Annotated in this window: 29 protein-coding genes and 1 pseudogene (1 of these 30 running past the window's edge); 1 reads left to right on the top strand and 29 read right to left on the bottom strand. The window is 41.6% G+C overall.

The genetic code is table 11. The features are described from left to right. The 13 genes from galT to ACFOWS_RS00065 form a co-directional block, all read right to left on the bottom strand. A partial coding sequence (gene galT, locus ACFOWS_RS00005; RefSeq protein ID WP_379761817.1) for a galactose-1-phosphate uridylyltransferase occupies positions 1–505 on the bottom strand: 505 nt, incomplete at its 3' end. Then, a complete protein-coding gene (galK, locus tag ACFOWS_RS00010; RefSeq protein ID WP_379761819.1) occupies positions 498–1,658 on the bottom strand; it encodes a galactokinase in 1,161 nt (386 codons plus the stop codon). The genes galK and galT, both read right to left, overlap by 8 nt. 45 nt (positions 1,659–1,703) lie before the next feature. Then, complete coding sequence (locus ACFOWS_RS00015) at positions 1,704–2,759, bottom strand: aldose epimerase family protein (protein WP_379761821.1); 1,056 nt, start codon at positions 2,757–2,759, stop codon at positions 1,704–1,706. 119 nt (positions 2,760–2,878) lie between these two features. After that, on the bottom strand, positions 2,879–3,949 hold the full coding sequence (locus ACFOWS_RS00020) for a glycoside hydrolase family 2 TIM barrel-domain containing protein (protein ID WP_379761823.1): 1,071 nt from the start codon (positions 3,947–3,949) through the stop codon (positions 2,879–2,881). 217 nt (positions 3,950–4,166) lie between these two features. Next, positions 4,167–5,177, bottom strand: coding sequence for a glycoside hydrolase family 43 protein (locus ACFOWS_RS00025; protein WP_379761825.1), 1,011 nt, complete (start codon positions 5,175–5,177; stop codon positions 4,167–4,169). A gap of 28 nt (positions 5,178–5,205) precedes the next feature. Next, positions 5,206–6,300 (bottom strand): glycoside hydrolase family 43 protein, encoded by a 1,095-nt coding sequence (locus ACFOWS_RS00030; RefSeq protein ID WP_379761827.1) that lies wholly within the window; start codon positions 6,298–6,300, stop codon positions 5,206–5,208. Beyond that, positions 6,290–7,369, bottom strand: coding sequence for a glycoside hydrolase family 43 protein (locus tag ACFOWS_RS00035; RefSeq protein ID WP_379761829.1), 1,080 nt, complete (start codon positions 7,367–7,369; stop codon positions 6,290–6,292). The genes ACFOWS_RS00030 and ACFOWS_RS00035 overlap by 11 nt, the downstream gene beginning before the upstream one ends. After that, a complete protein-coding gene (locus ACFOWS_RS00040) occupies positions 7,356–10,865 on the bottom strand; it encodes a VCBS repeat-containing protein (protein WP_379761831.1) in 3,510 nt (1,169 codons plus the stop codon). Before ACFOWS_RS00040 ends, ACFOWS_RS00035 begins: the two co-directional genes overlap by 14 nt. A gap of 225 nt (positions 10,866–11,090) precedes the next feature. Further along, a complete protein-coding gene (locus ACFOWS_RS00045) occupies positions 11,091–12,623 on the bottom strand; it encodes a RagB/SusD family nutrient uptake outer membrane protein (protein WP_379761833.1) in 1,533 nt (510 codons plus the stop codon). Between the two features lie 26 nt (positions 12,624–12,649). Next, complete coding sequence (locus tag ACFOWS_RS00050; RefSeq protein ID WP_379761835.1) at positions 12,650–15,622, bottom strand: SusC/RagA family TonB-linked outer membrane protein; 2,973 nt, start codon at positions 15,620–15,622, stop codon at positions 12,650–12,652. A gap of 715 nt (positions 15,623–16,337) precedes the next feature. Next, positions 16,338–18,506: a beta-L-arabinofuranosidase domain-containing protein gene (locus ACFOWS_RS00055; RefSeq protein WP_379761837.1), complete on the bottom strand. Its 2,169-nt coding sequence runs from the start codon at positions 18,504–18,506 to the stop codon at positions 16,338–16,340. Positions 18,507–18,610: 104 nt separating this feature from the next. Then, the gene (locus ACFOWS_RS00060) at positions 18,611–19,648 is read right to left on the bottom strand and encodes a glycoside hydrolase family 43 protein (RefSeq protein WP_379761839.1); all 1,038 of its coding nucleotides are present in this window, start codon (positions 19,646–19,648) and stop codon (positions 18,611–18,613) included. After that, positions 19,641–21,449: a glycoside hydrolase family 2 protein gene (locus ACFOWS_RS00065; protein ID WP_379761841.1), complete on the bottom strand. Its 1,809-nt coding sequence runs from the start codon at positions 21,447–21,449 to the stop codon at positions 19,641–19,643. Before ACFOWS_RS00065 ends, ACFOWS_RS00060 begins: the two co-directional genes overlap by 8 nt. Before the next feature lie 274 nt (positions 21,450–21,723). Between ACFOWS_RS00065 and ACFOWS_RS00070 the strand changes: the two genes are divergently transcribed. Beyond that, positions 21,724–25,677, top strand: coding sequence for a two-component regulator propeller domain-containing protein (locus ACFOWS_RS00070; protein ID WP_379761843.1), 3,954 nt, complete (start codon positions 21,724–21,726; stop codon positions 25,675–25,677). Positions 25,678–25,990: 313 nt separating this feature from the next. Here ACFOWS_RS00070 and ACFOWS_RS00075 read toward each other — a convergent pair whose 3' ends face one another. The 16 genes and pseudogenes from ACFOWS_RS00075 to uxaC form a co-directional block, all read right to left on the bottom strand. Then, on the bottom strand, positions 25,991–27,772 hold the full coding sequence (locus tag ACFOWS_RS00075) for a helix-turn-helix domain-containing protein (protein WP_379761845.1): 1,782 nt from the start codon (positions 27,770–27,772) through the stop codon (positions 25,991–25,993). A gap of 516 nt (positions 27,773–28,288) precedes the next feature. Then, the gene (locus tag ACFOWS_RS00080; RefSeq protein WP_379761847.1) at positions 28,289–31,627 is read right to left on the bottom strand and encodes a VCBS repeat-containing protein; all 3,339 of its coding nucleotides are present in this window, start codon (positions 31,625–31,627) and stop codon (positions 28,289–28,291) included. 144 nt (positions 31,628–31,771) lie between these two features. Then, positions 31,772–33,526 carry a RagB/SusD family nutrient uptake outer membrane protein gene (locus tag ACFOWS_RS00085; RefSeq protein ID WP_379761849.1) on the bottom strand — a complete coding sequence of 585 codons (1,755 nt, stop codon included), beginning with the start codon at positions 33,524–33,526 and terminating at the stop codon, positions 31,772–31,774. Positions 33,527–33,549: 23 nt separating this feature from the next. Then, positions 33,550–36,786, bottom strand: a complete 3,237-nt coding sequence (locus tag ACFOWS_RS00090) for a SusC/RagA family TonB-linked outer membrane protein (protein ID WP_379761851.1) — start codon at positions 36,784–36,786, stop codon at positions 33,550–33,552. A 237-nt stretch (positions 36,787–37,023) separates the two neighbouring features. Further along, complete coding sequence (locus ACFOWS_RS00095; RefSeq protein ID WP_379761853.1) at positions 37,024–37,731, bottom strand: gluconate 2-dehydrogenase subunit 3 family protein; 708 nt, start codon at positions 37,729–37,731, stop codon at positions 37,024–37,026. Positions 37,732–37,734: 3 nt separating this feature from the next. Beyond that, complete coding sequence (locus ACFOWS_RS00100; RefSeq protein WP_379761855.1) at positions 37,735–39,456, bottom strand: GMC family oxidoreductase; 1,722 nt, start codon at positions 39,454–39,456, stop codon at positions 37,735–37,737. A 162-nt stretch (positions 39,457–39,618) separates the two neighbouring features. Further along, on the bottom strand, positions 39,619–40,857 hold the full coding sequence (locus ACFOWS_RS00105; RefSeq protein WP_379761857.1) for a multiheme c-type cytochrome: 1,239 nt from the start codon (positions 40,855–40,857) through the stop codon (positions 39,619–39,621). Between the two features lie 665 nt (positions 40,858–41,522). Next, the gene (locus ACFOWS_RS00110; protein WP_379761858.1) at positions 41,523–42,329 is read right to left on the bottom strand and encodes a membrane metalloprotease; all 807 of its coding nucleotides are present in this window, start codon (positions 42,327–42,329) and stop codon (positions 41,523–41,525) included. Positions 42,330–42,616: 287 nt separating this feature from the next. Continuing rightward, positions 42,617–44,350: a hypothetical protein gene (locus tag ACFOWS_RS00115; RefSeq protein WP_379761860.1), complete on the bottom strand. Its 1,734-nt coding sequence runs from the start codon at positions 44,348–44,350 to the stop codon at positions 42,617–42,619. Further along, complete coding sequence (locus ACFOWS_RS00120; protein ID WP_379761862.1) at positions 44,337–45,578, bottom strand: MFS transporter; 1,242 nt, start codon at positions 45,576–45,578, stop codon at positions 44,337–44,339. Before ACFOWS_RS00120 ends, ACFOWS_RS00115 begins: the two co-directional genes overlap by 14 nt. Before the next feature lie 3 nt (positions 45,579–45,581). Then, entirely contained in the window at positions 45,582–46,628 is a 1,047-nt protein-coding gene (locus tag ACFOWS_RS00125; RefSeq protein ID WP_379761864.1) for a glycoside hydrolase family 130 protein, read from the bottom strand. Between the two features lie 94 nt (positions 46,629–46,722). Continuing rightward, positions 46,723–48,207, bottom strand: coding sequence for a RagB/SusD family nutrient uptake outer membrane protein (locus tag ACFOWS_RS00130; RefSeq protein ID WP_379761866.1), 1,485 nt, complete (start codon positions 48,205–48,207; stop codon positions 46,723–46,725). Positions 48,208–48,224: 17 nt separating this feature from the next. Next, positions 48,225–51,281, bottom strand: a complete 3,057-nt coding sequence (locus tag ACFOWS_RS00135) for a SusC/RagA family TonB-linked outer membrane protein (RefSeq protein ID WP_379761867.1) — start codon at positions 51,279–51,281, stop codon at positions 48,225–48,227. Positions 51,282–51,547: 266 nt separating this feature from the next. Next, positions 51,548–55,663 (bottom strand): hybrid sensor histidine kinase/response regulator transcription factor, encoded by a 4,116-nt coding sequence (locus tag ACFOWS_RS00140; protein WP_379761868.1) that lies wholly within the window; start codon positions 55,661–55,663, stop codon positions 51,548–51,550. A 400-nt stretch (positions 55,664–56,063) separates the two neighbouring features. Further along, a pseudogene (locus ACFOWS_RS00145) lies at positions 56,064–56,313 on the bottom strand (sugar kinase); the annotation flags it as partial. Beyond that, on the bottom strand, positions 56,288–57,671 hold the 3' portion of the coding sequence (uxaC, locus tag ACFOWS_RS00150; protein ID WP_379761869.1) for a glucuronate isomerase. 59 nt of this gene lie beyond the right edge of the window; the window shows 1,384 of its 1,443 coding nt (coding positions 60–1,443); its start codon lies beyond the right edge, outside the window — the gene reads right to left on this strand; the stop codon is at positions 56,288–56,290. The gene uxaC and the pseudogene ACFOWS_RS00145, both read right to left, overlap by 26 nt.

The raw sequence follows: 57,671 nt of genomic DNA on the forward strand, positions 1-57,671 counted from the left end.
GTCCATGTGGGTGGGGATTGCTGCATCCCATGATGGTCCCCTTGTTCTCAAAGATCTGTACGTGTCCTATATCCGTGCGCGCGCCCAGTTCCGTGTATTCTTTCTGCCACAGGGAGACCACTTTTTCTATGGCCGTAACTTCCATCAGCGGAAGGGTCAGCGAGTGATCCGGCGAGAAACAGACCACCTTGCATATGCCGGTCTCGCTCTTTCCCAATAAAAGCCCTTCGTTATATACCTCCTTGGGCGTATCTGGCAGCAATGCCGAAAAATCATTGGCAAAACTGAACACGTCCTTATAATCGGGATTGGTCTGCCCACTTGCCCTATGGTTTCCCGGGCACAGATAACATTCTTTGTCGTACGATGGTTTGTCCAAGGTAGGCAACTTCTCCTGTTTGCCCTGCCAGGGCCGTTTGGTACGGTGGGGCGACACCAGTACCCACTCCCCGGTAAGGATGTTGTATCTACGGTGCGGTACTTGGTTCAATCGGTCTTCAGCCATGTCTATTGATTATTGCGGTCCCTTCACTGGGAACGGTCTGGAACGGGGACAGTCCAATGGAAAACTTCTTTTTGTAGGCCTCGCTTGCCGCATCCACAAAACTGTCGACGGCATCCCTGTGGATGATGTTCAGTGTGCACCCCCCGAAACCGCCACCGACCATCCGGGCGCCGAGCACTTCTTCCCAATCCCTTGAGAAATCCACCAAAAAATCAAGCTCGGGACAACTGATCTCGTACTTTTCGCTCTGTCCCCGGTGCGACTCGTACAAAAGCTTCCCCAAACTGGTCAGATCATTGTTCTTCAGGCACTCCACTGCCTCCAGGACCCTTTGGTTCTCCTCAAGCACATAACTGCACCTCCTGTAGCGCAGTTCGCCAAGATCTTCCCTGCACCCGTTGACCATGTCCAAGGTTATCTCCCTGAACGAATTGGGGACGCCATGGCGCTCGGCCACGATCTTGAGGCCCGAAGAGCTCTCCTGCTTCCTGTCGTTGTAAGCGCTGGTGGAAAGATTGTGTTTTACGTTGGTGTTGAGCATCAAGATCACATAGGGGGCCATATGGGTGGGAATGTACTCGAAATCGAGCGATCGGCAATCCAGTAACATGGAATGGTCCTTTCGTCCCATAACGGAGGAAAACTGGTCCATGATCCCACATTGGGTGCCCACAAAGTTATGTTCCGCCCTTTGCCCCAGTTTGATCATCTGCCAGCGGTCCAGCCCCAGACCGAAAAGCTCGTTCAGGCCAAAGGCCAGACCACATTCCAGGGCCGCTGAGGAGCTTACCCCCGATCCCACGGGTATGTCGGTTTCCATCTCACAGTCAAACCCCCTTAGGCCCGCTGTGAGCAACTGAATCTCATCCAGAACGCCCAGTACATAATTGTGCCAACCCTCGGTGCCCTTCTCCATTTTTGAAAGGTCAACCACCAGGACACTGTCAAAGCCCTTGCTCTTTACGGTGCACCTGGTCCTGCTGCCATTGGCCCTAAATCTCATGAGAATGCGTTTGTCAATGGCCGCCGGTAGAACGAAACCGTCATTGTAGTCCGTGTGCTCCCCGATCAAATTCACCCTCCCGGGGGAGGAAACCTCCAGGTCATATGTAACTTCTGCCTTTTTCAAGCTCTCTTTTATTCTATCTTCCATTAAGTTGGTATCCTTTATCAACTACTGTAAAAATCAAATTCTTGTTCATCTCACCGAAAACCTGTATTCAGTAACCGTATGATATATATCACCTGGATTTAACTGTATGGATGGAAATTCTGGTTGGTTGGGTGAATCTGGAAAATGTTGTGTTTCCAAACAAAATGCAGTTCTAAAATCGTCTTTTGCTCCAGATTTCAATGTATTCTTTGAATCCATAAAATTTCCACTATAAAATTGTATTCCAGGCTCTTCAGTGAACACCTCCATGACAACTCCCGATTTATCACCAATAACCTTTGCTGCATGGTGCAAACCATTTTCATCACCATTTAAAACATAGTTATGGTCATAGCCATTTCCAAATTCCAACTGTTCATTGGCCACTTCAATACGCTCTCCGATGGTATGCTGTTTCCTAAAATCGAATGGGGTTGAGGCTACCTCTCTCAACTCTCCTGTAGGAATGAGTCCAGAATCCACAGGCGTAAATCGGTCTGCATTGATTTGCAATTTATGGTCCAAAATTGTACCGCTTCCTTCCCCATTGAGGTTAAAATAGGCATGGTTGGTTAAATTTACCACTGTAGGTTTATCCGTAGTTGCCTCATATTCAATCCTGACGGCATTGTTTTCCGTAATCGAGTAGGTTACCTTCGCTTGTAAATTCCCCGGAAAACCTTCTTCCATATCAGGAGAGGTGTATGCTAAAATCAATGTATGCCCATCAGGTTGTTCGGCATCCCACACCACATCCTGAAATCCTTTATAGCCGCCATGTAGGGTGTTTTTATTGTCATTGGTAGGCAGGGCGTATTCATCTCCGTTTATGGAAAACCTACCATTTGCAATACGGTTGCCAACCCTACCTATGGTTGCCCCAAAATAGGCTTCGGGAGATTCAATATATTCTTTAATATTGCCGCGACCAATATTGACATCAATACGGTTTCCATTTTTGTCCATCACAAATAGACTAATTATACGTCCGCCATAGTTGGTCATGGCCATTTTTAAATCTTTACGCTGCAACCAAAACAACTTTACGGATTTGCCATCAATTGTTGTGTTAAAAACCTCTTCCTTTATGGTATTGGCCATTGCGGTTAGTTGGGCATCACTTTTGCTGTTGTTTTCTTGATTTGTTTTGCAAGATAGGCACAATATAACCACAAATAATGCTTTTAACGACCAAGTAAATTTACTCTTTGCTCGTTTTATCATTTCATCACACCATTTAGCTTCTTGATTAGATCAACCTCATCTTGTCTATAAGGAGTGCCATCCTTTCTAAATATATCATGAAACCATTCAATGGGTTCACTTCCGTCTTCAATGGGAGTATTCCACGCATATATGGTATTGGATTTTCCATTTACCAACCCCCAATTGATTGCTCCTATATTTTCCTTTTTCAAAACAGGCAGGATATTGGAAAAACGGCTGTTGTTGGTCCGTGCCATATACTCGGTACAGATCATGGGCCTACCATGGGTTTTTAAAAGATTAATCACATGCTGATGTTTTTTCTCATCATCATAATGGTGATAGGTAAGGATATCTGAATTGGCCGCTTGGAACTCGTTGAGCTCTTGAAAATCCCAGCGCCAAAGACCTGCGCTCAATGGTTGGCTTGGGTTGACCTCCCTGGCCCACGTGAAAATTGCTTTTAAAAGGGGCATTGAACTTGTGAACTTATCTGTGTTTCCTGGTTCGTTGTAAAGGTCCCACAAGAGTATACGATTATCATTAGCAAATGTGTTCAAGATGTCCTTCACATAAACTTCCAAAGCTGGGAAATTCTCTTTATTCTTGGATGCTGGGTCTCCTGGATCTTGCATCCAACCCGAATTATGGGTTCCTGTAATGGGTTCAGGCTGCTTTCCAATTTTTGGGTCCTTTCCCCAAACATCGTCAAAAAATACAAACATGGTTTTAATACCGTGCTTGTTTGCAATTTGCAAATAGGTTTCCATATTTTTCTTGAAGTCCTTTGGATTTGCTTTGTAGGCCAAACTGTGCAGGTATACCCTCATGGTGTTGAATCCTATACCTTCGGCATAACCCAACTCACGATCAATGGTCTCCGGATCAAATGTGCTGGATTGCCACATTTCCAATTGGTTAATTGCTGTACTGGGCACAAAATTGGCACCGGTAATCCATTTATGTTTGGCGTACCATTCACTCGCTTTTTCTTTTGACCATTTATTCTTTTCCAAAACATTTTCTTGGGCATTTGCCACAAGGATTGTACATAAAAACAGCCCTGTAATCAATATTCGCTTCATAATAATCTGGTTATTTTTTTGATTCACACTTAAATATTTTTGAGTGCTTCGGTTTTGGAATTAGTATCGACCTTGAAATTGGAATAGGCTATGCTGTTTGAGGGAAGTTGAACAATAGAATTACCGGGCCTTTTTCAAAGCCCGATAATTTCCATTAACTAAACTCAAACAATCTAATTCAAACTAACTAACACTCGTACTCAATTAATTTTTGGTTTTATTTTGGTTTTTGAATAACCTTTTCCAACGGCCATGGCGCACCAAAATCCGGCCTTCCTTCTTTATCCCAACCAAACCGTTGTATCCTTGTACTCCGTTGAGAACATCCCAATTCGGGTTTGTCTTTTGCATGATACACCAGCCAATATTCATTGGGGTCATTTGAGGTGGTAATGCTGTGGTGGCCTGGACCATACACATTGCTTTCTGTGGAAAATTCAAAGACCGCTTTAGAAAACCGCTTCCAAGAGGCGGCTTTGGTAAAATCTGAATCCTTCTTGGCAGCCAACATGCCCAAGGAATAATTATCATCCCAACAGGCTCCCGCCGAATACACAATAAAGACCTCATCCTCTGGCCCCTCCAAAAATGAAGGCCCTTCCAGAATACTTCTTTCTCCGGTCTTCTCCCAATCATATTTGGGTGCGGCCAAAATGGTTTCATCATCATTTAAGGTCCAAGGGTTGGACATGGTGGCGATGGCTATATCGCTATGGTCATCTATATAGGGTGAATACATGAAATACCGTTTATCACCATACTTGAAAATAGACCCATCTATTCCGCTGTATTTTGTGTTGATTTTCCCCCTATCAATCCACTCCCCTTGCATTGGATCTTGGTGGCTGTTCTCCAGAACAAAGACATATCTAGAGTGATCTCCTTCATTGGATGCATCAGCAGCAGTGTAATAGATGTACCACTTTCCATCGACATGATGGATTTCTGGCGCCCAAATGCAACAACTGTTTTCCCCCACACTGGGAGCGTTCCATACAGTTTTTGAACCAATGTTCTCCACTTGGGTAAGGTCTTTGGTGGACCAAAGTTCCAAGCGGTTTCCCCTTGTTACCATGAAATAATAATATCCATTGTCATGCAGCATGGCATAGGGGTCCGCTCCGTCCTCTAGAATGGGATTGGTGAATGTATTTTCATCCTGACCTATCCCCATCTGAAAGAAGAAAAGGGAAATCACGTAGACCAGTATGTTTTTTAAATTTTTCAAACTTCTATTATTAGGTGGTTATTGCATACTATTCGGAAGGTATTTCAATAACCTCTTCCTCGGATTTGGGCGTCCCAAGAATGGGATAGCCTTCCTCACTCCATTGGATCATCTGCATCCTTGGTGAACGATGCGAACTGCATCCTTGGCCTGGCTCTGAATTGGCATGGTATAGAATCCAATCCTCTTTGCCATTGGGCGACTTAAAAAAGGAGTTGTGCCCGGGACCATACACTCCATTTTCTGGAGATTGGGTGAATATGGGTTCATCAGACTTTACCCAAACTTCTGGATCTAATAAATTGTCCGTCCCGGTAAACGTTAACAATCCCAGTGAATAATAATCGGTCCAACATCCGCTAGCGGAGAACACAATAAATATGTTATCATCATGAGACAAAAATTGCGGTCCTTCATTCACATATACTTCGGGAGGATTACTGTCTGAAGTTCCCTCATTCCAATGCCTTTCCCATTCATAGGTTGGTGACGAAATTTTTACACGGTCTCCTTCAATCTCCAAAGGGTTTTTCATTTTGGCGATAAAAATATCTTGCTGTCCGTTGGAATCGCCTTCCCATCCAGACCATATCATATACAATTGCCCATTATGCCTAAAAACATTGCCATCAATGGCCCATTTGTCCGTAGCTGCGGCTATCTTTCCCTTAAACTCAAAACTGCCTTGAAACGGGTTTTCATTCGAGTTTTCCACAGCATACATTCTGTGGGTCTCATTGTTCCCATCATCTGCAGCAAAATATACGTACCACTTTCCATCAATAAAATGCACTTCTGGCGCCCAAATATCATGGGAGTACAATGTGCCCTCTGGTGGGGTCCAAATTGTCTTGGTCTCTGCTTCACTGAGATTTGCCAAGTTTTTCACTTTTCTCAAGACGAGTTTGTTGCCCTCTGTACTGGTGTAATAATAGTATCCGTTATGGTAAATGTTGAACGGGTCAGGGCCAGATGGCAACAATGGGTTGGTGAATGTTTCTTTCAGGGGTTGTTCACCTTCTGCTGTTTCTTTTTTTTCTGTCCGCTCCTGACATGAAATCAAACAAAAGCCCAATACCGCAATAAGGGGTCCATAAACTATTGATCTTCTTCTATTTTTCATTGAATTCTTCTTTAACAATCTCAAATTTTTCAACTAGTTGGTTATATTCTTTTTTTGAAATGGTAATCATGCAACCGTGCCTAACTTCCTTGGGCAATGCATACTTATCCCAATCACTGTAAAATGTATATCCTGAAGCTTGGTACCAAGGACCATTTAAATTATCGGACACGGAGAGCCCATAGGAAACCCCCGGATATTGCTCGTAGTATAAATACCAAACTTTATTGTTTGGGGATGGAACCAGCGTTGGTGCCTCCCTAAAATTCGGACTTATGGGATCCGCTGGAAAGGAATACGGTCCCAACAAGGAATCTGACCTTGCAATTCGTATGGTCTTTCCAGTTGGCCAGTACAAGGTTGGATAGGTTTCATCCTTTATGATGGCAAAATAAGTGTCCTCCTCTTTTCTGATGATGACATCAATAGTGCCAATGTTCCAATCAAAAAGTTTTTTGGGGGTATCGGAAAATGTCTTCAAATCATTTGAAAGCACATACAAAGTCCTTTGACTTGCCCAATACCGTTCTGGGTCCGTTTTGGTGCCTTCTTTGTGCGGCGTATGCCAAGTCATGACAAATTGCGCCGAAGCTTCATCATAAAAAAGTTTAGGTGCCCCAATACGTTGTAGCGCCTCTGAATAATCCGGAGTTTGTTTGAGGTTGGGCGTATATACCCCGTGTTTCTTCCAGCTAATCAAGTCATCCGATACCCAAATATTGATATCAGGTGAAGAATCACTGGTATTGCCCAAAATATAGTATTTTCCATCTGGTCCTTTACAGATATCCGGATGACCCTGATACTCATCAAAAACTCGTTCCCCATTATTCAAACGTTGCCAGTGCAGACCGTCCAAGCTAGCGGAGTAATATAATCGCCCATAATCCTCATGGGTCATGTGGGCAAAAAGATAGGCCTCATTTTTTAGCGATTCACCTTCAGAAACCTGCCCCGGTATATCGGGTTGCTGGGCAGTTAAGTTCATAGACCCCATTAAAGCAACTAAACACAATATGCGATACACCAAGTTCATCTTCAAGTTCTGTATTCTTTCAGTTTGGTTCATGCTGATTGGTTTTTATGGTACGCGTCTGATTTCCAGCAAAATCATAGACATTGACTTGTTTTATACTGCTGGTCGGAATAAAAATGCCTCTTGATGATTGGGTTAAATATCCGCTACCGTATCCTATTTCCTTACGCTCTACCTTCCCAGTATCCAATATCATTTCCAGAGATGCTTCACTTGCTTGAAGCGGTATGTATTCGCCATTTGATGCTACTGAATTCTTTAGCAATTGTACCGGAGCGTTGTTGTTGGTGACTACAACCAAATTTTCATTACCTGCGTTTACCATCCCGAGCGCTTTTTGGTCATGGTCCAAATAAAGTCCAGAGTTGGATTGTGGAACATAGGTGAACTCCCCAGTGCCCTCTCCCAACAATAACGTGCCAAAAGAAGCATTGTACGGACCCGTGTAGGTTTCAAAAGATTCTGAGTTACCCACTAACAGCACATCTAAAAATCCATCTGAATTAAAATCATTGGCCAGCGTCCCAAAAACAGGAGAAAACTGCACTTCGTTGGGCAAGGGTCTTAGAACAAACTTTGAATTTCCTTTATTTTCTATGTAGCAACTGCGCATTTCGGTGGCAGAAAGCGCAATAGCATTTTCTAGTTCCTTTTTGCTGAAAATATCATTTATGGAAGCTTTTGAATAGGCGTCATACGTTCCAAACCGTTTGTGGGTGAGGCTCAATTGTTCTTGCATTACATCCCGAACGGCTACGGGAACATCCTTCCCATTTTTATGATAGCTCAAAATGGGGTCGTTGGTGCCATTGTTGTCAAAATCCGATCCAAATACTTTTAAAGCCCGATCTGGATAGGCTTTATATTGACTATTTAGCCCAAGATTCCCGGCGATATAATCCATGTCCCCATCTTGATCAAAATCGCCAGCGGTTATGCTGTTCCACCATCCGCTTGAATTGGGAATGGTAGCTTCTCTATCCATTTTCAGGGTTCCTTCACGATTCTGGAAGAAGGTTATGGGCATAAATTCGCCTACCACCACTAAATCATACCATCCATCCAAATTATAATCGGTCCACAGGGCAGCGCTTACCATGCCCACATTTTGCAACCCATCCACTGTATTGGCCACATCATTAAAAATCCCATCATCATTTCGCAACAAATAACTGTCCGGTGATTTTGGAAATTCGCCAACGGCAACCCTGCTTCCCCTAAAAATATCCAAGTCTCCATCGCGATCGTAATCGGCAGCTACCACAACACTACCGCTAAAGCGTGTTTTGGGAATCAGGTTTTGGGACCGGGACATATTGCCTTTGCCATCATTCAAATACAGACGATCGTTGTAGATATAGTCATCTTCTTTTAGGTTGACACTGCCACCACTGACCACATACAAATCATTATCCCCATCATTATCAGCATCAAAAAGAAGTGCGCCCATATCTTCCATATTGTTCTCTCCCTGGGGCAAGGCTTCAAATTTTCCCGGTGTTTTTTGAAGGTAGATGGTTCGCAATCGTTTGGAATCCGCTCCTATGAAAATATCATCGAGACCATTGTTGTCCACATCGGCTATGGCCATACCCGGAGAAAGTTGGTTGTATTGTTGATGTAGGGAGAAGGTGCGTTTGAATTCATCAAAAGCATACTCATCATGTTTGTAGGTCAATCCCAAACTATCCGCGTTCAGCAGTTGAAAAACTTGTTGGTCTGAAGGTTGGGCAACCAAATGCTGTTCTTCTTGCGATGCATATTTTATGGTATGAAGTATATCTGGAGCTAAATCATGCAACTGTTGCATTGTGCCATCAGCCCAAACAACTTCCACGCTAAAACTGGTGTTATTTCCCAACCCAAAGGAAAGTATGGGGTCCACAGAAGACATATACCCCCTTACAGGAAGGTTTTCTTGATATTTTAATTCCCCGGAAGGAAGCAAGACCCTCACCTTTGCACCAACTTCTTTACTCTGACCTGTACCGGATTTTAATTGCAGTCGCACAAAATGGGATTCGCTTTTGGGTTCTGCATTTTCGGAAGAGGTTGGAGAAATAAGTTCGTTTCGGTACAAGCTTGCCTCAGAATCTATGTTGTTGAATACCAAATCGAGATCGCCATCATTATCAAAATCGGCATAAGCTGCACCGTTGGAATAGGTACTTTCTTGTAGTCCCCATGTTTCCAAAGCATTTTTAAAGGTCAAATCCCCGTTATTCCTAAATATGTAGTTCTGCAATTTAATTTCTGGTAGTTCATATAATTTTTTGATTCGATTCTGACGTGCCTCCTCTTGGTTCTTGCCTTGAAAGGCTGCTTCTTGGTTTAGGTACACCGCATAATCTAAATTGGTAATATCACGGCGATAGCCATTGGTGACCACCAAATCTTTTAATCCGTCATTGTCAAAATCAGCTAAAAGAGGTGCCCAGCTCCAATCTGTAGCATGAATTCCTGCTAACTGGCCTATTTCACTGAATCGAAGGTTCCCTTCTTGGTTGTTCCCTTGATTGAGTTGCAACACATTTCTAACATACTCTTCTTGATAGCCAAGACCTTTGGCCATGCTAAAGAAGTCCCGGTTGGTCTTCATGACCATCATTTTTCTTCGCTGCTCCTCTTCGGGCAACATATCCACCACACAGATATCTGAAAGTCCGTCATTGTTCACATCCTGAATGTCCACTCCCATACTGTTGTATGAAGTGTGCTTTAAATACTCCTCCGATTTGTCCACGAATGTGCCATCCTGATTGTTGATCCAGATATTGTCGTTGGAAACAAAATCATTGGCGCAGTACACATCCAGCCATCCGTCTTGGTTCAAGTCTGTTACACAAACCCCAAGTCCGTGGCCCTCTTTTAAGATACCAGCACTAAGAGTCACATTTTCAAAAGTTGGATGACCACCTACAAATCCATTGTTCCGGTACAGCCGATCGTTGGAAGGGCTCACACCATTATTACGTTTTTTGTGTAGTTGGTTACGACCTGTTTTTTCCATGGCGTTGCTAAGAATGTAGCAATCCAGGTCGCCATCTTTGTCATAATCGAAGAAAACTGATTGTATGGAAAATCCATCATCGGCTAGGCCATATGCTTTGCTCAGCTCTTCAAAAATGGGAATTCCGTCAGCGTTGTTTCCTTGGTTGATGAACAACAGGTTCGACCTTTCTTCCTTAGATCCCGTAGCATGGGCAACGGACACATACATATCCAACAATCCATCTTGGTTGACATCTGCCACCGAAACCCCAGTGCACCACTTTGTGGTGGTGACACCAGCTTGTTCAGTGACTTCAAGAAACTTAAAGTCTCCCTGATTTATATACAATTGGGAGGACACCAGATTTCCTGCAAAGAAGATGTCCTGAAGTCCATCTGCATTGAAATCACCTATTCCTACTCCCGCGCCGTTGAACAACACATCATATTCCAAGGCGTTGAGGGTATCACTTTCAAAACGCTGTATCTCATTGTTAAAATGAATCCCGGAATGGGTACTGGATATCTGTTTGAACATTTTTGGTTCAGGGTGCTTTTCAGAACAAGCCACAAAACATAAACAAAGGATAGCAGCGCTCAAAAGCATGCTCCTTTGTCTTGCTAAAAATGTCTGTATTAAACTACACCTCCCCATCGATGAAACGATATCTTGATTAAGCTTGAAGTTTTAATTGGAGACAAGCACCATTGCTTGATTACACTTGCAATGGTACTTGCCTTCTTTTTATTAAATTAGTTATGACTACCAGCCTGGGTTCTGCTCCAGCGCACCTCCGTAGGCATCAATTTCCCGTAAAGGAATTGGCAAGTACTCTGATTTTCCCTTGACAAAATTCTGGAACTCGGTATCAAAATCAGCTTCGGCCGCAGATAGACTTGGATCAGGACCAGCAAGTTCCGGACCGGCAATACCGTAGCGCACCATATCAACAAATCGTACACTTTCACCCGCAAGTTCAACCACACGATCATGTCGCAACTGCAACCTGAATTCTTGTTGGGTCAATGTTAAGGGCAAATCGTTCATATTGGAACGTTGGCGCACCAAATTTGCAAAAGGTATGGCTTCGGGTGTTCTACCCAGCTCGTTCAAAGCTTCAGCATGCATAAGGTATACATCAGCCAACCGAATTACCCTTGTATTGATTCCTGAAAAATAGCTTTCATAATCTTGCCAATAATTGGTGTATTTCCTCCAAAAACGGTCATTGGGCCCTGCTCCTCTTTCAGCATAGGTTTGACCATACAAAAGTTCTCCAGGGTGATCGTAGGTCATGGTGTACTGAAGACGTGGATCTTCATTGCCATCCCTATCGGTTTCACTCAAGAATTGGTTTAAAAGCCACTTGGTAGGTTGACCATCGGTCCAACCCAAAGGACGAACTCCAAAAAACTGTGCCCGCTCACTGGTTTCATCACCAGAGGCATTGTTATACGTTGGGAAACCGCCTGTTTTTCCATTGTTATTAACGAACTGTATTTCAAAAAGGGATTCCTTGTTATTTTCAAACTCTTCTGTGAAATTATCTTTAAAGTCTGCCATCAAGTCATAGGTTCCTGGGACCATATCGATAATTTTTTCGAACTCGGCGGCCGCCTCACTCCATTTTTTCTGTTGCAAATAAGATCTTCCCAGATAACCTATGGCTCCACCATACGTTGCACGTCCAATATCAGCCCCAGAATAACTTTCAGGTAGGCCAGCGGCGGCATCGATAAAATCTTGCTCTACCAAAGCCCACACTTCCTCAATGGTTCCTTGGGGATATCGCGTATTGGCATCCTCAATTCCCGTAACCAATGGCACACGACCCCAAAGTGTAGCTAACTTATAATAACAGTGCCCTCTTAAAAAATGGGCTTCAGCCACAATTCTAGTTCGCAACGTTTCGTCCATTTCAATATTGGGTACATTTTCCAACACTTGATTGGCCTTGTAAATGGTCCTGTACAATTCTCGCCAAACTTCAAGAAGCCAGGGGAAGTCGTAATTTATGTTTACGTGTCTGCCCACATTGGCCAAATCGGTCCAAGGACTTTGACTATAGCCCTCATCAGAGCGCATATCGTAATCAAAGATTTCCCATAGACTGAGTTCGCGGTTTTGGATACCGGCGTATACTGCATTGATTCCAAGTATTGCATCCTCCTCGGTCTGCCAGAACGTGTCTGGGGTTGGAGCATTCGGATTCACTTGATCCAAAAGATCTTTTTCGCATGAGATGGTCATCCCAAAGAACACCATCAATACTATTATTTTTCTTATATTTTCCATTCTTTGAAGTTTATGTTTTTAGTCGATTAAAATCCTAATTGAATCCCTAATATTCCTGATCGCAATGATGGGAAATTACCATTGTCAAATCCTCTGTTCAGGAAATCGCCATTGCCGTTGGCACCCACAACTTCTGGATCGTATCCGGAATAATCGGTAATGGTAAAAAGATTTTGTCCGGTCATATACAATCTAAGTTTAGTTAAACTGAGTTTGCTGATAACCTCTTCTGGAAAGGAGTAACCTATTTGTAAATTCTTTAATCTAAAATAATCGCCCTTCTCTACATAACGATCTGAATTCTGGGTGGGGTTCAGTGAGGAATCCAAGTGCTGTGGTCTGGGAATAAGATTAGAAGTTCCTTCTCCTGTCCAAAAAACATCATCCACCAAATAATTGGCATTGTCATCATAGCGTTGGGACCACCATTTTTGCTCATTAAAAATGCTATTTCCAGTAACTCCGGCAAAAAACGCTGTCATATCAAATCCTTTGTAGCCAAAGTTCAGGTTTAAACCGTATTCAAAATCTGGTAAGGCCTTGCCAACAACTGTGCGGTCATCGAAATTGATGATTCCGTTACCATCGTTATCCACATATTTTACGTCACCTGGACGAGCACCTGGTTGAACTCCCCAAGCATCAATCTCAGCTTGGTTTTGAAATATGCCTGCAGTTTCCAATACATAGAAAGATGCCACCGGTTCTCCCACGGCGGTACGCAAAATCTGTCCTTGTCCAAAAATGGGCAAGTTCCCTGCTTCTTCAACCAAAGCCTTTACCTCGTTCTTCAAGAAAGTACCATTGGCCAAAATCCCAAAACTAAAATCATTGATTACATTTTGGTAGCCCAAACTAAGTTCCAAGCCCCTGTTCTGTACCTGACCTACGTTTGCCAATGGGTCGGCGCCTGTATTACCTGAAGATAAGGGTATTGGCACAGCCAGTAGTAGATCTTCAACATCGGCAATGTAATAATCTGCCGTAAGACTCAACCTATTTTTGAAAAAGCCCATGTCCAAACCGATATTGGTAGTGGTTTTACTTTCCCATCTTAAATTGGGGTTTACCAACTGAAGGTTGGTCGCCCCAGGAACCACTTGGTTGTTGAGTACATAGTTTTGGTTGTATCGAAGTACACTTTGGGTGGCATAGTTGCTGATGGCCTGATTACCAACAATACCCCAGCTTCCCCTAAGTTTTAGGTTGCTGAAGATATTGTTGTCCTCCATAAAGCCTTCTTCACTGATCCTCCACGAAGCAGATACCGATGGGAAATTGGCATACTGGTTGTTTTTACCAAACTTTGAAGAACCATCCCGCCTAAAGTTGAATAATAAAGTGTACTTGTCATCAAAAGAGTAGTTGAAACTACCTAGAAAAGATCGTAGTCCAGCCACTTCTTCCCTACCTTCAGTTCGAGGGCTGGTAGTTCCATTATCCTGTACCCAGAATTCACCACTCAAACCTTCGGTATGGGCAAAGTTGTATGTAAAATTGTCTTTTTGGGTGGTGTAACCCACCAAAGCGGTAATATTATGTTTTCCAAATGTCTTGTTGAAATTCAATGTGTTTTCCGCTAGAATATTGAAAAACTCTGTGTGACGGTCATCCAAAAAGGCTGCCCCGGGAGTATTCTGTCGTAATGCTCCAGCTCTTTGAAAGTATTTTTCCCGAATCTGTGCATAATCCAGACCAAGATTCAGTTTATATTTTAGGAATGGGAAAATCTCAAATTCTGCAAATGCGCTACCAAGTACCTTACTGGTTACCGCAGTGTTGCTGTAATGTTCTTGCAATCCGATTGGATTGGTGGCAAAAGTTGAATTATTATCGTCCCCGTATCCATATCCACTTTCATTATTGGGGTCATACACTGGGATAGTGGGTAGCATCCAAACGACGTCAATGAAGGGATTGCCATTCACTCTAGTTTGAGTGCTCCGGCTCATGGCAATATTTTCACCAAAGGTGAACCTTCCCTTCTTGGTTTGGGTATTCACCCTGATTTGATAACGTTCAAACTCAGGACCGATGATAGCACCTTCCTGATCAAAATAGTTCAACGAAATAAAGTAGTTGGAATTTTCGGAACCTCCAGAAAGGTTTAGATTGTGTTCAGAAATGGTTCCTGTCTTAAACAGTTCTTCTTGCCAATCTGTATCCACACCTGTTCTAAGGTTTAGGGGTGCATCACCATTATTGGTGTAGGCTAGATTGTTGATTTCCCTAAACTGCTCGGCATTGGTCAGCTTTAATCTTTTATTTATGGTTTGGAAACCATAATAAAAATCATAATCCACCTTTAATGGTCCTGGTCTTCCTTTCTTGGTTGTTACAACAATGACCCCGTTCATTCCCCGAGACCCATACAAGGCTGTTGCCGCGGCATCTTTAAGTACTTGTATTGATTCAATATCGTTTGGGTTGAAGTCAGACCCAAGGGCCGAGATCAACATTCCGTCCACCACATAAAGTGGAGAATCTTGACCAGAAAACGAATTCAATCCCCTAATCTTTACGGAAGAAGAAGTACCGGGAGCACCGGTTGAGGTAACAGTTACCCCAGCTGCCCTACCTTGCAACATCTGACCGACGTTTCCCGCTGGAGCTTTCAACATTTCATCCGTATCCACAACAGATACAGATCCTACAATCTCACTTCGTTTTACACTTTGGTAACCGATTACGACCACCTCATCCAATAGATTATTGTCTTCTGAGAGTACAACATCTATGGAACTTCTGTTATCAACATCCACAACCAGCTGTACAAAGCCGATATAACTTACCATGAGCTGTCCATTCGCTGGCACACCATCCAATTGAAAGTTTCCGTCGAAATCTGAAGTAGTCCCCTGTTGGGTTCCTTGAATAACAATACTTGCTCCAGGCAATGGAGCTCCTTGAGTATCCTTAACGCTACCGGTAACGGTCAGTTGTTCCTGTGCATGGCTATAACTGTACGCGCACAGCAAAAGGATTGGCAGTATTGCCATTTTAGTTAGTCTAGTTAGCTGTTTTTTCATTTGTCCTTAATTTTAAAGTTGGTATTCCAAAAAAGCATTGGTTGTTTATCAATTTATCAATCACACATACCGTTAATTGATATAATTTGAATAAACAAATCAAATAATTTACATATTGATAACACCCATGGATCTGTTCCAATCTATCGTACAAATCGTTCAAACTTTAAGAAACCGTTAAGGAATTGGTCTTTTTGAAATAAATTATTGCATGTTGAGACAAATTGTTGTGTCCGTTTAAATCAAAGAATTTCGTGCCCATTTAAACTCAACCATTTGTTTTTTAGATATTTATACTTTAAACATCACCATTTCTTTAAAAGCCTGATTGTATGAATTGTTCAGGCTAGCGCATAAAAGGAGGAAAACTAATTTTGGTTGGTTTTGGTACGATTTATATACTTCCATGGCTATTTTGACGCGGAATTCACCCTTTGTTTTGATGGTATGGGCCTGTTTGAGACATACGCGTTTTGGAAAGTAATTGAATGAAGAATACTGTCCTTAATCCGCAAAGAAAATAGGTTTTCTAGATTAGGTTTGGCGGGATTAATGAATTCATCCACAAGATTGCATTAGTAGGAATAATGGACTCTCAGGCTGGCACTATTTGTACCTTGTTTTATATTGAGTTTTGATACAAAAATTAGAATCTATTGGATTTTACTTTCCATTTCCTGCTTTTTTAATCCCATTCCGTACCATTCTCCCCAATAATTGGGAACGCACTTATTCGCAATCGGGCGGCGCCCATGGGAATCAATTCAATGTTTTCAATTGGTTCATCGGATTTTACAGGACTATCTTGCAGTTCACCTGCCAAGCCGTATTCATCTATGGTCCAGTTCGAAATTACCTTGCCCTTTGCCTTTATCATAATTGGAGTAGCTTCTGGTGTAAAGGGAAAATTGTCTTCAGGCCATTCCCGTTTGGTTATGGAAAAAGAAGTATTTGGATTTTGGTCATCCAATACCAATCCATAATTCCAGTTTGTGGTTGGGTAAATTGAAAAGGAAGGCCATTTGCCCACATCGGCATTTTTTTGCCATTTTGAGTCCCAAACTGCGGTCTTATCACTTTCTCCTCTCACATATTCCTCGCCAATCTTTAAAGAGAAGGTCAATGGGCCATAATCAACACTGACGCTATTGTGATTTTTTTCCCAAGTACGGATTTTCAATTCCTTCGGAAGTGAAAGCACCAAGGTATCTCCTTTTTTCCATTTCCGATCCAGTCGGATGTATTTCCCAGCTTCTGCCTTTACATCCACAGTTGAATTATTTAGTGTTACCCCTGGCGACTTACACCAAGCCGGAACACGGAAATATAATGGAAATGAGGTTTCATTTTCACAGTCAATGGTAAAGGTAAGGTCTTCTTCAAAAGGATAATTGGATTGCATGACAATGCTCACTTCTTCTCCATCCGCTACTTTGGCAGTAACCGTATTGGACGCATAGATGACGGCAGCCAGTCCGTTATCTGGGGTAGCCATCCAAAGATTTTCGGTTAAATAGGGCCAACCTTGTCCATGATTATGCTGACAGCAACGTGAGCTAAAGGGGTTCATCATTAAAAAAGGACCATCATTTTGTATACCGGGCCTATGGTTCTGGTCATCGTTCAATACCATATTGGGACTTGTTATGTACCGTAGGCTTTTAAAATCGGGCATTAAAGCAGCTGGCAGTAAATTGAAGGCCACTTCCTCCGCATGGTCTGCCCAAAAAACATCTCCGGTTATCCGAAGCAAATGTTCATCTGAGTTCATCTGCTCCACCATGCCACAAGTCTCAATACCTTGTCTTGGATCATCGTAACCCGGCCTAGCATTTTCATCGGCCCCGAACATACCTCCAGGCACTTGACCAAAATATTCCCTTACTATCTCGAAATTTTCATATGAAGCCTGCACATATTTCATGTTCTTGCTGACCAAATAATATTGGGCAGGTTCACGGAACGCCTGTGCAACATTTACATTGTGCCAGTCAACCAACCTGCCATACCAATCCGGCCATTCCATTCCTTCACGAACTTCTTTCCAATTCCCAATTTCTTCCAGAGTATTATCCCGTTTAGACCAAGGTGCGGTATTTCTATGAATTTTTTCCGCAAGCTCCAAAAGCCATTCGTCTCCTGTCCTATTATACAGCCAAATAACACTGTGCAGATTATCCCCACCACGAATACGCTGCCAGTATTGGGTTTTGGATAATAATTGATTGTCAGGAAGACTCAATTGGTATTTGAAATATTTGGTCATCAAGTCGATGACTCTGTCATCTTGGGTATATTCATAGTAGGATTGTAGGCAATACAGCATAATCATGTTGCTCCAAAAATCCTGGGTACCATCCTTTTCAGAAATCATAATGGGCCCAAAGTTCCCATCGGGGCGCTGGCCGGCAATGACCGCCTCAATCCATATCTGGGATTCCTTGATCATATCTTCATCTTCAAGAATATACGCCGTGTTCAAATATCCCTTTAACCAATAGGGAACTTCTTCCCATCCCCATGATCCATGTCCATCTTTAGAAAGCCAAGCATTATCTTCTTTTTGTAGCCATGCACTGATTTCACCCAAATGCCCCATTAGTCCATTGGCTTGTCGTCTTAGGCATTCCTCCAGCCAATTATGGGGTTGAATAGCCCCCAAAGGCAATTTGATTAAACGGCTTGGGGCAAGAGGTGCACGGTTTCCATGATAATGCGTATTTGTTGCTGTTGTATCGGGAACTTGGACAATCTTCACTTCCACGGTCGATGTATCCTGTCGGTTGTTTTGACAAGAAATACTTATGAATAGCAACAATGCGACGGACCACTTTAGTTTCTTTATTAGAACCATTATCATAATTTTATGTTGCATTTTTATATTAAATAGAGAATCTATTTGGTCAGTGAAGAATCCCTTTAAGTGCCCTCAAATAAATTGAACAATCAAAAAGGTTTTCAATGGGTTTTAATGGGATGTTCCATTACCCCTTTATGGGTAATCTTCACCGGCTTTATAGTTCCATCTGCATTGAACTCCATCTTGTCCATACAAACCACGCGGTGGTCGCGATCCATATTGGGAATGGGCCTGCGGTGGTATACCATGATGTAATCATCAGTCCCTGGCTTTTTAATGACAGAATGATGCCCGGCCCCTGTGGCAATATCACCTTCCTTGGTCTCCAAAACAGTACCAATGCGTTCGTAGGGTCCAGTAGCCTTGTCAGACATTGAGTAGGCCACTTTATAGCTTCCGTCTCCCCAACTTCCTTCAGACCACATAAAATAATATATCCCGTTTCTCATAAACATAAATGGACCCTCCACGTAGCCTTCAGGGGTGATTTCCTTAAACAGTGAACCATCTTCCCAAGGGATAAACCCGGTAAAATCATCGTTTAGTTTTCCCAAATTACAATGACTCCATCCACCATAGAAAAAATAGTGCGTACCATCAGTATCTTTAAAAACAAATTGGTCTATGGGTTGGGCATCATTATAAAAATCAGATATCAATGGTTTGCCCAAATAGTCTTTATAGGGTCCTGACGGGCTTTGAGCTACAGCAACCCCAATACCACCATAATGGTTGATATCATTATTTGGGTCATAGGAATCCCTTCCCGGCCGCTGAATATCATTGGCGCCAAAAAAGAGATAATAGTCCCCATTTTTTTTGATGATGGAAGGGGCCCATAAAGCTTGCCGTAGCCACTTGATTTGGGTCGTATCCAAAATACGTTCATGCTTTTGCCAGTTGACCAAATCTTTGGAAGAGAAGGCATCAAAATGGAGCTGTTTGTCATAATCATCAGAGAATGTTGGAAATACCCAGTAGGTATCATCAAAAACGGCACCTTCGGGATCTGCATACCATCCTGGGAACAAGGGGTTATGATCTTGTTCCTTTTGTGAACTGCCTGATTGTGCACAAACTATTGTGCTGGTCAACAATATTATCCCAATAGTATATTTTCTAAAACTTCTATTCATGAATTGCATTGATTATTTCCAGATTGATTTTCTTTACTGCTGAAAAATCCATCTTATCCACCTTACGGTCATACGTCATAAACCCGTTAACTTCTCCCTCCACATCAGTAGTTTGGGTATACACGGCTGCTGAGAAGCCACGTAGCACCATTTGTTTCAGTTCCTTGGCATATTTGATGTATTCATCTGTGGTCTCTTTCGAGTTTTTGAATTTAATGTATCCCCAGTTGTTATCAGGTTTCCAGAGATGACCTTCCAAGGGCAGCCCAATTCCACCGTATTCACCCAATACATTGGTTCGTTCAGCATCATAAAGATACATTTTTGGTCCGGGATAGTTATGAAGATCTACGATATCGCCTGTGCGATAAAAATTACCTCCACTGGCCGAATTTACAAGTCGGCTGGGGTCATGGGCCTTAGTCCACTCCGTGATTTCTTCTGTTTTAAACTGGCCCCAAGCTTCGTTGAAAGGAACCCACACTACAATACTGGGGTGCGAATACAAATAATCCATGATACCCTTCCATTCTTTTCTGTAAATCGCTTCAGAATGGGCACTTCTTTTAAGTTCGGTGCCATCAAAATAACTATGGTTCTGCCATTGTGGGCTTTTATCCCCATTTGGCATATCTTGCCAGACCAATATTCCCAAACGATCGCAGTGGGTGTACCAGCGTGCGGGTTCCACCTTAACATGCTTGCGGATCATGTTGAACCCCAATTCCTTTGTTTTTACAATATCATATTTAAGGGCCTCATCGGTCGGAGCGGTATAAAGTCCATCGGGCCACCAACCTTGGTCCAACGGACCAAACTGAAAGTAATCCTTATTGTTGAGCTGCATTCGTACAACGCCATATTGGTCTTTCTGCATGGAAATCTTTCGCATCCCAAAATAACTTTTTACCTCATCCACCTCCTTACCATCACTGATCAATTTTATGGTAAGATCATATAAAAAGGGAGATTCTGGCGACCAAAGTTTGGCGTTTGGTACATTGAGCACCAATGATTCCCCAATTGATGATTTAGCAGTCACTATATTACTTTCACCATCAAAAACACTCACTTCAACAATATCACCATAGGTGCCGCCAACAATATCCGTCTCAATTTTTACGGTACTATTATCTATGTCTGGTACACTTTTCATGTGGGCAATACTTTTCTCGGCCACCGGTTCCAACCACACGGTTTGCCAAATACCCGTTACAGGTGTATACCAAATACCTTCAGGTTCCTTTACTTGCTTGCCCCGGGGTTGTGGACCATCGTTTGTGGGATCCCAAACCTTGACCACTAAATTTTGCTCGCTGGCGTTCAAAAATGGGGTGATATTAAAGGAAAAAGGTGTGTATCCTCCTTCGTGAGATCCAATTTTTATATCGTTGATCCAAATTTCGGTTCTCCAATCCACTGCTCCAAAGTGAAGTATTATGTTTTTTTCGCTCCATGTCACGGGAATCGTAAAAGAGGTTGTGTACCATAGCTCTCTGGAAGCTCCTACTTCCTTCATGACTCCAGATAGACTGCTTTCCACTGGAAAAGGCACTAAAATCTTTCCATCATATCGGGTTGGTTTGGACGACCCTTTAGGCTGAATAGCATACTCCCAAAGCCCATTCAGATTTTTCCAATCTGCCCTCTCCATAATCGGTCGCGGGTATTCTGACAATACATTTTTTGGGTCAATCTTTTCTGCCCAGGCTGTCTTGATCTTGCTACCAGCCGGTTTCCACTGTGCGGAGAGCTGAAAACTCAGCAGAACAGCAAAGAGTAAAGTAATTGTATTTCTCATAGTAAATGCTATTAGGGTCATTTTTAAATTTCGTTTGAAAATAGCTTCATTGTCCCATTGAATCCTGTTTTAAAAATTCAATGGCACCCATATAGCATTCCAAGTACCATCTTTTTGCGGTGAAGGGCACGATAATTTGTTTCAAAATACCTTACAATCTGTTCAAAAAGTGCATTTTCCAGAATCTTGATTGGAATTATGCAACAATTTGAAGCAAAATGACACGCTTTGTTGTTCTCTAAATCCATAATATTGTAAAACAGCAATGAGGTCTATGAAGAAGGGTATTTGGTTTGTTTTTTGGATATTCCTTTGCTCATTTTATTGGGCAACCGGTCAGGAATTTTATTTTAAGAATTACAAAGCGGAAGATGGTCTTTCCCATAACACCGTTCTTAGTTCCCTACAAGATGAGCGTGGTTTTTTGTGGTTTGGAACCAAGGATGGCCTTAACCGTTTCGATGGATATTCTTTCAAAATTTTTCAATACGATGCCAACAATCCAAAAAGTTTAGGCAGCAATTTCATTGAATGTCTTCACGAATACAAGGGCAAGTTATGGGTCGGTACAGATAGTGGACTGTTCAGCTATGATGAGCGCCATGAGAGTTTTGAGGCCATTGACGCTTCAATGGGTCTCCCTATTCTTGACATAGACCATGATGACGAGGGAAACCTATGGTTCATATCTGGTCAATCCTTGGTTAAATATGAGGTAGAAAGCCAAAAATCTACACGATATGATGCAGAAAAGCACTTTCAAGTAGAGGACATCACTAGAGATATTGATGGAAACATCTGGGCTGCCCATGATAATTCCCTGCACTTGTATGATAGCGATTCAAAGAGTTTCAAAAACTTCGAAATCACCTTAAATGAATCAACTTCCCCATTGTTGCGGATAAGCAAAATAGAAGCGCTAGACAGCAACACTTTATTGGTGGGCACACAAAGTCACGGCTTGCTCTCTTTTAACACTTCAAACCAAAACGTTATCAAGCTGTTGTATGCTGATGAAGATCAGCTATATGTACGAGGAATTTCCATAAAAAATGAGGATGAGCTTTGGGTGGCCACGGAATCAGGGCTTTTTATCTACAGCATAGAAAACGGAACTTACATCAACCTCAAAAAAAGCATTAATGATCCGTATGCCCTTTCTGACAATGCCCTTTATTGTGTCACTGTAGATAATGAGGACGGGGTATGGATCGGAAGTTATTTTGGTGGTATTAATTACTACCCAAAACAATACACCCAGTTCAACAAGTTTTTCCCCATACCCGGTGAAAACTCAATAAGCGGAAATGCGGTGCGAGAAATCATCAAAGATCGTCTAGGGAATCTTTGGATTGGAACTGAAGATGCGGGACTTAATAAATACAACCCAAGAACAGGGCTTTTTACAAATTATGCACCATCAGAATCGGACCAAACACTTTCCTATTATAACATTCATGCTCTTTTTCCCAAAGGAAACCGTTTATGGGTAGGTACTTTTCAGCATGGGTTGGACATAATGGACATAACTACCGGGAAGGTAGTAAAGCATTACGGGCGGGGTGATGGCCATGGACTTTCCAGTGATTTCATTTTCAGTCTATATGAGGATGATTTTGGGAATTTGTTTGTGGTAACAGATTCAGGGATTCAAACCTACGACCATGAAACCGACATGTTCACGACTATTGATGCCTTTTCTGAAGACACACATTTTACTGCCGTAATGAGAGATTCTAGTGGTGTGCTTTGGGCAGGTACCTATTGGGACGGTCTGGTTACTTTTAATCCAAAGACCAAAAAGAAAAGAATCTATAGGCATGACATAAATGATCAGAATAGTATTAGTGGGAACAATGTCAATGGAATATTTCAAGATAGCAGTAACCGAATTTGGATCACCACCGAATATGGCCTTAACCTTTATCGAGAAGAAACAAATGATTTTAAAACCTACACGGTTGGGGATGGTTTTCCCAGTAATGTGTTCTACTCCATAATTGAGGTTGGGGAATGGCTATGGATCAGTACCTCCAAAGGTTTGGTTGAATTTAACCCAGAAACTGAGGAAAAACGAGTTTACACAAAGGCCAATGGTTTGTTGAGCGACCAGTTCAATTACAATTCTGCCTATAAAGATGATAATGGTACGCTTTACTTTGGCAGTGTTGCGGGTTTGGTAAGTTTCAATCCTTCAAGTTTTAAAGAGAATTCGGAGCAATCCCCAATTTACCTGACAAGCTTACAAATCAACAACACAGAGGTGGATGTGTCGGTTAAGGGGTCACCTTTACAAGAATCATTGATTTGGGCTGATAAAATCAATTTAAAGCCCAACCAAGCATCTTTTAGTATTGGTTTTGCAGCTCTGGGTTACGCTGCTCCGGAGACCACCGAGTACTGGTATCGGATGGAGGGATTGAACGACGATTGGATCAGTCTAAAAAAGAGCCACAATGTATCTTTTACCGAAATTCCGGCAGGAAACTATGTTTTCAAAGTAAAATCCAAAAATTACGATGGTACTTGGAGTAAGGAATCCAAAGCTTTACAAATAAAAGTCCTTCCCATATTCTGGAAAAGCAATCTAGCCTACGCTCTATATACATTTTTGATCGCAACCTTGGCAATATTAGGGTTTAGACTATATCACCAAAGGAACAAGATCAAAAATATCCAGAGAATACGTCAGTTGAACTATAAGAAGGAGAAAGAACTGTACGAGGCAAAAATTGAATTCTTCACCAATATTTCCCATGAAATACGTACCCCGTTGACATTGATAAAAAGTCCATTGGAAAAAGTACTCAACAAGGCCAAGGAATTACCGGGTGTATCCGAAAATCTTAACATCATTGAAAAGAACACAAATCGATTGTTGGACCTTGTGAACCAACTGCTGGATTTTAGAAAAACTGAAACCGAACGGGTAAACCTTACGTTTGTGGAGACCAATATTACAGAGTTGGTTAAAAAGACCTTAGAACGATTTAGTGAAGCTATTGAGGAGCGGAAAATCAATTTTAAATTGAACACGGACAATCATGATATCTATGCCTATGTGGATGCAGAGGCCCTTCGGAAAATACTGAGCAATCTCTTTGGGAATGCCATAAAATATGCCGACAGGAATGTTAACGTGCACCTAAAGACCAGCACGGAAGGATTGATATTGACCATTGCCAATGATGGGAATTTAATTCCCACGCATTTAAAAGAAACCATTTTTGAACCTTTCTATAGAGTATCGGGGGTGGAGAATCAGTCTGGGACTGGAATTGGACTTGCATTGGCTAGATCGCTCACAGAAATGCACCAAGGAAGCTTAACACTTGACGCCAGTAGTGGAATCGAAAACTGTTTTGTGCTGGTGTTGCCCATCCGACAAGAAAAGGAATTTGTGCTCTGGCCCAAAAGAATGGATCAAAGGTTCCAAAGTGACGAACCAGATGAAAGTTTAACAGTATTTGGAAAAACAAGTATCTTACTTGTAGAGGACAGTGAAGAACTCCTGGATTTTATTGCCAAAGAATTGAAAGAGGAGTATACTGTTTTTAAAGCTTCAGACGGCACAGTTGCCCTTCAGATATTGGAAGTAGAAAACATTCACCTTGTCATCAGTGATGTAATGATGCCCGGTATGGACGGTTTTACATTGTGCAAAAACTTAAAAACCAACTTGGAAACAAGTCATATTCCAGTGATTCTACTCACTTCAAAAAGTGCAATGTCCGCCAAAATGGAGGGGCTTGAGTCTGGTGCCGATGCCTACATGGAAAAACCTTTCTCCATGCGGCACCTAAAGGTGCATATTGCGAACTTGCTAGAAAATAGAAAGCACATTCTGGAACACTACACAAGTTCCCCACTGGCCCATATTAGAAGTATTGCCAATACAAAGACCGATGAAACTTTCATCAAGAAATTGGATGAGGTCATATACGAGAATATGGCGGACCATGACCTTAATGTAGAAGTTTTAGCGGAGATTATGAACATGAGTCGGTCAACCCTATACCGCAAGATTAAGGACATATCCAACCTGAGTCCCAATGAACTAATAAACATTACTCGCCTAAAGAGGTCTGCTGAACTTTTAAAAACAGGGAAATATCGCATTTTTGAGGTAGCGGAAATTGTAGGATACAATTCGGCGACCAGTTTTGGACGCAATTTTCAAAAGCAATTTGAAATGACCCCGACCGAATATATGCAAGGAAAACCTTGAGTTTTTTAATCTGCTACCAAAATCAATTTTTGCAAGCCAGTCACATTTAACATTTAAAATTTTCACCTTATGCGTTTCCAAAAAACAATATGAAAAACCGCTCTTGACCTTCGTTAATCTTTATCGATTCCTAATTGCATTCTTGCGTTGGAAATTATCTTGAAATCCATCTAAAGTTATAACAACAAGGACAATCCAAATTTTATAATTATGGAAGGGCTACGTTCTTCACCAAAGGTTTTATCAATTAATCCATTTCAAACACGTCCAATCATAAATTTTCCCACGAAGTCTGAAGCTTTGTATGGATAAATTAAGACTCATCCTCATTTAGCTTTTCTATGAAATACGATGGAAGGATTCCCAATCGTTTTTTAAAAGCAGAGTAAAATGTGTTAAGGTTATTAAACCCACTTGTAGTAGCTATGTATGCCAGTTTACTGTTACGGTATTCCTTGTCTTCCAACAGTCTGTTAAGAAGATAATTTATTCTAAGCTCGTTAACATAATTATTAAAGTTGGTGTTTTTCTCGTGATTTATCACCTGGGATAGATATTTCTGGTTAGTCTGTAATTGATTGGACAAACTACGAAGGCTGCATTTTGGATCTAGAAAGAAGGTTTCTTCTTCCAACCTATCAAGTTTCGTAAGGATGATATCTTTTATATCCTCATCCAGATAGTTTTTGTTTGAACTTGAAACAATCGGTGGCTCAACAGAATCTTCTTTATTTGCAACAGCAACCTTTTTCTTTTGATTCAGTTTTTCCATGGCAAGTTCCTTTGTTCGGGAATAGAGCAACTTATTCTTCTTTTTAACTTTTAAGTACGAATACGTTGCAAATCCACCAGAAATAAGGGCAAGGGTCAATATAATGGCCAGCAAGTGGTATCTTTCTTCTTGTGATTGAGACTTGATTTCCAGTATTTCCTTTTGCTTCGAAATCTCTGAAATCCTTTGTCTAGCCTCCAGTATTTTTAATTTTTGCTCAGATTCTACCGAGAAAAGAGAATCACTTACCGATTGGTACAGATTGGAAAAAAATATTGACTCATCGGTATTGCCCCTTAATTGGTTGATTTCGGAAAGACTTTTGCTTACTTCTTTTACAACATCAAAAGCCTTGATTGTATTTGCCGTTTGATAGGCTTTGTAATAATCGTTCATGGCACATGTTGTGTCTTTTTGTTTTAAATGTAAATCCGCCATTAAAACATACAATCTTGGCTTTCTAAATCTGTAGTTGTTATATTCAATCAACTTCAATGCCTCAATTAAAAACTCCTCAGCTTTTTCCAGCTCGGATTCTTCTATATAAATATCGGCAATGTTCATATAAACCACACTTTGTATGTAACTGCCCGGTGCTTCCACCAATTTTTCTAGATCTAGATAAAGATCATAAATCTCACGTGCCTTTTTGCTCCCTTCTAGCTTATGGGTCATTCTGGCTATCTCATCGATCTTTGGAAAAACAAACCTTGTTTCCTTAAGTTCCAATATATAATCAAGACCGTTCAAGCAATTCTCAAGTGCTTTTTCGTATTCACCCAGCCTTAGGTAAAAATGGGAGATTGCGGAGTACGCGCGCATGAGGGTGTAGGGGTCATCAATAGCTTCGCCGTGTTCGAGGAGGTTTAGGGCTATCTCGTATGCTAGATCATAATCGCCCCTTTCTGAAAATATGTAAGATCTAAAGGTTTCGCAATCAGCTTTAATTTTGTGGAAGGTCTCATAATTTTCGTATGATTCCAGTTGATTGAGCAGATCCACGGACTTATCAAACTCACCTTTAACAAAAAAAATAAAGGCTTGGTTCAACAGAGTTCTAAAATAGCCTTGTTCATAATTTATTTCCAGAGAAAATATTCGTGCCTCATCATTATACTCTTTGGCAAGTTCGCTTGATTTAAAAATAAAATGTGTGAACAAATCAAAACAAGCGTTGACCCTATCTTCACCACTTGAATTTGCCCTTACTTCCAAGAGTTCCTCCAAAGTTGGAAAGTGGTGGTTTTCCACCATTTCCCTTATCCCATTTAAATAGTGTCCAAGCCTATCAGATGACACCTCTTGGCCATTGACCGGTGCCATAATTAAAAAAAGTAGTAATATCTTGACCTGTTTAAACAACATCGTACTTTACTGCGTTATGGTTGGCTTGTTTTGTTTTTTTACCAACAGGTGATTGCTCATAGGCTTCATGGTTAAATTCCCCCAGCCTCTTTTTTTTATTTAAAGTGAGATACCTCACTTGTTATCATTTTTTTTGGAACGAGAAATATATTCATAGTAAGTTTATTACAAATATTAGCAATAATACCTACAAAGAAAAAGCAATGTTGGATTACGACAACATTGCTTTTAGACTAACATGAATCAAAATTCAACTAACTCAAAATTTTACGGATCTCGATCCAATTCTTTAACTTATGAGATAAGTAAAAACTTTGCTGTAAAATTAACTTCCATGAATTTAACATATCTCTAACACCTATTGCGGCATATTACAAAAAACAAAACTCAAATTCATGAATTTTAAGCCTTGTTCATTTTAAAGGTGGAATTTTTGCGTTTTTCTTGATTTTGTACTCAAATAAATTCTTGGTGCTATTGTATTATGGACACTTTATTGCCTTTAAAAACCAATAGTTTTCCCTTGTTCTGTGTTACAAAGAACAAGCTATTGCCCTCAGCATTTTTTACCTGGGCCATTGCTTTTGCATCTCCTGGAACTAGAAACCCACTTCTTGTTGTTTCTATGGACTCAAAACCACCTTTTCCGTCTCCTTTTAAGAAAATACCGTTTAAAGCATCATATCTTCCAATAAAGATTTCATTGCCAAAATCATTGCCCACACCAAGAATATCATCAATTCCGTCTCCATCAATATCGGTCAACAACAAATCCTTCAAAGGTGCCAATTGGGCTTCAACGGGAAGGGGGTGGATAGCAAATTTGCCGTTGCCCAAATTCTCCAGATAAATACTCTTATCATAATTCCCTTGCAGTATCAGGGCATTCTCAAATTCATCTTCATTGAACATTGTACTTAAAGTGGCTTCTGCATATTCCCTGAAGTAATTAAACTTGCCCCTGAACATAGGACTTTGCACATTTATATCTCCCCAAAAATTTACAGGATAAGGCTTATAGCCCCCATTTTTATCTTTAAAATATGCAAAACAGATGGGGTCTTGACTCCCATTATTATCAAAATCTTTTGACACCAAGTGCACAGGTCTTTCGGCAGATGGCTGGTAAAAATTGTTCCGGCCCAGATTGCCCGCTACAAAATCAAGGTCTCCATCACCGTCCATGTCCCGGGCCCGAATAGCTTCCCACCAACCCAAATGGGACTCAATACCTGTTTCTTCAATTTTGCTGAAGGAGGTCAGTTGATTTTTGAAAAAACTAATGGGCATAAACTCTCCCAAAACCACCAAATCCTGCAATTGATCGCCATCATAATCTGCCCAAATGGCATCTGTTACCATTCCCACATTTCTCAGTTGGGGTGCATATTCGTCCGTAACATCCTTTAATGTGCCATTGTAATTTTTTAATAAAAAGCTTCTTTCGGGCAATGGATATTTACCTACTGGGGTTCTACCTCCCACAAATAAGTCCACAAATCCGTCACCATCAAAATCCGCGGCTTTAACAACCGATCCACTAGCATGTATTGCTGGAATGCGACTTTGGTCATGGGCAAAATTTCCTTTTCCATCATTTAATAAAACCCGATCTGCATAGAATTCACTATCAGCAGCAAATTCATTGCTACCGGAAACCATGTAAAGATCTAAATCCCCATCATTGTCAATATCGAACAGTTCCATTCCTTCTTCCTCATAGCCCATATCCGTTGCATTGGTGAACATTGCACTTTCTGTAAAGTTTCCATGGGCATCTTGGAGAAGCAAAGTGGGAGAATGCCCGGCAGAGCTTCCAATAATGACATCCTCCAAAGAATCTCCATTGATGTCCCCAACTACAAGACAAGGTCCATTTTGGGTTAATTTGTGGGGAAGGGTTCTTTGTTGCGAACTGAAGTCCACAAAATCTTGTTCCTTGTGTTTGAAATTGATGCCCAACTCGCTTGAAATCTCAGTTACTATTTCTTGCCTTGGATTTGATTTCAACTTCCTTGAATCAGGATCATCCATTGCTTTGCTGGCACTATGATCAATATGTACCACTTGATTGGATGGAACGTTGTTCAATTTGCTATAATTTCCATCTGGCCACTGAATTTCAATGTCCGAAATGCTGTTATGCGACCCCACACCAAAGTGAATTGTAGGATCAACCGAGGACATATAGCCCCTAGTAAGATAGTGCTGGTAGTATTGTGCTTGTTTTTCGCCATAACGGATCAGAACTTTTGTGCCGATGGCCAAGGGGTTTTTGGCATCACCCTTTAATTGAATGCGCAGGTAGTTTGCATTCTCGTATTTTGGTAATTCAGAGCGGTTTTCGAAAATAAACGCTTCCTCATTAATATTGTTCACCACATAATCCAGGTCTCCGTCTCCGTCCAAATCAGCGTATGCCGCCCCATTGGAAAAAGAAGGAATATTTAATCCCCATTCATCCCCTACTTCCTCAAAGGTCCAATCCCCTTTGTTTTTATAGGCATAGTTGGGGATTTTGACCACTGGAATGGAATCCAAGATTTGTTTGGGACTAAGAAACGATGAGGCTCCCAATCTAAAATCTCCAAAATCCCTGTCCGTGACATCTCTGGGAAATCCGTTGGTTACCAATAGATCCCTAAATCCGTCATTGTCCACATCAATTAAAAGTGGCGACCAACTCCAGTCCGTTTTTGATATTCCGGCCATTAGGCCGACTTCACTAAAATTTCCTTCGGGTCCAGAGCCCTTGTGCAGCATGTTGCGCATGTATTGATACTGATAATCGTATCGCTCGTTAAGAATATATTCGAGGTAGTTGGTGTTTCCAATTGTAGTTTTCATCCGTTGGTTGGTCTCGCCCAACATATCAAGGGTGATAATATCCAACAGACCATCATTGTCATAATCAGCAATATCGGACCCCATGGAAAACTTGCTTTGGTGCTTTATATATTCTTCAATATTGTTGGTGAATGTTCCATCTCCATTATTGATGTAGAGCAAATTATTGGTCAAGTAGTCGTTACTCACATGAATGTCCGGCCAGCCATCATAATTAATGTCCGATATGGCCAATCCCAGGCCAAAACCTTCATATACAATACCAGCTTCAATGGTTACATCACTAAAAGTTCCATCTCCGTTGTTGTGGTACAATCTATCATTGCTTATCGCAGAGCCATCATTTATTTTTGGGCGGTAATTTGTGGGAAGCGTATGCACTTGCTGGTTGTTGAGCACATACAAATCCAAAAAACCATCTTTATCATAATCAAAGAAGGTGGCATTCATACTGTTCCTAGCGTCATCAATGCCATACTTGCCCGCCATTTCACGAAATATGGGGACTCCATTTTTATTAAGGCCCTGGTGTACAAAAAGTAAATTTTTGGTCAGTTCGCTCTCATTTTTCATTGCGGTGCAAACATAAATATCCAGCCAACCATCCAAATTAACATCAACCACCGCAACCCCAGTACACCAATGCTCGCTTGCCTCGATACCGGATTCTTGGCCAACATCCTTGAATCTAAAATCGCTTTGGTTCAAGTACAGTTTGTTTGCTACTTGATTTCCGGTAAAAAAAATATCGCTCTTACCATCGTTGTTGAAATCTCCGATGGCCACTCCCCCTCCATTAAAAATGTATTCGTTGGTGAGGATATTGAAGCTATCGGTCTCAACGATTTTATTGTTAAAGCCTATTCCCGTCCTTTTAGCAGGTACTTGCCTGAACAAGGCCGAATCATCTTTTTTACATGAAACGAATAGAACACCGATGCATAAAAGCGTGAAAATCTTTCTCATGGGAAACTGGATTATTCATTTAGGCAACAGGGTATTTCTTATACTGATATAACCCTGCTATTCTGAATGATAAAATACCCTAAAAGGCCTTGACTTTTAATCAAGGCCTTTGGGGTTTATTGGATTCTAAAATAACAATTCTTTCTAATAAGCCGGATCCTGGGTAAGGGTTGGCTGTCCATCCAATGCAGACCTATCTATGGCCTCTATTGGAATCGGGAAAAACTCGTTTTTGTTCTCCTCAAAGCTACTGCCCTGCAAGTATGTCCTGTGTTCCGACTCACTCTGAATGTAGGCATTTAATACTTCAGCTGCCACTCCCCAACGCTGAAGATCAAAGAAGCGGTGGCCTTCCATTGCAAACTCCAATCTACTTTCAAAGCGTACGGCATCACGGGCCAAATCTTGATCGGTCCAAGGCGTGTCATAGGTGCTTATTTCGTAATTCGCTGCATATTGGCCATCAACAATGGTAAAGTCATTACGCTCTTCTCCTTGCGTGGCCAAAGGCACAAAACCTTCTGGGTTCGCTGCTCTAGTTCTGATCATGTTTACCAACTCGCGCGCTCTTTCAAGGTCTCCAAGTTCAACTTCGGCTTCTGCAAGCCAAAGAATAATCATGTCCAATCGCATTATTCTATAATTGTTGGCAGAAAGATTACCCCATCCCCCTTGACCAAATGCTTCTGGTTCGGCCACATGTTTCATACTGAAAAATGGACCGGCGTAGGTAAGATCACGAACAAAATCTGTCTGGTAAATTTTAAAGCCTTTGTAAAGGATACCAGGCCTACCAACGGTGTGGTCTATTCGTGGATCTAGAGGGCCTGTATAGTCAGAAAGGGTTGTGGTTTCATCAACAGTTGCGGGCACATCTTCATTATCAAAAGTGTCCAACATTGGAAGCCCTGATTCAGTCTTGTATGCATTTACCAAGTTTTGGGAAACTTGATAGAATCCACAGCATCCCCAAGGGTCGGTGTAAGGATGTGCAAGACCTATCCCCCTATTTGCTGCATCTCCTGATGCACTATTGATGGCATATTGAACCTCAAATATGGATTCTGAATTGTTTCGTGTGGCCACCAAAAAGTTATCTTGAAAATTGTCAACCAACGAGAAAGGACCATTGTCCAGAATATCATCTAAAATGGTTTTGGCCTCTTGCAATTTAGCAGTGTTGGCGGATCCATCTGAATTCCAACCTTGGTACATTTTAGCCTTGGCCAAGAAAGCCATAGCTGCCCATCTAGTAGGCCTTCCCACATCACCTTGACTTTCAGGTAAAACGGCTGCAGCAGCTTCAAAATCCGCTTCGATAAATGGCCATATTTCCACATCATTGGGCACCTTTGTACTTTCAAGGTCGTTCAAATCAAAGGCTTCATCATTGATATAGGTTGGCATTCTCCACATTTTCCTTGCTTCAAAATGAAACAGTCCTCTTAAGAAACGGGCTTCTGCAATTATCTGTTGTTTTTGTTCATCAGTAGCATCTTCAACCTTTTCCAACGTGGTAATTACGTTATTGGTAGCTGCAACTCCTTTGTAAAGTCCCCGCCACTTATCTCTAATGTGCACATTGAATGATTGAAAGTCATACGCTTCTATAAAAGACTGCTCCGGTTGATCACCCGCATCAGTTCCTTTTAAAGCATCATCCGAAGCTAAATTAAACACCCAGTTATGAATATCATTGTGCCATGTCTGACCTGTAAGTCCTCCACCAGGAACCATGGTATAGGCCCCTAGCAAAAGTCCGTTTACACCATCAAGGGTAGCGACGTCTCCTTCACTAAACTGCCCTTCTGGTTGTCTGTCCAAAAAATCGTCTTTGCAGCTCAGCATCAAAACAAGTGAGCCGAGCATTACAAAAAATATTGAGATTATCTTTTTCATCTGTATAAACATTAAATTTTTCATTATTTAAAAGTAACATTCAGTCCTAAAATCACTGTTTTTGCCACAGGTTGGGCACCACCATCATAACCAAGGGTTAGGTTTCTTCTAGAGTCATCCCTGTCTATTGACCTTGCATCATCTGCACTTACCAATTGAACTTCTGGGTTAAGCCCGGAGTATTTGGTAAAGGTGAACATGTTTTGACCTTGGACATAGAGTTGAGCTCTGGAGAGACCAATTGAGGATAAAATCTTATCAGGGAAATTATACGTCAATTGAATGTTCTTAATCCTGAAAAAACTACCATCTTCAATAAGATAAGAAGAAGGTCTACTACTAATTTGATCGTTAGCATCCATAATAGGTGAAGTAGCGTTAGGATTGGCAGCTACCCAAGTACTTGGATCAGCAGTGGGGTTTGTAGGCTGCCATGCATCATATAGCGCTCTTCTACTTCTGTTCCCCTGAAAGGTATTGAAGTCCGCAAAATATCTCACGTAGTTGAAGACATCGTTTCCTTGGGAACCATTTCCAAATATATTCAAGTCCAGATTTTTATAACTCAAATTAACATTTATCCCATATGTGAAATCTGGATGTGGGGTTCCAATAACTGTACGATCATCATCGTTTATCACCCCATCATTGTTCACATCGGCCATTCTAAATTTTCCTGGGGCATTATAATCGCCATAGGGCGCCCACGCATCAGCTTCGGCTTGTGACTGGAAAATTCCGAGTACCTTAAAGCCATAGAAAGAGGACAATGGCAAGCCAGCTTCTGTAATGGACAGGGCCGGAATTCTTCTACTTTCACCAAAAATCCTTGTGCTTTCGCCTTCCAGTTGATCAACATTGTTTTTATAAGTAGAAACGTTGGCGCTTACCTCATAGGAGAAATCTCCTTTTCTGTCGCCGTAGCTAATTCCCAGATCAACACCTTTGTTCGTCATTTGTCCTACGTTAAATGCAGGTTCATCTGCTTGCCCTGCGGTATAGGTTACCGGAACGTTGATAAGCATGTCTGAGGTAACTCTTTTCCACAAATCCAAGTTAACGGACAGCTTATTGTCCAGCATCACCAAGTCCAAACCAAGGTTGTTTGAAGTGGTCGCCTCCCACTTGGCATTGGGGTTACCAAAAGCTCGCGGGGAAAAACCAATTCGGGGCGATCCAGTAGATCCATCAATGGGGTAGCCCGCTGTAATAATATCGGAGCGATATGTAGTATAGGCATTGTAGTCCCCAATTTGCTGGTTACCTGTTTTACCCCAACCGTATCGAAGTTTTAAATCGTCTATCCAAGTAACACTATCCATGAAGTTTTCTTCAGAGACCCTCCAACCCGCACTAAAGGCTGGAAAAAAGGCACTTCTCGATGCTTGTTGAAACCTAGAGGAGGAATCGTTCCTTAAAATTACCTGGGCCAAATATTTACCATCATAGTCATAGTTTAATTGACCAAACTGAGACCACAAAGAATAATCTTGCCAAACAAAGCCTCTATTGGTAGAGGTAGTAGCATCACCTAAATCCAAATAACTAAGGATATTGGTTGTTTCAAAAGCAAATCTTTGTCTGCTTGCCTCTAGCCGCTCTTCAAACTGTTGAATTGATTCTACACCAACGTATGCCTTAAAATTGTGTATTTCATTTAAAGTTTTTGCATACGTCAAGGTATTTGTCCATGTCCATTGGTATTCATATTGTTCCCTAGCGGTTGAACTATTGATAAAGTTACCCTCAACATATTCTGGTTGTGGACGTCCTAAATCCCTTTCCCTTTGCACACGGGCATCAACACCAAAACTGGAACGTACCTCTAGATTTGGCAATAGCTCATAGTTTACATAGGCATTTCCCAAAAGGCGCAAACCATATCTTCTATCATCCTTGTCTCTTTGTAATCTTGCATACGGGTTAAAGTTATTTCCCAAATTGGCACCTCTACTTCCAGCAAAGTTTCCTGCTATATCATAAATGGGCAGCAGCGGATGGTGTTTGTATGCCCCGGAAACAGGACTTTGCTCATCATTATTGGAAACAAACCCTTTAAGATTATCAAAAGAAGCTGTGAAGTTTTCGCCAATGGTCAATTTTTTGTTCAAAGCTTTAAACTCAGTATTGGCCCTTAGCGATACCCGGTCATAGCTAAAGAATTTAATGATACTATTTTGGGAGAAATATCCAAGGGTAAAAGCGTATCGTGCATTCTCAGTTGCTCCAGAAGCCGATATATTGTGATTTAAGATTGGAGCCGACCTGGATATCTCTTGCCACCAATCGGTATCGGCTGAACGTGTAATTGCATAAATATTGCCTTCTTCCAAGGCATATAGGTCTGGATCTACACCTGGGTCACCTTCATTGGCACCGCTCGGAAACACATAATCCGGTATGGTTACTTCGCCATTAGGACCAAATGTATACTGGCCATGACTAGGTGTTTTTCCGGCATATAAATCCGCCAGATACAAATAGTTGCCCAACTCCCTAGCATTCAAAGCCTCCACGTCATTAGCAGGAGACTGGATACCATAGTATGTGCTATATTCTATAGTGGGTTTGCCTACTTTACCTTTTTTAGTGGTAATGATAATAACCCCATTTGCCGCCCTAGAACCATATATGGAGGCGGAAGAAGCATCTTTTAATACCTGCAACGACTCAATATCGTTAGGATTTAGGTTGGATTGCTGCTGCGACGGAACGCCATCAATAATGTACAGGGGATCGTTATTGCCCAATGTACCAAAACCACGAATACGGACAGTTGCTCCACCGCCGGGTTTAGCATCATTGACAATGGTAACCCCTGCGGCCCTACCTTGCAATTGTTGTGAAAAAGTTGTGGCAGGCACGGACTGCATCTCTTCAGTGTCCACTACGGTTACAGCACCTGTTAAATCTTTTTTGGCCTGCGAACCATATCCTGTTACAACAATCTCATCCAATCGATTTGCATCTTCTTCCATGGTTACATCGATTGTGGTCTGCCCATTTACGGCAACTTCTGTTGTTCTGTACCCTATGTAACTTATTACCAGGGTAGCATCACTATCAGCCTCAATGGTGTACTTACCATCAAAATCGGTTTGGGTTCCAGTTACTGTTCCCTTTACCACTACGTTGGCCCCTGGCAAGGGTCCTGTCTCATCAGACACCGTACCCGTAATAGTTTGGGTTTGGGCATGTGCAAGACCCATACAAAGTACAGCTGCCAAAAAAGTAATTGTCTTGAAAAAAGGTTTTTTCATAATTAAATTTTAGGTTGGTTTAGTTAATTAGTTTTGTTTTCATCAACTACGATGAAGAATTAATTTAAGTGTAGTAAACTTAATTTTTAAAGGCCTTACTTGGTGAGATTAACGCCATTATACGCCTTCAAATTCATGAATTTTATAATAAAAGAGATAAAATTTTATGTATTTGTAAATTTTTGTCTTAAAAACAAAACCTCGTGGGTTTTTGAAAAAAATCCAAAACCAATGGTTTTATGTGATGAGATTTCCGTTTTCATCCCATACAGCAATTTCATTTCGGGTACTTTGGTCAATACATTTTGCGATCCATTCAGGGTCATATTCCATACCATGCTGGTCCAAAACTTCTTGTGGAACACCATCCCAAATATTGGGTTGATTTCCCTTATAGCCCAAGTCGGCTATACCAACTTTTGAGGTATAATATCCAGTTACCGTTAAATTGCGCATAAGGGCAAAAAATTGAATTTCCAAAGGTTGTTCATCCAAAGGAATATCAATATCATGAAAGGCTATGGTGTCTAAAATTTGTTTTTGCTGCCCTATTGAAGCGGCCTTAAATTCTTGATTAAATAGCGTATTGCATTTATGGTCCAGCCACATGAGCCCCCCTTTTAGCGTAAGCTGTAATTCTGGAATGTCCTTGGCCATAAATTCGATGAACTCTGGCACTTCGGCCTCTATTGGGCCGCCATGGGGCTCTTTTGGAGGTAGAATGATGGTACTTAAAACTGCTATGGTCTCCAACTCATGTTCGTTGAAAAACTGCTCACTATTTAGCTTTTCAATGCGTTCCAATTCTTCTGGGGTCCTTCCAAAGTGGGCAACATCCGTTTTCTTGGGAATGTCCAAATCGGTGTCAGGTTTACAACCATGGAATGCCATGGCAGATGCTCCTGCACCTAAAATGATGGTCTGTATACTTTTTCTTCTATCCATCTATTATAAATTTTGTTGCTTTAACTGTTCAATGATATAATCTGATGCACGCCATGACAACGCCAAAATGGTCCATGTACAGTTTTTGTCGGCCTGTGATGTAAAAGGCCCTGCATCTACAATAAATACATTGTCCACATCGTGCAATTGGTTGAATTTGTTCGTCACCGAGGTTTTGGAGTCATTGCCCATACGGGTAGTACCTACCTCATGGATAATTCTACCTGGCGCAAGCAAACCATAATCAATGTCGGCAGTAGGCTTGTCACCAAGAGCTTCACCTCCCATATTATGAATGATTTCCTCAAAAGTATCCTGCATGTGCTTGGCCTGTTTTACCTCCAGATCAGACCATTTGTAATTGAACTGTAGCACTGGTATTCCAAATTGGTCAACGGTACTAGTATCTATCTCACAGTAGTTTTCTTTTCGGGCAATACCCTCTCCACGCCCTGCCATATGTATCACTGAGCCATAATATTTTTTTACATCATCACGAAGAACATCACCGTAGCCACCAACATTGAGACCGAAAAACTTATTGAATTCATTGGTATTAAAACCAAAACCATAGTTGGGTTGCCGCATGCCTCCACCTATTTCAATGTGGTACCCACGAGGAAAATCCAACTTACTATTGTCTCCCCACCAAGGGGAGTAGACATGCATCCCTCCTGTGCCGTCCTCGTTATAAGAAACTTTGCGGTTCATTAGCCCCGGAATGAAGGCTGAACGACTAGCTCCTGTGGAGTCATGCAAATACTTGCCCACATGGTCACTACTATTGCCCAATCCGTTTGGATGTTGTTTACTTTTGGAATTCAGCAATATACGGGCAGAACTACAGGCCGAAGCTGCAAGTACAACCACTTTTCCACGGAGCTTGTACTCCTTTCTATCATCTTTACTGATATAGGATACTCCTGTGGCCTTGCCTTCCTCATTGGTGGTTACCTCACGGACCACCGAATTGACAAACAGTTTGATTTTACCACCATTTTTTTGCGCAGGGAATATTAAACAGCTTCCAGATGAAAAATCGGCATATACTGAACATGATCTTGAACACTGTCCACAATAAAAGCATATGCCTCTTTCTTTATTTATGCGTTTCGTAAGCATGGAAAGACGACCAGGTATGACCGGCACTCCCGATTTTTTGGCCCCCTGTATGTAAAAGAGTTCATGGAGCCTTGGTTTGGGAGGGGGCAGAAAAAAACCATCTGGGTCATTTTCCAAGCCTTCGTTGGTTCCGTAAACACCAATGAGCTTATCCACCTTATCATAATAGGGCTTCACATCCTCATACCCGATTGGCCAGTCTTCCCCATGTCCATCGCGGGTTTTTCCTTTAAAATCCTTAGGGCCAAACCGAAGCGATATCCTGCCCCAATGATTTGTTCGTCCTCCCAACATATGGGAACGAAACCAATCGAATTTTGTCCCAGGCTCGTGCGTATATGGCTCGCCTTCAATTTCCCAACCACCGTAAGCCATATCCCAGCCTCCAAATGGTCTTGTGGTACCCGCTCCTCTATTTGGGGATTCATACGGCCATTTTAACTGGGTCATGGTTTTAGGGTCGGCCGGATCAAAAAATGGTCCCGCCTCTACAACGGCAACGTTGAAACCAGCATCTGCCAACTGTTTGGTGGCCATACCACCTCCTGCTCCAGAACCAACAATAATTACATCGTATAATTCTGGTGCCTCTTTGATTTGCATAATAAACTTTTTGATTAATGATTTGAGGAAATGTACCATTAACACAAAAAAGACTTGTCAATTCAATAACAAAGTGCACTCAAATTCAAGAATTTTATAAAATTGTAGAGGTATAAATGAAAAAGTAATGGATTTTTTAATTCCTAAGGCAGGGTAATGTTTTTATGGACTAGTTTTTGTGTTCTGCAATATCCCGTCCACATATACACCTATTAAATGTGTCCTAATTTTAATTGAAGTCTCTGCACTGTCTGCATCCAATTTTACTTTCATCGTTTGGGATGGAAAAAGGGGCATATGGCAGCTTATGCAATTATCCAGATTTTGGGAAATAAGATTTTCAGTGTTGTGCAAGTTCTTTGGAGATGCATGGCATTCAATACATTTAGAATTAAAATGCTCTGTCTTTCCCCTTTGGTTTTTATGGGGGTCATGGCATGTAGTACAACTCATGGCCTCAGAATTTTTAAAGCACTGGCTGCTTTTTAACAAGCCATATTGGTTACCATGCACATCAAGTTTAGACTCTGGCCTTCCAAAACGGTAGTTTCTCGTGTAGGTGTCCAGTTGTTCCCCAACCACAAAGGAAAAAGGGTTATCCTTTATCTGTATTGCACGCAGTCCTGAATGACATTGCACACAAACATCCATTTTTAATTGTCGTGACAAAGTATCGATCTTAATTACCACGTCAGATTTCAGTTCTCCAAGAATTCCATTTCTGTATGCTACATGTTTTTTTAACGGGCCGTGACAGCGCTCACAATCAATGCCGTACATAAAAGATTCCCTTTCATATAAATTGGAATTACCCTTTCTGTCCTTATTTTGGGCAAATGTGGTGTGACATTTAATACAATTGTCATTTACCGGTCTCTTATATTTATGGTTGGGAAAGCCCGGGCTGTTTATCCAACTATCTGATAAGGTGAAATATGACGCCTGCAACTGAAAAAGCGAGTCACCACTGAAATTCAAATGGGATTGCCCCTTTACCCCAGAACCAATTACCATATCTATTCTGGAAACATCAAGTACTTCGCCGTTGGTTTTAGATTTTATTGCTTGAAAATACCCGTTCTCATCAAAATAGGTATGTACCGTGCCATCTAGCAGCTCTACCTTGTTGGATGACTGGTTAAAATGACCGTGGAGAGTTTCTCCGTCAGCAATGGCAGATGTGTTGAAATGAGCCGTTTTTAGATGATTCTGGTAGATATCTTGATGACAAGGTATACAAGACGCCGATCCAGCAAACTGCTCTCCATTGTAGTGTACGGGCATTGGTTCTGGAACTGTCTGATACTCTTCTTTATCCTGAAAAACTAAGATTATGAAGATAATGGTAAGAACCACTGCCAAAAATAGTATGAAGTCTTTTTTTCTTAGTTTCGAAAACACATGTAAAAATTCAACACATTGACTTAGAATCACTTAAGAAAGGAATTCTTAATGGAAAGGCAAAATACGGGGCTTAAAGCTATTTTAAATATTTGAACAATCAAATTTCAAACACAGAAATCAGGGCTATGCCAAATACAATGCCCTAAAATAGCATTGATCTTAAACTTCCCATGATTGATAAGATTGCAGTGATGTGAAAAGCTTTCCTCATAAAAAAGATTTTGCCAGCCAAATATTTAAAGTTTTCAATGTCTAGTCATTTCCGCATAGACCGAAGAGACACAATGCATCTTTAGTTTACGATGTAAACATATTTGTTGTGAATTATCGCACCCTGGTCTATACCCGTGATTAGTATGTATAAAATTCACCAGCAGACTCCTAATATGTTAAAAAAGAATGTTAGGCTTTGTTAGGGTTCTCTTGTTTTTGAGATAATTCATCATCCACAAAAGCTCTTCTATGATGTACAGAATCCTATAATATGGTTTCATTGTTAGTAGCTCCCTTAAGACTCTTTCATATTTAGAACGAAAGAGCACATCAACCCATTATAATATAGGATTTATTGTAACTAAAAGACCGCTATGTCACACACCATGCAATCAGCAAATGACCTTATAAGCATGTAGAGCCGGATTTTCTATTGTGAAAGGTGCCTACTACTTACCCCCATTAGCCTGTAAATCCGCCAAACAGGCCTCATCCAATTCTGGAATGGTGCCCCCACTTATCATATTGACGAGCCCCTCACCTGTTTCCGCTGTCCAGTACATCAGACAATCCTCGGTGGTACAATGTCTTCCATTGGGCTCATCTTGATGTGCACTTTGCAGTGGAGTGCCTGCGTTCACCAGTCCAAGTAAATGTCCAAGCTCATGGTTAAGTACCGTAGTCTCCAGAACTGTGGTACTAGGGGCCAAAGGTTGCCCGCTGAACCCTTTTATCGTCTCTTCGAACAGCACAAAGGAAGTATTGCGGTAAGCCACACCCAAAACAGAGCCGTTCTCTGTGTTCTCTGAGTATTCCCCATCAAGGAAAAGTCCAAAAACTTTTATGATCTCATCTTGGTTATAGGCTGTACGAATCTCATCTTCAAGACTTCTTATATCAGTAATTGAGTATACATCTTGGCCTGGAGATGAAATTTCAGTAAGTTCAATGGAGATTCCATCAGGCTTGTTAAGTCTCTGTGATAAAAAGCTTTCAAAATTAGCCAAAGTGCTCTCAGTTGGTTTCAATCCGGAAACATAAAATATTTCAATAAAAATTTCGGTGAAATTTGTGTCATCCAATAAATCCGAGGCTGAATCCCCCACCGTCTTTCTGTTCTGTGAAACATCCATTCCATTGGGAAGATTATTTTCAACTGGCCCAGATTCCCCATCAGTGGAACATCCAACAACAATAATTAACAGTAGTAGAGGTAAACCAATCAGTCGCAATAATAATTTATTTTCCAGTGTCATATTTACATAACGAGGATGTACGGCACATAGTATTGTTCCGCACAAAATCGGCGGTGAACACTTGCCTTTTCAATTTGTCAATTACTTTTAATTTGCTTTAACCGGTCGTACCATACTTAAATTATTTTGTGCGTTTATGAGTTGAAACCGTCATTGCATAACATGCAAAAGGGAAAAGACAAAATCCCTTCCCTTTAAAAAAAAACTAACTGAACTAACTATATTTTATCAATAGGCATACAACGAAACCCAGCCTTTCTTGAAATGTTTTCTTTATTCTCTTGTAATTACATAAAAGCAATTACAACATCATTTACCAAATATTTTCCTTCTACTTCCTTTATAGTGCTGCCTGAAGGAATTTCAACCAAAACCCTTGCTTGATCCGCTGGAATCTCAATATTCGCTTTCATGTCCACCCCTTGGGCAACCATTTGGTGCGAAACAATATCATACAAATCAACTTTTTGCTTGCTTTGACACAGATACGTTACCGTTTTCGATTCCTGATGAGGGTTATACATCAAAAACGTAGGGTACGATTCATTTTTATAAAAATCGGTGGCCAAACAATCCAACTTTAGGATTCCCGGCAGATCGGTACTTTCTATAATGGCCCCTGCAATACCTACGTGGCCACTACCGTAGACACTGAACTGGGATACATCAGGATTCTTCGGATTCCAATGAGGGCCGTCCCCAATGGCAATGGGGGCCTCCATATTGGGATAGCCCTCCAAATGCACATTCTTGATCAGTCCTTCATAAGCAATCACCCCCTTTGTGTGCTCTTTTTTGTTGGGCAGGGTCTGATGGTCATCGGCCATTTCGTAGGGATAAAAGAATTTAGAGGCGTTGGCGGCATTCAACATCCACTTTCCAATGGTCGAAGCATATCTAGTATCGTAACGTACCATGGGCACCAAGGGCCACATGGTGTCATAGGTGTTCATTAAAAAGGCAAAGCCCCCATGGTCCACGGTACTGCCTACCAACCCAGATACATCATACCCGTTCCAGTTGTCCAACAGCACTCCCCAACCTTCACGACATACGGAGTCTCCATTAAAAGTCCAATCCAGTACCTTATGGTAATCGTAATTTGTTCCCTGCTCTGCATTCAAACGTGCTGCTGTGTATGCCCCAAAAGGCATTAAAATCTCATAAAAACGGTTTTCTTCCAGGGACAAAAGTGCCTCTAGAGCAGATTTTGCCCCATCAAGATATTTTGGTTCTTTAAATTTTTGATATGCTGCATACAACACATACGCATGTCCTGCTGCGGCATCTTCTTGGTGGCAAATCCAATTATCCTTGGGTTCCATTTCTCCATAATCGAAAAACGTATGTCCATAATTTCCAGCCAATATGGAATCTGCTTCATAAAAACGATCAGCGATGGATTTTTGCAAGCGCTCAAAATCGGGGTGTTGCGGATAGAAATCGGCCACTCCGTAGAATAGTAGGTTGGGATACACGTCATACCACCAGTCCCTGCCATAGCCACCACCCAAGAGGGCCACTTCCGGACAAGTATTGTTCATTATAATGTCCCAGCCTGTTTCTGAGTTAAAATAATTTTTTAGCATGCCCACATAATCCTCTCCGTTTTGGTCGGATTTGTCTATGCCCACCAAGGAGGCGCCTAAAACAGAGCTTATCGTATTCAGGGATTCATGGAACATTCCCTGGTTGTTTTCCGGGCCTTGTCTGGCATCGCCAAGGGCTGTATAGATTCCAAACGTTTCCTGATCAAAATTTTTCTTGCTCCCATCCTTCCAGACCAATGGCCAATACTCGCCGGTTTGGGTACTGTCGTAAACGATTCGGTCATAGGATAATGCCAAGTCTTTAAAATCAAGGATTTCATAAGGCTTCGGCATGTAAGGCATGCTGTCTACGCGTGCAATCGGCTTTTGGGCCACGGACTTCGGTGCTGCTTTTTCATCTTTTTTGCAGGACGTCGCCAAGAACAAAAAAGTCCCTGCTATAGCAGGAAGGATGGTGTTATTCCATTTCATGTTCCAGTTCTTTTTGTTTTTTCAACAATTGTTTAGCAATTATTATGGAAATCAGTTGCAGTGTTCCTATAATCAAAAGGGCATATCGTAAGGCTATCTCGGTGCTTCCAAAATAGGCAAGTGCAAGAAAGGTCAATGCCCCGATAAACCTACCTACATACAATCCAAATTCATGGTTGAGAATATATGAAAACTCGTTTCTTCCCTCAAATTTGGCCAAAACGTCTATCAATTTTAATTGAATGGGAAAATACGCAATATCCAGAATTGGCCGTGCAATCAACAAAAACAACATGAACAGGATGACTCCTGTGGCATTAAACAGCAATCCGTTGAAGAAAGCGGCCAAGAAAAAGCATACCAAACCCACACTAAATATGGCCAGTCTATGCTTTGGTTTGGAATACTTGCCTAAAAGCAGCATGATGAACGCAGCAATCAGGGCTCCGACGGATTGGGCCGTGCCCAAGGTTCCCTCAGAACCAAAAAATGTCATCATTAGCATAGCCGGAGCGGTTACAATAAACCCTTGGGCCAATCCTTTTAAGTACGACATCTGTATCATCTTCTTCCAGACGGGATGAAATTTAAAGTAGAGGAATTTTTCGCTCTTGGGTTTTTCGTACGACCCCATGTGAAAAATCACAGAGGCCAGTATGGTTATGGCAAAAACAACCACGGTGACCATTTGGTAGCGTAAATTAACGCCTTCGTTCGCCAGGGAGTCTCCATTAACAAGATACCAGCCAACCATAATGGGTACAAGTACCCCTGTAACCGTGTAACAGAAAGTATCCAGACCGTAGTAAAAATTACGGGTGAAATCCGTGGTGGTAGTTAGTACCAAATAATCCCTATTGGACCAGTAGAGCCCAAAGGACATTCCCATGATGAGGCCGGCCAGGGTCAACCCCAAATAACTGATCTCATCCAGAGACATCATCACCACCATGGAAACACCGCTGAGGAGCATGCCCAAAGAAAACAGTTTTTTTACATCAATTCGGTTCAACAGGTAGCCATTTACTAGAAAGGTCAAAGGTATTCCGGAGTAAATGGCCAGTTGGTACAACATTACCTTGGCGGGGTCGTTTGAATTTCGCATAATGTAGGAGGCCACAAAAATATCCACCACTGGTAATACAAATGCGTAAACAAGATTGGTGATGATAAGAATTTTGGCACTTCTGGAGAAATCTCCCCATCCTATTCCAATTGATTTTTCCATCTTTTAGCTTAAGGTGTTGAGAATTTGGGTTATGGATAGGGTGGCCAATGCCATGTATTCATCCGAAGCTCCGTAGTACATGTGAATTTCGTCTCCATCCACTACGTGGCCGTTGGTAAAAATGACCTCGCCAAAGAATCCTTCCTTTTCATAGATTTCCTCGGGTTCCATAATGGGTGTTTGCGAGCGTGATATTACTTTGGATGGGTCGTTGAGGTCCAACAACAAAGCACCAAGGCAATATCTGTGTCTGTGGTCCGCCCCGTGATAAATGGCCAGCCATCCTTTTTCTGTTTTTATGGGTGCGGCCCCGGCGCCTAATCTGGCACTATCAAATGCATTGGCACGGGTTCTGGCGATACATTTGTGGTTGCCCCAATGTATTCCATCAGGGGATTCTGCAATCCACATATAGTTTCCACCAAGCTCTGGACTACTGGGCCTATGGAAGGCATAATACCATCCGTTGACTTTCTCTTCAAATAGAGCACAATCTTTATTGTGTGGACTAAAAATCATACCATGGGAAGTAAAATCCTTCCAGTTGGTGGTGGTTTTCAACCCAACACCGACACCTTTGGGAGAAACCATGGTGTAAGTAAGATAGTAGGTGTCCTCTATCTGCGACACACGGCAATCTTCAATTCCATAACTTTCATAAGCACCTTGACCAAAAAGTGGGGGAAATTCATCAGATTCTTTAAAGTTTACGCCATCCGAACTAAACATAATCCTAAGATGGGATATTGTGGTGAGGTACTGTTCGCCATCATAAGTAATGACGCGGGCATCTGAATTGTCCAATTTTGGGTCATCAATGGAAAAGTCCACTATTTTCAACTGCCCCTTTTCGTCATAAATAGGCACAGATACCATTCCTTCTTTTTGTTTTGTGCGTTCGGCCACCCTAAGAACAATGCCTGTTTTTCCATTGAAGGTGAATGCACCGGGATTCAGTAGGCATTCAATAATCATATGGGGCTGGCTTGGTTTTAAGTCCTTTGGGGACAATAAAGGATTTTGCCCATGGCGGGCCACTACCTTCTTCATACGTATGTTTCTTGTGTTAATGGAGAGTAATTCAACCTGTTTGGATAGTGGCAAGTGCTTTACCTGCCACTACCCTTTTCAGGTTTTCTCAGATTTAGTATCCGGGATTTTGGATTATAGAACCTCCTGATTTATCTATGTCTGCTTGGGGGATGGGGTACAAATTATTGTGAGCTTGAAAGTTTTTGCCCAAATCTTGAAGTACGGTCTGTGCAATGCCCCATCGCTTTAGATCATTGAACCTTTGTGATTCAAAACCTAGCTCCACCCTTCTTTCGGATTGGATCCATGCCCGCACCTGGGACTGATCGTTACTATTAGGTCTGTCTGGCAACGTACCCGCAGGTACAACTTCCCCGCTTGCGGTAGGTGTGTTTCGCGCCCTTTCCCTAATTTGATTGATAATGGCAACGGCCTCCAAGGGGTTGCCGCTCTCATTCAGGGCTTCGGCCTTCCAAAGTAGTACATCGGCATAGCGGATGTACACTTTATTTCCAGGCGAGTCTGCATTTCCTTTAAAATCTGTGATAGATCCCAAAATTTTTGGGGAACGCTGGTCCGTAACATTGATGGTGTATTCCAATCGTGGGTCGTTGGGCTCAAATGCCGCCAAAAAATCTTCGGTCGGTGCCAAAAAGCCCCACCCCGTTAAGGCACCCAAACCGTTACCATTGCCCGGATTTTCACCTGATCGGTGATCGTAGGCAAAAATGACCTCTTGTTCGTTAAACTCCATGCCGGCATCAAAGGCATCAAAATAGTTGCCGTTTAGGTCATAAAAGCCCAAGTTGTCCAACTGGGTTATAAAACTTAGAACCTCAGCCCAATTTTCGCTATAAAGGGCCAATTTTGCCTGTAGGGCAATGATGGCTCCCACGGAAACCCTCCACGGGTCTGTGGCATCCTGTTTTACCTGCGGGGCAAGGTCCCTGGCCGTTTGCAAATCGACCCCAATTTGGGCCATTACCTCATCTTTGGGAGCCCTTACCGATACCGAAAAAGCTTCTTCAAACGATTCCGGGGATTTTAAGATCAATGGGACATCACCAAAGTTGTTCACCAAATCAAAATAGTAATAGGCCCGAAGAAAGTACGCCTCGGACAAAAGCTGATCTCTTCTAGCAGAGGATATCCCTGTCTTTTGTACCACTTCATCATCGGTTAAAAAACCTATTGCAAGGTTACTTCTACTGATACCTTCATAGTCGTATGTCCAAATCCCGTTGAATGCCTGATTCTCGGGTGTAAACACAAAGTTCCCGATTTCGTCCATCCAGGCTTGGTCACCGTCCGGATTCCATTTTTTGTTCATGTCATTGGCTGCCATATCCTGCAAAATAATATCGTTACGGAATACGGTACCAAGGTCCCAACGCCATCCGGGTATAATACTGTTCAAGGTATTCCGTAACGGTTGATACGCGGATTCAACCGCAGATTCAACCGTTTCCATGGTAGGATCAGTATCCACTTGTTCCAAAGTAAGCAGACCAATGGGATCGTTGTCGAGTTCGCTGGTGCAGGAAACCACAACCGTGAAAGACAACAGTAGTAAAAAGGTTTTATATAGCTTTTTCATCTTGATTTTTTTTGTGATTAGAATTTAGCATTTAGTCCAAGGAGTACTGAAGCTGAGCTCGGGTAGGTACCCTTATCTATCAAATCCGTGGTTTCTGGATCTAGGCCCGTATAGTCTGTGAAGGTCCAAAGGTTCTGGCCCGAAATATATAGTCTTAGGGCGTTTATGCCGCTGATATCCTTTAGGGTATACCCCAATTCAATGTTCTTGAGCCTGATGTAGGAGGCGTCTTCAACAAAAATACTGGATATCCTGCTGCTGCCATTGTCCTCAAAAGCAACCCGGGGCACACTGTTGGTACTGTTCTCGCCATCCCAGGCATTTAAAATTGCAGTGGTAAAGTTGAACGGTCTTGTATCGTAATCTACGATTTTCTTTCCATCGTTATAGCGGTCTACGCCTTCCACACCTTGAAAAAGAAAGGAAAAATCCCATCCTTTGTAAGAGGAGTTAAATGCCAAACCAAAGGTTAAATCGGGAATGGGCGACCCAATGAATTCCCTGTCATTTTCCGCACTTATGATTCCATCTCCATTCAAGTCCTTAAAACGGATGTCCCCGGGCTTAGCAGACGGATTTGGAGTGCCGCTAAGGTGTTCATCAATCTCAGCTTGGTTCTGATAGATGCCTTCCATACGGTATCCATAGTAGGCATTTAGTGGTTGCCCTACAGTGGTGCGCGTTACCTCGCCCACAATGTTGGGGAGATTGGGGTGCAATTTTTCCACCTCGTTGTCCAAAGTGGCCAAGTTGGCATTGATGCCATACTTAAATTCCTTATCCGAATTCTGATAGTTGACAGACAGTTCAAAACCTTTGTTCCTTACCTCTCCTGCATTAAGGATAGTAGGTTGAACGTTCCCTACAATGGATGGCAAGCTTATGGGCAATAGGATATCACTGGTGTATTTGTTGAAATACTCTGCCGTTATGTTCAACTTGTTCTGGAAAAGCCCCAAATCTACCCCAAAGTTGGTCTGTTCTGAACTTTCCCATTTTAGGTCTGGATTTCCAAAGCGATTGGTCTTTACGATACCGTTCTCCTGACTGATCAATGTCAAATAGGTATAATTGTCTATTTCTTGGTTTCCAAGAATACCCCAACTGGCCCTGAACTTTAAATTGGACAACCAGTCCACATCGCTCAGAAAGGCTTCATCCGAAATTTTCCATCCCGCCGAAACCGATGGAAAATACCCCCACTGGTTGTTCTCCGCAAATCGGGAAGAGGCATCAGCCCTTAGGTTGGCTGTAATCAAATATTTGTTGTCAAAGGAGTAAGAAGCCGACCCAAAATAAGAGAAAAGTGCCCATTCCGATGCAGATCCACTGTTCCAGATATCCAACTCGGTACCACCATAGTCCAAATAACGGAATTGCTCAGTGGTATACGGGAACCTTGCCCTACTGGCCCCAATTGATGAGGCATAGTTTGTGATGTACTCCATTCCGATTAAGGCACTTAAATCGTGCTTTTCGTTTAAAAGAGTTTTATAATTAAGGGTGTTGTTCACCGTCAATGTAAAGGCTTCCCCTCTAGATTCATTTAAGCTGTTGGGCCTGTTTTGTCTTCCCAAACCGGCATCAATGGCGTTCCCACCTCCATCATCATCTCCATAATTTTCATTGAACACTTTGTTATGGAAAAATGAAAGGTCAATACCCACATTTGTTCTGAATGTCAAATTCTTATCCTTTAAAAAGCGATATTCCCCGAACACGTTGCCAAAGGTCCTGTACATTCGCTCCGTATTGTCAGTGAAATAGGCCCGGGCAATGGGGTTGCCCACCATTTCGTACATACTGCGCTGCAACCCAGCATCATAACCTGTTTCGGTGTAGAACGGCATGTCCGTAAAGGGATCTCTTTCCGAATAGGTGGGATCGTTTTCATCCTTGAATACAGGAATCACAGGGGCCCTTAGCAGGGCATACCGAATAAGACTTTCCCCCCTTGATGCCACCAAATCATTCTTGTCATAAGAAAGTTGGAGGTTGGTACCAATCTTGATACGATCTGTCAAATCAGCACTTATATTTGTTCTGTAATTTATCCGTTGATACCTGTCGTTATCATAGACTACAATTCCATCTTGACCAAAATACCCCAAGGACATTAAGTACTGTAATTTTTCATTTCCTCCACTGGCAGTCAGTTGCAGGTTCTGCGTGCGTCCGGTTTCAAAAAGTTCATCCAACCAATTAGTGTCGGCGAAATCGGAACGTCCCCGATCAGCGGTATAAGGATTATCCCCGGTATAGGTATTGTCCCAAGCTTTTTCGAGCGTATTGATGTACTGCTCAGCATTGAGCATATTGGGTAGGTTGGTGGCCTTATTGAATCCATTAAAATAATCCACATTAAAGGACATCTTTCCTTTCACCCCTTGCTTTGTGGTTATCACCACCACACCTCCTGATGCCCTGGAACCATAGATGGCGGCGGCGGCGGCATCCTTGAGAACAGTAATGGACTTAATATCGGCTTGGTTCATAAATGCAATATCCCTAGAAGGGATTCCATCCACAATGTACAATGGATTATTATTGCCAATGGTTCCTTCGCCTCGTATACGTATTTCAACGGGATCACCTGGGGCTCCTGTGCTAGCGGTTACCTGTACACCTGCCACTTGCCCTTGAAGTGCTTGGGACACATTGGCAACCCTTGTTTTCTCAAGATTCTCTACATCTACCACTGCAACTGCTCCTGTAAGATCAGCTTTCTTTTGCGAGGTATACCCTACTATGACTACTTCATCCAGCTGTTGGGCATCTTCGGCCAAAACCACTTCAATACGGGTTCTACCATTTAATTCTATTTCCATTGGCATAAAGCCAATACTGCTCACCACCAAGATAGCATCGGCAGCTACGTTTTGCAACGTAAAGTTTCCATCAAAATCAGTTGCCGTACCAGAAGAAGTTCCCTTGACCACAATACTGGCACCTGGTATGGGGACCTGTCCATCAGAAACATATCCTGAAACATTTAATTGGGCATGTCCGGTGCATATACCCATGAACAGAAAAAATGCGATGAACGATTCTTTAAAAAATGAGTTAGATTTCATATTTCGCAATTTTAGTTTGTTTGAAATTGTTAGTGTGCATTTTGTTTGTTGGTATTTTATGAATTTCGCAATCTATCAAATGTACAGATGGTACAATTCGCAGGTGTACACTATATTTTCAAAAGTGTACACCTTGATTTAAAATCCTGATTATGAAATATTTAAATTTTCAAAAAGGGGCTGTTCGAGCAGCCTCGGGGATATCTTTGCGGTTCAACAAGTAGAAGATATTAAGTGTTGGAAAGAAGTGGATTCCCGGATTTCCACTATTTATCGTTTTCAATGGTTTGCTCTTGGGGAAGGTCTTTCTTGTGAAACAGTTGATAATCCTTCGGGGTCTTGTGAAACAATTTCTTGAATTCCCTATAAAAGTATGATCTGTTATTGAATCCAGAACGATAACATACTTCTGTAACCGTTAGATTTGTTTTTCGAAGAAGCTCAGAGGCATGCCGTAATCGCACTGTTCGGATAAGATCCCCCGGTGAAAAGTTTAACAATTCCTTGGTTTTTCTATAGAGTTGAGATGAACTCATACCCAACTCCTGCTCTATAAAACTACTCTGAAGCTTATCGTTTTCCATATTGCTGACAATAAGTCCCATAAGTTTTTCAATGAATAGCTTATCATCATCCTGCGTGATCAGGGCTGTTAAATCTTCAAAAGGTGAACCTTGGGAGAAGTGTTTCAACATACGCTCCCGTTCTTCCAACAGCTTTTGGATTCGCATCATCAAATAGTCTGGGTGGAAAGGTTTTGATATATAATCGTTGGCCCCACTTTCTATCCCTATTATTTTATGGTCCATGGAGTCCTTTGCCGTGAGCATGACAAAAGGAATATGACAGGTATCCAAATTATTCTTCACCCGCTTGCAGAGTTCCACCCCGTCCATAATGGGCATCATTACATCACTCAGAATAAGGATGGGTTCTTTCTTTTTAATAAGGTCAAGGGCTCTTTCACCGTTTGATGCGGTTTCTAAATAATACACATTTCCCAGCAGTTCTTCCAAAAGGTATTGAACCTCTGGGTCATCTTCCACCACAAGTATGTAATCCTGTGTTTTTTTGGTCTGCTGTTCCAAAATCTCCAGTTTGCCATAAACCGATTTTGTATCTTGATTCTCCTCGCCTTGATCAGTGATATCCCTTAGGTGCTGGGAGATATATGGTGTGGGTGATGACAATTCTCCTGAAACATCTGCTTTCCCACACGGGAACGCCACCCTAAATGTGGTGTTTCTGTTGGGTTCACTTACCACTGATATGTTACCTTGCAACAATTGCACTAGTTTTTTGGTGTAGGCCAGCCCAATTCCTGTTCTAAACATGTTTGACCCAACTTCCTTATCTTGCTCCAAGAGATAGAACTTCTCGAATATATCATCCAATTTTTCCTTTGGAATTCCTTTTCCGGAATTTACAATGTTGAGGACCAAGTTCCTTTCCCCATCCAGTTCATGTATTTTAATATCCAGTTCAATAAAGCCTTCTTCAGGGGTATACTTAAATGCATTGGAGAGAAGATTAAAAATAATTTTCTCAATCAAATCCTTATCAAACCAACCCATGAGGTTCTTGGGAAGATTTACCACATAATTGATGTTTTTCTTGAGAGCCATTTCATCAAAAAGCTCCGCTATCTGTTCCACAAGACTCACCAAATCAAAATGTTCACTGTTTATTTTTAAATGCCCATCCTCAGCCTTTCTGAATTCCAAAATCTGTTGGGTTAGAAAAAGTAGTCTAGACGTATTTTTCTTCACCATATCAAAATACTTTTTGGCTTTTTCATCAAAAGACATGGTTTCCCCCAACTTTTGGACCGGGGCCACCATTAAAGTAAGTGGGGTCTGGAGTTCGTGGGCCACATTGGTGAAAAAATCCAGCCGATTCTCATGTGCCCTTTCTTCCTGTTTACGTATTAGGATGTTATGTGCCAGTGATCTTCTTTTCTTATAATATTCCAAAGCAAAAAGAATAATAAGTATCAAAAGCACGGAATAAAGTATCCACGCTGTGACCGAACGCCAGAATATTGGAGCTATATTGAACCGGACAGCTTCCACGGGTTCGCTCCATACTCCATCCCCATTGGTCCATTTAAGCCAGAGCTCATATTTCCCAGAGGGTATATTGGTGAACGAAAGGTTGGTCCTGGAACCAATTTGATTCCAATCAGGGTCAAAATTCTTTAGTTGATAGGCATATCTACATTTCTTGTTGTTGATGAAGGTCAGTGCAGAGAACTCGATATTAAGAAAATTCTGGTTATGTTTCAACTCGATGACCGAAGGTGAAAATCCTTCTGGACGGACGACCAAATTTTGATCATAGGGCGCACTTCCATCCTGACCACTTATCTTATTGATGAAAAGGTTGGGTACCCTAACCGAGGCATTTATCCGTTCTGGGACAAAATAGTTAAAGCCTTTTCGTCCCCCCATAAAAATGTATTTCGTACCGGCGTAGGCAGCTCCGTCACCAAACTCATTGTCTTGCAACCCTTCTTCCTTGGTGTAATTATAAAAAACCTGATCGGCAACATCGAATTTTGAAAGGCCATAATTGGTGCTCACCCAAATATTTCCAGCTCTGTCGGAAGTAATTCCATGTATGGTATTACTGGGCAATCCATCTTTCACCGTATAACGCAAAAATTCACTTTTACCTGTATACCTGTTAAGGCCAAAGCTCGTGCCAATCCACAACTCTCCCTTAGGGGACCTGTACATACAGAGAATATCATTGTTGGACAAACTTTTTGGATTACCTTCATCGTGCATGTATACACTAAAGGTCTTCGTTTTTTTATTAAAAAGGTTCAACCCCCCCAAACGGGTACCTATCCATAATGACTCATGGTCTTTGGGTACAATGGAGTAAATCATGTTACTATTTATTTCCCCTATTTCGCCCCTGTTCCCCATATATTGTTCAAATTCCTTCAACAACACTCCATTACTTGAGCGGATAAGCTTAAATCGGACAAGTCCAAATCCACTGGTTCCCGCCCAGATTATACCATCTTCACCCTGGTACAGCGCGTAAACAGACCTAAATTGTGGCAAGTTGGATGTTCCTTTTATTTTATCCCATGGCACAAAGGTGTCCTCTTTTAAATCATATAATGAAATCCCAGGACCATCGGTTCCAATGAGCAGGAAGCCTTCCTTGGTATGTTGCAGTGAATAGACCGCGTTGTTAAGGCCACTGTTCTCTTGATTAAGATTGACATACTTTAATTTTTCATTTTTTTGACCCAAAAAGTCCGATGGAAAACGAAACACCCCCTTACCCTTTGTTCCTATCCAAAAAGAATGATTTGGAACTTCAAGGAAGGAACGGACAATAGTACCTTCAAAGTCCGGGATTTGTTGACCAGACAATCCGTGAAAGGGCTTGTTGTTTTGATGCAACCGAAAAACCCCTTCTCCATCTGTTGCGGCCCAGTAAATCCCTTCAGTTCCCTCAAACAAAGCTGTAAGTTTGTTGCCATTCAACATACTTAACCATTTTGGGGTAGATACATCTTTGTTCTTCCCCACCAAAAAGTGTTGGGTATCCGATGAAATCACAACACCATCCTTTACCGAACCAATCACTGAACTAGGTTTGTCCAGTTTCATTTTTTCCTGATTCTCTGTTTTACTGGAGAAAATAATTGGAGTACCTTCAAAATTGATCAAAAGGAGATTTTCCTTGTCCAAAGCTTCAAAACTGAGTATGTTTTCTACAAGTGTTGTATGCCCCATGGCCTTCACCATGCCCATCTCTTGTTGAAGTTGAAGCATGGAAAGTTGACCTGATGCATCCAAAACAAGGAGCTTCTCATTTTCCAAAAACTTCATCTGCACAATCGGAGATTTTAACAGTGTATCGTCCCAAACCTTTTCAAAAGAACCTTGATTGAACATTCCTATTCCCCATTCCTTGGCATATGCAAAGAGCCTCTTGTCAGGAGACAAAGCCATGTTGAATTCAGTATCCGTTAAAGTGACCTTGTCCTTTTTTGAAAAATAGAATCGTTCAAAATCGTCCGTTTGTTTATCATATCTATTTATACCATGCATGGTGAGGACCCATACATTGCCCTGTACATCTTCTGTGACCTTTAACACCACCTGATTGCTCAAAGAGGTATCGTTGTTGAGCTCGGGCCTAAAAACCTTGAAACTGTTACCATCATATCTGTTCAGTCCATCCCATGTTCCCAACCATAGGATATTGTCAGAATCCTGAAAAACCGTATTTACGGAGCTATGCGATATTCCTGTTGCATTATCAAGTTGTTTTAGAATATAATCTGTCTCTGATGAAAAATGGTTCAAAGGAGCTTTTCCCGAAAGTGGGTTGACCAAAGAATCTTGATTTGACATACAGTACAAACCCTGTAGCCCTATTAAGCAAGCCATTAATGACAAAAAAAACAGTGTTCTTTCATAGTTCCACATGAAATAAAAGTATCAAATAAGAATCAAAGTAAGTGAAAGTTTTAGGAGCAATGTCGCTAAACCTTTTCCGATTAACAAGAAACATAAAACACAAACCCTAAAATCAAACCTACAATTAAATTCAACTTGGTCATGACTCTAATTTTTTAAGCTTTTCCTTGATTCAGAGAGGCGTCTTATTGTTCATATTATTCGATAGGTAGTTTATCTAAATCCGCTAAAAAGCAAATCGCTTATCGTATATCCATCTATTCGAAATGGTTCAGCCTGTGCGGCTGCACGATGAACTTCTTTTTAACTTCATTCCTAAGAATTAGCCCAATCAATCCCCTCCAAAAATTATATTATCCGTGCCAAGACCGCGCTTTAGCATTTCCATGAGGGCACAGTCCCCGATATCATTTTTGGCAAACGAGTCACAAATTCAACCGACACACCATAATTGGCTAATGAAATGGCCACATTGGATTCACGGCCTCTATAAACCACATCAAAATTGTTGGCTTGGAAAAGCCTCAAAAACCTTAAGGTGAGAGTCGCAACATTAACTCACCGAACATTATGACCTTTTTCATTCTGTTGATTTTCTTCTATTTTAAAGTTAAAATAGGCCTTGGCATTTCGGTAACTGATATCTTGCACCAAACCTCCTATGTAAGCCATATCGTTTGGCAAGAGTCCTTTTTTTATATCATTTCCTAAAATATTGCACAAAAGTCTTCTGAAATATTCATGTCTTGGAAAAGAAAGGAAACTTCTTGAGTCTGTGAGCATTCCCACAAAACAGCTCAAGAATCCCATATTGGAAAGGGCATTTATCTGCTTTTCCATGCCGTCTAACTGATCCATATACCACCACCCCGATCCAAATTGCATTTTACCTTTTATAGTACCATCGTTAAAATTTCCAATCATGGTGGCGAAGACTTCATTGTAGGCAGGATTTAAATTATAGAGTATGGTTTTTGCCAGTTGATCTGTGCTGTCCAGTTCATTTAAAAATCCGGCCAGTCCGCTGGCTTGGGAAAAATCACCTATGGAATCAAATCCGGTATCAGGGCCTAATTGTGCCATTTTTCTTGCATTGGTATTCCGAAGTGCTCCTAGGTGAAATTGTTGCACCCAACCCAATCTATGATATTCCCGACAAAGATGCATCAAGGTTTCAAACTTAAAATAGCCTATCTCATCAGGCAGCAAATCTGCCCCATTGACCACCTTTTTAAAGATTACCTCAACATCAAACGTGTTTGGTTTAAAATGATACAATTGTTCCAAACCGTGATCGGAAAGACGTCCACCATTTTCATGAAAAAACATGATCCTCTTCTTGGCGGCCTCTATTAAATCCGCATAAGATTTTATCTGTATATCCGCCGCTTCACCCAAACGCTCTATATACGATTTGTAGGAAGTGTGATCCTCAATGGCATATAACTTATCTGGCCGGAAGGAGGGTAGCATCTTTGGTAATACGCCCTTCTTTTTTGTTTTTTGATGATGCTCCAGCGAATCAATAGGATCATCCGTGGTACAAACCACTTCCACACTAAACTGTTGTAAAAGACCAACGGCACTATGACTGTCTTTTTGGAGTTGTCTGCTGGCATTCTTGTAAACCTGCGTTGCATTCGCCCCTGTCAGTAAATCTTCAATTTCAAAGTAACGTTGCAACTCTAAATGGGTCCAGTGATACAAGGGGTTTCTGAGCGTAAATGGTACGGTTTCTGCCCACTTTTGAAACTTCTCTTCATCTGATGCCCCTCCGGTAATGTAATGCTCATCTATTCCCAAGGTTCGCATTGCCCTCCATTTGTAATGATCCCCAGCTAGCCACGCCTCCGTTATATTTTTGAACTGATGGTTATTCGCTATTTGCTCTGGAGAAAGGTGATTATGATAGTCAATGATGGGCATTTCCTTGGCATAATCG

Source organism: Flagellimonas marina, from assembly GCF_042651185.1.
Classification (GTDB): domain Bacteria; phylum Bacteroidota; class Bacteroidia; order Flavobacteriales; family Flavobacteriaceae; genus Flagellimonas; species Flagellimonas marina.

What these genes read in the sequence shown, in the direction of transcription:
- galK (WP_379761819.1), bottom strand. Translation starts at nt 1,658, where the DNA reads ATGGAAGATAGAATAAAAGAGAGCTTGAAAAAGGCAGAAGTTACATAT.
- ACFOWS_RS00015 (WP_379761821.1), bottom strand. Translation starts at nt 2,759, where the DNA reads ATGGCCAATACCATAAAGGAAGAGGTTTTTAACACAACAATTGATGGC.
- ACFOWS_RS00020 (WP_379761823.1), bottom strand. Translation starts at nt 3,949, where the DNA reads ATGAAGCGAATATTGATTACAGGGCTGTTTTTATGTACAATCCTTGTG.
- ACFOWS_RS00030 (WP_379761827.1), bottom strand. Translation starts at nt 6,300, where the DNA reads ATGAAAAATAGAAGAAGATCAATAGTTTATGGACCCCTTATTGCGGTA.
- ACFOWS_RS00035 (WP_379761829.1), bottom strand. Translation starts at nt 7,369, where the DNA reads ATGAACCAAACTGAAAGAATACAGAACTTGAAGATGAACTTGGTGTAT.
- ACFOWS_RS00040 (WP_379761831.1), bottom strand. Translation starts at nt 10,865, where the DNA reads ATGTTCAAACAGATATCCAGTACCCATTCCGGGATTCATTTTAACAAT.
- ACFOWS_RS00045 (WP_379761833.1), bottom strand. Translation starts at nt 12,623, where the DNA reads ATGGAAAATATAAGAAAAATAATAGTATTGATGGTGTTCTTTGGGATG.
- ACFOWS_RS00050 (WP_379761835.1), bottom strand. Translation starts at nt 15,622, where the DNA reads ATGGCAATACTGCCAATCCTTTTGCTGTGCGCGTACAGTTATAGCCAT.
- ACFOWS_RS00055 (WP_379761837.1), bottom strand. Translation starts at nt 18,506, where the DNA reads ATGGTTCTAATAAAGAAACTAAAGTGGTCCGTCGCATTGTTGCTATTC.
- ACFOWS_RS00060 (WP_379761839.1), bottom strand. Translation starts at nt 19,648, where the DNA reads ATGAATAGAAGTTTTAGAAAATATACTATTGGGATAATATTGTTGACC.
- ACFOWS_RS00065 (WP_379761841.1), bottom strand. Translation starts at nt 21,449, where the DNA reads ATGAGAAATACAATTACTTTACTCTTTGCTGTTCTGCTGAGTTTTCAG.
- ACFOWS_RS00070 (WP_379761843.1), top strand. Translation starts at nt 21,724, where the DNA reads ATGAAGAAGGGTATTTGGTTTGTTTTTTGGATATTCCTTTGCTCATTT.
- ACFOWS_RS00075 (WP_379761845.1), bottom strand. Translation starts at nt 27,772, where the DNA reads ATGGCACCGGTCAATGGCCAAGAGGTGTCATCTGATAGGCTTGGACAC.
- ACFOWS_RS00080 (WP_379761847.1), bottom strand. Translation starts at nt 31,627, where the DNA reads ATGAGAAAGATTTTCACGCTTTTATGCATCGGTGTTCTATTCGTTTCA.
- ACFOWS_RS00085 (WP_379761849.1), bottom strand. Translation starts at nt 33,526, where the DNA reads ATGAAAAAGATAATCTCAATATTTTTTGTAATGCTCGGCTCACTTGTT.
- ACFOWS_RS00090 (WP_379761851.1), bottom strand. Translation starts at nt 36,786, where the DNA reads ATGAAAAAACCTTTTTTCAAGACAATTACTTTTTTGGCAGCTGTACTT.
- ACFOWS_RS00095 (WP_379761853.1), bottom strand. Translation starts at nt 37,731, where the DNA reads ATGGATAGAAGAAAAAGTATACAGACCATCATTTTAGGTGCAGGAGCA.
- ACFOWS_RS00100 (WP_379761855.1), bottom strand. Translation starts at nt 39,456, where the DNA reads ATGCAAATCAAAGAGGCACCAGAATTATACGATGTAATTATTGTTGGT.
- ACFOWS_RS00110 (WP_379761858.1), bottom strand. Translation starts at nt 42,329, where the DNA reads ATGACACTGGAAAATAAATTATTATTGCGACTGATTGGTTTACCTCTA.
- ACFOWS_RS00115 (WP_379761860.1), bottom strand. Translation starts at nt 44,350, where the DNA reads ATGAAATGGAATAACACCATCCTTCCTGCTATAGCAGGGACTTTTTTG.
- ACFOWS_RS00120 (WP_379761862.1), bottom strand. Translation starts at nt 45,578, where the DNA reads ATGGAAAAATCAATTGGAATAGGATGGGGAGATTTCTCCAGAAGTGCC.
- ACFOWS_RS00125 (WP_379761864.1), bottom strand. Translation starts at nt 46,628, where the DNA reads ATGAAGAAGGTAGTGGCCCGCCATGGGCAAAATCCTTTATTGTCCCCA.
- ACFOWS_RS00130 (WP_379761866.1), bottom strand. Translation starts at nt 48,207, where the DNA reads ATGAAAAAGCTATATAAAACCTTTTTACTACTGTTGTCTTTCACGGTT.
- ACFOWS_RS00135 (WP_379761867.1), bottom strand. Translation starts at nt 51,281, where the DNA reads ATGAAATCTAACTCATTTTTTAAAGAATCGTTCATCGCATTTTTTCTG.
- ACFOWS_RS00140 (WP_379761868.1), bottom strand. Translation starts at nt 55,663, where the DNA reads ATGTCAAATCAAGATTCTTTGGTCAACCCACTTTCGGGAAAAGCTCCT.